This window comes from Psychrobacter sp. Choline-02u-9 (assembly GCF_002836505.1).
Taxonomy (GTDB): Bacteria; Pseudomonadota; Gammaproteobacteria; order Pseudomonadales; family Moraxellaceae; genus Psychrobacter.
In genome coordinates, this window is record NZ_PJBF01000053.1 from 1 (window position 1) to 57,566 (window position 57,566).

Annotated in this window: 40 protein-coding genes and 1 other RNA gene; 23 read left to right on the plus strand and 18 right to left on the minus strand. The window is 42.3% G+C overall.

Annotated elements, in window-relative coordinates; all coding sequences use genetic code 11:
* The 9 genes from CXF69_RS08030 to CXF69_RS08070 all read right to left on the minus strand — a co-directional run.
* Positions 1 to 496: hypothetical protein (locus tag CXF69_RS08030; RefSeq protein ID WP_145990567.1), on the minus strand; the 496-nt coding region annotated here is incomplete at its 3' end.
* A 625-nt stretch (positions 497 to 1,121) separates the two neighbouring features.
* Positions 1,122 to 3,566 carry a site-specific recombinase gene (locus CXF69_RS08035; RefSeq protein ID WP_101204978.1) on the minus strand — a complete coding sequence of 815 codons (2,445 nt, stop codon included), beginning with the start codon at positions 3,564 to 3,566 and terminating at the stop codon, positions 1,122 to 1,124.
* 237 nt (positions 3,567 to 3,803) lie between these two features.
* Positions 3,804 to 5,588, minus strand: a complete 1,785-nt coding sequence (locus CXF69_RS08040) for an acyl-CoA dehydrogenase C-terminal domain-containing protein (RefSeq protein ID WP_101204979.1) — start codon at positions 5,586 to 5,588, stop codon at positions 3,804 to 3,806.
* Between the two features lie 348 nt (positions 5,589 to 5,936).
* Positions 5,937 to 7,730 (minus strand): acyl-CoA dehydrogenase C-terminal domain-containing protein, encoded by a 1,794-nt coding sequence (locus CXF69_RS08045; protein ID WP_101204980.1) that lies wholly within the window; start codon positions 7,728 to 7,730, stop codon positions 5,937 to 5,939.
* Positions 7,731 to 8,338: 608 nt separating this feature from the next.
* A complete protein-coding gene (locus CXF69_RS08050; protein ID WP_101204981.1) occupies positions 8,339 to 10,051 on the minus strand; it encodes a putative bifunctional diguanylate cyclase/phosphodiesterase in 1,713 nt (570 codons plus the stop codon).
* 173 nt (positions 10,052 to 10,224) lie between these two features.
* On the minus strand, positions 10,225 to 11,121 hold the full coding sequence (locus CXF69_RS08055) for a 16S rRNA (uracil(1498)-N(3))-methyltransferase (protein WP_101204982.1): 897 nt from the start codon (positions 11,119 to 11,121) through the stop codon (positions 10,225 to 10,227).
* Positions 11,122 to 11,421: 300 nt separating this feature from the next.
* The gene (gene metF / locus CXF69_RS08060; RefSeq protein WP_166739256.1) at positions 11,422 to 12,300 is read right to left on the minus strand and encodes a methylenetetrahydrofolate reductase [NAD(P)H]; all 879 of its coding nucleotides are present in this window, start codon (positions 12,298 to 12,300) and stop codon (positions 11,422 to 11,424) included.
* Entirely contained in the window at positions 12,284 to 13,708 is a 1,425-nt protein-coding gene (ahcY, locus tag CXF69_RS08065) for an adenosylhomocysteinase (RefSeq protein ID WP_101204984.1), read from the minus strand. Before ahcY ends, metF begins: the two co-directional genes overlap by 17 nt.
* Before the next feature lie 348 nt (positions 13,709 to 14,056).
* Complete coding sequence (locus CXF69_RS08070; RefSeq protein ID WP_101204985.1) at positions 14,057 to 15,949, minus strand: TonB-dependent receptor plug domain-containing protein; 1,893 nt, start codon at positions 15,947 to 15,949, stop codon at positions 14,057 to 14,059.
* A gap of 497 nt (positions 15,950 to 16,446) precedes the next feature.
* Between CXF69_RS08070 and CXF69_RS08075 the strand changes: the two genes are divergently transcribed.
* Complete coding sequence (locus CXF69_RS08075) at positions 16,447 to 18,372, plus strand: mechanosensitive ion channel family protein (protein WP_404944615.1); 1,926 nt, start codon at positions 16,447 to 16,449, stop codon at positions 18,370 to 18,372.
* Positions 18,373 to 18,433: 61 nt separating this feature from the next.
* Here CXF69_RS08075 and CXF69_RS08080 read toward each other — a convergent pair whose 3' ends face one another.
* The 5 genes from CXF69_RS08080 to CXF69_RS08100 form a co-directional block, all read right to left on the minus strand.
* On the minus strand, positions 18,434 to 19,066 hold the full coding sequence (locus tag CXF69_RS08080; protein ID WP_101204987.1) for a DNA-3-methyladenine glycosylase family protein: 633 nt from the start codon (positions 19,064 to 19,066) through the stop codon (positions 18,434 to 18,436).
* A 207-nt stretch (positions 19,067 to 19,273) separates the two neighbouring features.
* Positions 19,274 to 20,005 carry a Smr/MutS family protein gene (locus CXF69_RS08085; protein WP_101204988.1) on the minus strand — a complete coding sequence of 244 codons (732 nt, stop codon included), beginning with the start codon at positions 20,003 to 20,005 and terminating at the stop codon, positions 19,274 to 19,276.
* A 107-nt stretch (positions 20,006 to 20,112) separates the two neighbouring features.
* Entirely contained in the window at positions 20,113 to 20,982 is an 870-nt protein-coding gene (gene trpC / locus CXF69_RS08090) for an indole-3-glycerol phosphate synthase TrpC (protein ID WP_101204989.1), read from the minus strand.
* Positions 20,983 to 21,152: 170 nt separating this feature from the next.
* Positions 21,153 to 22,274: an anthranilate phosphoribosyltransferase gene (gene trpD / locus CXF69_RS08095; protein WP_101204990.1), complete on the minus strand. Its 1,122-nt coding sequence runs from the start codon at positions 22,272 to 22,274 to the stop codon at positions 21,153 to 21,155.
* Between the two features lie 98 nt (positions 22,275 to 22,372).
* Positions 22,373 to 22,996, minus strand: coding sequence for an anthranilate synthase component II (locus CXF69_RS08100; RefSeq protein WP_101204991.1), 624 nt, complete (start codon positions 22,994 to 22,996; stop codon positions 22,373 to 22,375).
* Positions 22,997 to 23,824: 828 nt separating this feature from the next.
* On the opposite strand from CXF69_RS08100, the gene glnA reads away from it, so the two are divergent.
* Complete coding sequence (gene glnA / locus CXF69_RS08105; RefSeq protein WP_057760355.1) at positions 23,825 to 25,234, plus strand: type I glutamate--ammonia ligase; 1,410 nt, start codon at positions 23,825 to 23,827, stop codon at positions 25,232 to 25,234.
* Positions 25,235 to 25,455: 221 nt separating this feature from the next.
* The gene (locus CXF69_RS08110; protein ID WP_101204992.1) at positions 25,456 to 26,208 is read left to right on the plus strand and encodes a DUF4124 domain-containing protein; all 753 of its coding nucleotides are present in this window, start codon (positions 25,456 to 25,458) and stop codon (positions 26,206 to 26,208) included.
* Between the two features lie 123 nt (positions 26,209 to 26,331).
* Here the strand turns inward: CXF69_RS08110 and CXF69_RS08115 are convergent, their stop codons facing one another.
* On the minus strand, positions 26,332 to 27,048 hold the full coding sequence (locus CXF69_RS08115) for an SIMPL domain-containing protein (RefSeq protein ID WP_101204993.1): 717 nt from the start codon (positions 27,046 to 27,048) through the stop codon (positions 26,332 to 26,334).
* Between the two features lie 308 nt (positions 27,049 to 27,356).
* On the opposite strand from CXF69_RS08115, the gene ffs reads away from it, so the two are divergent.
* The 12 genes from ffs (at position 27,357) to msrB (ending at position 43,835) form a co-directional block, all read left to right on the plus strand.
* An RNA gene (gene ffs, locus CXF69_RS08120) (signal recognition particle sRNA small type) lies at positions 27,357 to 27,453 on the plus strand.
* Between the two features lie 268 nt (positions 27,454 to 27,721).
* Positions 27,722 to 28,318, plus strand: a complete 597-nt coding sequence (locus CXF69_RS08125) for a LemA family protein (protein ID WP_101204994.1) — start codon at positions 27,722 to 27,724, stop codon at positions 28,316 to 28,318.
* A 13-nt stretch (positions 28,319 to 28,331) separates the two neighbouring features.
* Positions 28,332 to 31,304 carry a M48 family metalloprotease gene (locus CXF69_RS08130; protein WP_227522905.1) on the plus strand — a complete coding sequence of 991 codons (2,973 nt, stop codon included), beginning with the start codon at positions 28,332 to 28,334 and terminating at the stop codon, positions 31,302 to 31,304.
* Positions 31,305 to 31,419: 115 nt separating this feature from the next.
* Positions 31,420 to 32,343, plus strand: a complete 924-nt coding sequence (locus CXF69_RS08135; protein ID WP_101204996.1) for a DNA polymerase III subunit psi — start codon at positions 31,420 to 31,422, stop codon at positions 32,341 to 32,343.
* Positions 32,344 to 32,435: 92 nt separating this feature from the next.
* Positions 32,436 to 33,563 (plus strand): 3-phosphoserine/phosphohydroxythreonine transaminase, encoded by a 1,128-nt coding sequence (gene serC / locus CXF69_RS08140; RefSeq protein ID WP_101204997.1) that lies wholly within the window; start codon positions 32,436 to 32,438, stop codon positions 33,561 to 33,563.
* A gap of 294 nt (positions 33,564 to 33,857) precedes the next feature.
* Positions 33,858 to 35,690 carry an extracellular solute-binding protein gene (locus tag CXF69_RS08150; RefSeq protein WP_102078407.1) on the plus strand — a complete coding sequence of 611 codons (1,833 nt, stop codon included), beginning with the start codon at positions 33,858 to 33,860 and terminating at the stop codon, positions 35,688 to 35,690.
* Positions 35,691 to 35,841: 151 nt separating this feature from the next.
* Positions 35,842 to 36,621 carry a hydroxyacylglutathione hydrolase gene (gloB, locus tag CXF69_RS08155; RefSeq protein ID WP_102078402.1) on the plus strand — a complete coding sequence of 260 codons (780 nt, stop codon included), beginning with the start codon at positions 35,842 to 35,844 and terminating at the stop codon, positions 36,619 to 36,621.
* A gap of 103 nt (positions 36,622 to 36,724) precedes the next feature.
* Positions 36,725 to 37,795 carry a microcin C ABC transporter permease YejB gene (gene yejB, locus CXF69_RS08160; protein WP_057760341.1) on the plus strand — a complete coding sequence of 357 codons (1,071 nt, stop codon included), beginning with the start codon at positions 36,725 to 36,727 and terminating at the stop codon, positions 37,793 to 37,795.
* Positions 37,796 to 37,857: 62 nt separating this feature from the next.
* Positions 37,858 to 38,907, plus strand: a complete 1,050-nt coding sequence (locus CXF69_RS08165; RefSeq protein ID WP_101205011.1) for an ABC transporter permease — start codon at positions 37,858 to 37,860, stop codon at positions 38,905 to 38,907.
* Position 38,908: 1 nt separating this feature from the next.
* Positions 38,909 to 40,588, plus strand: coding sequence for an ABC transporter ATP-binding protein (locus tag CXF69_RS08170; RefSeq protein WP_227522906.1), 1,680 nt, complete (start codon positions 38,909 to 38,911; stop codon positions 40,586 to 40,588).
* A 273-nt stretch (positions 40,589 to 40,861) separates the two neighbouring features.
* Positions 40,862 to 42,154 (plus strand): iron-containing alcohol dehydrogenase, encoded by a 1,293-nt coding sequence (locus CXF69_RS08175; protein WP_101205001.1) that lies wholly within the window; start codon positions 40,862 to 40,864, stop codon positions 42,152 to 42,154.
* Positions 42,155 to 42,620: 466 nt separating this feature from the next.
* A complete protein-coding gene (gene msrB, locus CXF69_RS08180; protein ID WP_101205002.1) occupies positions 42,621 to 43,835 on the plus strand; it encodes a peptide-methionine (R)-S-oxide reductase MsrB in 1,215 nt (404 codons plus the stop codon).
* A gap of 97 nt (positions 43,836 to 43,932) precedes the next feature.
* Here msrB and folE read toward each other — a convergent pair whose 3' ends face one another.
* Entirely contained in the window at positions 43,933 to 44,529 is a 597-nt protein-coding gene (gene folE, locus CXF69_RS08185) for a GTP cyclohydrolase I FolE (protein ID WP_227522907.1), read from the minus strand.
* A gap of 713 nt (positions 44,530 to 45,242) precedes the next feature.
* Here folE and CXF69_RS08190 point away from each other — a divergent pair.
* Both CXF69_RS08190 and CXF69_RS08195 read left to right on the plus strand, forming a co-directional pair.
* Positions 45,243 to 46,052, plus strand: coding sequence for an enoyl-ACP reductase FabI (locus CXF69_RS08190; RefSeq protein WP_101205004.1), 810 nt, complete (start codon positions 45,243 to 45,245; stop codon positions 46,050 to 46,052).
* Between the two features lie 135 nt (positions 46,053 to 46,187).
* Positions 46,188 to 46,883, plus strand: coding sequence for a YoaK family protein (locus tag CXF69_RS08195; protein ID WP_057760330.1), 696 nt, complete (start codon positions 46,188 to 46,190; stop codon positions 46,881 to 46,883).
* Positions 46,884 to 46,976: 93 nt separating this feature from the next.
* Here the strand turns inward: CXF69_RS08195 and CXF69_RS14340 are convergent, their stop codons facing one another.
* A complete protein-coding gene (locus CXF69_RS14340; RefSeq protein ID WP_166739249.1) occupies positions 46,977 to 47,129 on the minus strand; it encodes a hypothetical protein in 153 nt (50 codons plus the stop codon).
* A gap of 408 nt (positions 47,130 to 47,537) precedes the next feature.
* Between CXF69_RS14340 and CXF69_RS08200 the strand changes: the two genes are divergently transcribed.
* The 6 genes from CXF69_RS08200 (at position 47,538) to CXF69_RS08225 (ending at position 56,857) form a co-directional block, all read left to right on the plus strand.
* Positions 47,538 to 48,959 carry an SLC13 family permease gene (locus CXF69_RS08200; protein WP_101205005.1) on the plus strand — a complete coding sequence of 474 codons (1,422 nt, stop codon included), beginning with the start codon at positions 47,538 to 47,540 and terminating at the stop codon, positions 48,957 to 48,959.
* A gap of 158 nt (positions 48,960 to 49,117) precedes the next feature.
* A complete protein-coding gene (locus CXF69_RS08205) occupies positions 49,118 to 50,116 on the plus strand; it encodes an alpha/beta fold hydrolase (RefSeq protein ID WP_102078406.1) in 999 nt (332 codons plus the stop codon).
* The gene (locus tag CXF69_RS08210) at positions 50,109 to 50,903 is read left to right on the plus strand and encodes a metallophosphoesterase family protein (protein WP_102078401.1); all 795 of its coding nucleotides are present in this window, start codon (positions 50,109 to 50,111) and stop codon (positions 50,901 to 50,903) included. The genes CXF69_RS08205 and CXF69_RS08210 overlap by 8 nt, the downstream gene beginning before the upstream one ends.
* An 85-nt stretch (positions 50,904 to 50,988) precedes the next feature.
* A complete protein-coding gene (locus CXF69_RS08215) occupies positions 50,989 to 51,579 on the plus strand; it encodes a DUF1543 domain-containing protein (protein WP_102078400.1) in 591 nt (196 codons plus the stop codon).
* Between the two features lie 299 nt (positions 51,580 to 51,878).
* A complete protein-coding gene (hrpA, locus tag CXF69_RS08220; protein ID WP_228706758.1) occupies positions 51,879 to 56,111 on the plus strand; it encodes an ATP-dependent RNA helicase HrpA in 4,233 nt (1,410 codons plus the stop codon).
* 140 nt (positions 56,112 to 56,251) lie between these two features.
* Positions 56,252 to 56,857 (plus strand): class I SAM-dependent methyltransferase, encoded by a 606-nt coding sequence (locus tag CXF69_RS08225; RefSeq protein WP_101205008.1) that lies wholly within the window; start codon positions 56,252 to 56,254, stop codon positions 56,855 to 56,857.
* 175 nt (positions 56,858 to 57,032) lie between these two features.
* Here the strand turns inward: CXF69_RS08225 and CXF69_RS08230 are convergent, their stop codons facing one another.
* A complete protein-coding gene (locus CXF69_RS08230; RefSeq protein WP_101205009.1) occupies positions 57,033 to 57,362 on the minus strand; it encodes a hypothetical protein in 330 nt (109 codons plus the stop codon).
* Positions 57,363 to 57,566: the final 204 nt, after the last annotated feature.

Genomic DNA, 57,566 nt, shown 5'->3' on the forward strand with positions numbered 1-57,566 from the left:
ATTCGTTAGCAGGTAATTTTGGTGAGCTATCGCTTGAATTACTACTTATAGCTGCTACTCCTAACGCGGCAGCACCAATTGAACCCAGTAGAGCACCATTGCTGATGCCTTCGATTAATGAAGCATCACCTAGCATCTCTGATACAAGTGTTGTATAGGATGTTTCTGAAGCTATTTGTGTCGTTGCGCCTGTTTCAGCACTTACATAATTAAACTCAACAAAACCTATATCACTCACTGTACCAAGTGTAATATTATCAGTTAGATAATAATCCTCAATAGTGAGCAATGCCTCACCATTTTCATCTGCAATCAGTAAGTTATCAGCCACTTTCTTAGCTTGTAATTTTTTGGCGGGTTGGCCTGTCTTAGAATCTATTAAAGTAATCTGCATACCTTCTTCAGCGACTATTTTAGTAGGTTGATTACTATTTAATACTTGATTTACTAAGTCAGCATTATTTTTTTGCAAGATGAGCTGAGTTGCTTGTGCCATTAGATATCCTTATTAGAACTTCTTATGGGTTAAGAAGTATTTATGTTTAGAGTGGTTTGTGTTGTAAATAGGTAACATTAACTAACAACAATTATAATAACCTACATAAGTTTAATTTAATAGTGGATAAGACTGTACTTCTTAGTTTCCTATTTCATTGCATAATAAGTATTTAGTGAGAAACATTGTGAAGTTTGTAAGATACAAGAAAGTGTGAGTAGGTCGATTGATAATTGTTCAAGAGTATATAAGTACAACAGAGAGACAATTATAGTATCGTTAGTTTATGCTCATATGGCTATATGAAGTGATAGTGAACAGTTAGATTATTATGCTTTTCTCATAACGGATTTTGAAGTAAAAGGTCTTCAGTATAAAAAATATACCAGCATATTTGTGAACAAACTGCGAGTATAGCGGCTTTATTAAATGAAGGTAGCTGAATAGAGTAGGATGAGCCATACTTTTGGGGATAGGTTATTATTCTAGATAAAGTGGCTAAATTTAGTGACTTTGGAAGGTTTAGGTGGTGAGTACCAAGTCAGTAACGAAATGAAATTGTTAAATCTTTTAATAACTACGATGTAAGCAACTAAACAAGCATAAAGCCACCGCAACTACCTATTTAACTAGGTAGCTTTGGTGGTTTTTTAGGTTTTGGTAAAGGTGTTTTTGCGTCACCAGTTTGCTTGTCATCAGAGTTAGTGTGGTCTGGCTCATCACTAACAACATCGTTATCAATCGCACTTATCGTTTTGGTGGCCTTATCGTATTGAATATCATCAGTATAAGGAACGCTGTTTAGTTCGTCATCAACTAAACCATCGTCCAGATCCATTACCCTTTCAGGAGAGTTGTACGGCTGCGTATGCTCATCTGACGGCTGCTTTTCATAGTTGATGTCGGTATTGGTCTGGGAATGTTGAGCATCAGCATGTTTAGATTCAGGTAGTATCCTGACATCAGACAGACGCCTTACCACATAATTACTTGGTATAGATTTGCCATTTTTTTGTGCGGAAGTATCATCAAATATCATGTGACCCTGACTATCGATACGCGCATATTTCATAGGCTTATCACGTGGCCAGAAAAAATCAGATGGATGACTAATAATATGGCCAAATACCAGCTTTGTGAGGCGACTCCATTCAAAAAATCGAACTTCTTTAGAACGTAGGGCGACAAACAGTGCCAACGAAAAGCTAACGATCAAGTTGACCAGACCAATAAGTGCCACGCCAAGTATAGAAATTAGGATGAGGCTCCAGCTGATGTCATCAGCAGATATATTGAATAGTCCGTGTGCCAAGTTTGCTGAAGCAAAGGCAATGTGACGAATATCAATTGGTAAGCCGAAGATATAGCCGATAGTCGCGGTACTACCTAAGAACACCCCGAATAAGAAGTTACCCATGATAGCGCCCAAGTTGGCCTCTATAAAGCCGCCTAAACGCTGAAGCCATGAACTAGGCAATATGTATTTTAATAATTTGTGACGTTGTATACGCGCGCCTACGTTGTTATAAACTGCCAAGTTATCGTAGTAGCCGGCAATCAAACCAGATAAGAACAGGTAAACCCCCGCAATGGCAGCATGGGGTAGTGCTAATGAGTGAAAGGGGTCGAGATCATGTAACAGGTGTCCTGCTTTTTCGGTATCGATCATTGGCGCGCCAGTATATTGCAACCAAGCAAAAGAGATAATCAAGGCGACGGGTACGGCTAACATGACGTTACCCATGATAGCGATAAACTGGGTGCGCAAGATATCGACGACTAATTCTGATAGCTTAGTCAACTGATGTGATTTTTTACCAGAGCCTTCAGATATGGTAGAAGCGATTGCAGCCGCGGTCATGGCTGGCTGCTTGGTCGCGACTGTGCCGCGAATAACATGAATAAATACGAAGCCCAAACCATAAATCATACTGTTGATGAACGCGCGACCCATGGGTGCGAGCGCTAAGTGATACGCCAGTATTTTTATAGTTGCCATAAATGCAATGACAAAGCCACCAATAGAGGCTTTTTTGAGCATCTTTTGATAGCCAGCTTTGTCGGTACTAATATAATGCTCACCGACGCGGCTGGCATTTTCTGTGACTTTACGAGAGAGCAGTTTAGTATTATTATCAATCAAATAACCAATACTATAGCGCTGATTAGCCGTAGTGATAAGCGCCTGTATCAGTTCAATAACAGCGCGATCTCGCTTTTGATTATCGTCTGTGACCAACTCAGTCAAAATCCGCATACGCTGCAAACTTTGATCTAGACGCAGCATCATATTAGTCAAACGGATGGAGATACCGGTCTTATAAATCCGCTTGCGTACAGTAGCAACAATATCTTCGCACTGTTCAAGCATAACCAATAATGGTGCGGGGTCGACTGCTTGCTCAGGCGTGATATCTGTCAAGGTATCAAGCTCATGTGCTTGACGATATTGATTGACAAAGAGTACGGCTTCTTGATTTTGTGCAACAAAAGATGCTGAGTAGTTCAGTATCTGCGGATAGGACTCCATCAAATCAGGATGCAAGCCGATACCGCTGATGCGATAAGACAAAATGATAATGGCGTTTAAAATACTGTTTTTTGCGGTAGCGACTAGGTTTAAGTGTTTCTCTTCTACGCGAACCAGCTCAACCAATTTGTCCCATTTTTCCTTTTCAATATTGGCCAGCCAACGTTCATCAGAGCGTTTATTAAATAAGTAGCTCACCAGTTCAACGACAGAGTCATCTTGTGGTAATAATGGTAAAAACCGATGGCCAATCAAACGGCGTAAACTGTTAAAGAACCCTTGATCGGACATGATACCAGTGTCGGTATACAGCGCGATTTGTCGATATTGGATAATCAGTTTTAGCACAAAACTAGACAGCCCATCACCATATTCTGGATGCTGATGTATGATATCAATAAGGGATTGAATTTTTTCGTTGGCCAATGCAGGTTCTTTATCACTGACTCGTAGCTCATCAATCAAGCGTTTGAGTACCGCAGGATCTGGCACGTCGCTCAAGGCGGTAATCTGTTGTAAAATGCGTTTTAATTCTGACACGTCGCACCCTTTATCATGGTTGTTTCAGTCGTTTTTATTATTTAAGTCGGTATAAGTGGTTGAGTAATGTTTACCAATCGTTCAATTGTAGTCGAGCGACATCTTGTCTTGCGTTATTTTAATCGGAACTGCCTATTGATATTGAATTATTTTGTTAGCAGTTATTTTGACAAAAAAAAGGACAGTAACACGACTGTCCTTTTAATCAAGGTATTTTAGGTGAGTTGTAAAGCTAGCTTAGCTTGCAGGAACATCAAAATAAGCAAGATCAAAGTTCATCATTGGGTCACTACCAGCTTTGACCATTTGTGCATGAGCATCGATACGCGGTAAGACACGACCGACGAAATAGTCAGCAAGCTTGGCTTTATTGGTATAAAACTCACCTTCTTTGCCATTAGCAGCTTCTACCATCAACGCAAACATGTACGAGTAAGCAAGGTAGCCAAACGCATGCATGTAGTCAACCGCACAGCCATTGATTTCGTTTTTGCGTTCACCGATATTGTTAAGCACAGTGGTGGTTAGCTCTTCGATGGTATCTGCTGCATTCAACGTAGCTTGTTTGATAGCGTGGTCTGCTTGCATGTTGCTAACAAAGTCACGAATCTCACCCAAGAAGTGAGTGACGTACTTGCCGTTGTTACGAGCAACTTTACGACCTAGTAAGTCAAGCGCCTGAATACCGTTGGTGCCTTCATAAATCTGTGCAATACGTGTATCACGAACGATCTGTTCCATACCCCATTCGCGGATATAGCCATGACCACCAAATACTTGCTGACAATCAACAGTGGCTTCCAGTGCTTTATCAGTCAGGAACGCTTTAGCAACTGGTGTTAATAGAGCAACACGAGCCGCAGCCGCTTTGGCTGACTCAGGATCGGTACTAAACTTCTCTTCATCAAGGTTTTTGGCAACGTACATCGCAAAACAGCGCGACGCTTCCGTGTTTACTTTGGCGTTCAATAGCATACGACGGACGTCAGCATGATGGATAATAGCATCAGCGGGTTTTTCTGGGCTTTGTAGCTGTGTATCGCTACGGCCTTGACCGCGGTCATTGGCATATAACGCTGCATTTTGATAGGCAAGCTCAGAACCACCAAGGCCTTGCAAGCCCATAGTGACACGCTCGTAGTTCATCATGATGAACATAGATGATAGACCAGTATTTTCCGCGCCAACCATCCAGCCTTTGGCGTTATCAAAGTTCATGACACAAGTCGCAGAGGCTTTGATACCCATTTTGTGTTCGATAGAGCCTACCGCTAACGTATTGCGCTCGCCTAAGCTACCATCTGCATTGACCAAGAATTTTGGTACGACAAATAGTGAGATGCCTTTTGAGCCTTCTGGTGCATTTGGTGTTTTTGCCAATACCAAATGAATGATATTGTCAGTAAGGTCATGCTCACCACCAGTGATAAAGATTTTGGTACCAGAGATATCATAGCTACCATCATCATTAGGCACGGCTTTGGTTTTGATAATACCCAAATCAGTACCAGCATGCGGCTCTGTCAAGCACATAGTGCCAGCCCATTCGCCGTTGTACATTTTTTCTAGATAAGTTTGCTTTTGCTCTTCAGAGCCAGCCGCATTTAAGCAAAGCGTCGCACCAACCGTTAGGTTTGGATACAGAGCAAATGATTGGTTAGCAGTAAAAACCATCTCTTCGGTGAGCATGGTAACCATTTTAGGGAAGCCCTGACCGCCGTATTCAGCATTACCGCTTAAGCCGACCCAGCCTGACTCAGCATATTGCTTATAGGCTTCTTTGAATCCTGTCGGAGTCGTGACGACGCCATCACCCTCGAAAGTTGCGCCTTCTTCATCACCGCTACGGTTAATAGGAAGTAGAATGTTTTTTGACAGTTTTCCCATTTCTTCTAAAATCATATCGACAGTTTCCATGTCGACATGAGCCAAGTTTTCGTTGTTTTGCCAAAACTCTGGCGCCTTGAATACGTCATTTAAGATAAAGCGCATGTCATTAAGAGGGGCATTATAAACAGCCATAAACATTCCTTTGGTTCAAATAATTAAAATTGAAGTTGTTAAGATTATCAACTGTTCTTTTGGTATAACCTTAGCGATTAATAATCAAAGTTTAACAAATAAGCTTGTGAGCGAGTGTATTTCTTCGTGAATTGTGCGTACACCAAAAGTTAGCAGCGGCTATTGAAGTGCTTATAGATACCTTACTGATAACCAGAATGTGAGAAGGTAGACAGGTCGGTACTTATAGATAGTTGCTACTGTTAAAACTATGTCGATAGTCGTCATAAGCATACGCAAAACAAAGCGGCAACACACCGAAGTATGTTGCCGCTCAGGATTACACGATTGCAAAGTTTAGCGCTTTAATTAAAAGGCAAACTGATCAACGTCCATGCTCATGTATGGCTCTACACCAGTGCTGATACGCTGTACGTGCGTAGTAGTACGTGGCAATAGCTTAGCAAAGTAGAACTGAGCCGTTTTAACTTTAGCGTCATAGAATGCTTTTTCGCCAGTACCGTTTGCGATAGCAGTCTGAGCAACCAGTGCCATACGTGCCCATAAGTAGGCTAGGGTGACATAACCACTGAAATACATATAGTCTACTGCAGCGCCGCCGACAGCGTCTGGCGTTTCAGTTGCTTGCATGCCGATGCGTGCAGTCAAATCGCCCCATTCTTTAAGATGCTTGGCAAGTGGGCGAATGAACTGACCCATCTCGTCATTTTCTTTGTTTTCTTCACAGAATTCTTGGATAACGTTTACAAAGTTCGCAAGTAGCTTACCTTGTGAACCTAGGACTTTACGGCCTAACAAGTCAAGTGCTTGAATCTCTGTGGTACCTTCGTATAAGCAAGAAATGCGCGTATCACGTACGTTCTGCTCCATACCCCATTCGCTAACGAAACCATGACCACCATAAACCTGAATACCATGGTTAGCAGCTTCTAAACCTGTTTCAGTCAAGAACGCTTTAGCAATTGGTGTCAGTAGTGATAACATTTGGTCAGCAAACTTCAACTCTTCGCCTTCGCCTTTTGCGACGGTATCTGCAAAATGTGAGAGATAATAAACTAGCGCACGACCACCTTCAGCAAAGGCTTTTTCAGTCAATAGCATGTTACGAACCGCTGGATGTACGATGATAGGATCAGCCGCTTTTTCTGGTGCTTTCGTACCTGATAGTGAGCGCATCGCTAAGCGGTCTTTTGCATAAGTCAATGAACCTTGGAATGCATACTCTGCTGCAGTCAAACCTTGCACGGCAGTACCGATACGTGCCACGTTCATAAAGGTGAACATACACTGTAGGCCACGGTTTTCAGGTCCAATCAAGTAACCTGTTGCGCCATCGAAGTTCATGACACAAGTTGCAGAGGCTTTGATACCCATTTTATGTTCGATAGAGCCACAAACAACATTGTTGCTTTCGCCAACGCTACCATCTGCGTTAACCGTCATTTTAGGAACGATAAACAATGAGATACCTTTGGTGCCAGCAGGTGCGCCTGGTAGACGAGCCAATACAATGTGGATGATGTTACCGGTTAGGTCATGCTCACCGGCAGAGATGAAAATCTTTTGCCCCGTGATGCTATAGCTCCCATCTTCTTTAGGCTCAGCTTTGGTACGGATAATACCCAAGTCAGAACCCGCATGCGCTTCAGTAAGACACATGGTGCCTGACCATTCGCCAGTGACCATTTTTTCTAAATAAGTTTGCTTTTGCTCGTCAGTACCATGATGCTCGATGGTTTGGATAGCACCATGTGATAGGCCAGGGTACATAGAAAATGACCAGTTAGCCGTACCAACCATTTCATTGATGACAGTAGATAATGAGAACGGCATGTTTTGACCGCCAAAATCTTCTTCAGCAGATAAAGCAGGGAAGCCAAGCTCACAATACGCGTCATAAGCTTCTTTAAAGCCTTTTGGCGTGGTGACCTTACCATTATCAAACTTACAGCCTTCAGCATCACCGCTTTGGTTCAATGGTGACAGTTCGTTTTCAGCAAAGCTTGCAGCCATTTCAAATAGGCTGTCCATTAGCTCACGGTCAGCTTCTTGGAACGCAGGCAAAGTTTTGTAGTGGCTTTCACTATCGAGTAGTTCATGCATAACGAATTGGATATCACGTAAGGGTGCTTTGTATTGCATAACTTCCTGTCCTTTTTGGAATGTAACCGATCATAGCCAATAATGAGCATATGGTCGCACTATCCTCTAGTGCGTTATTCTTACCTAGCCAATCTGAAAATCTAAATAAAGGATAAACAGTAAAGCAGGTCAACCATGCTATCGATTACATAAAATAGTGTTGAAAAGAGTGGTGATTGTCAGAGTCAATGAGAGATTAAATATGCTCTAACAAATTCACTATAAAAGATAGGCTTTCATAGGTGATTATACAAGTTTGGTGACAGGACTGATAAGTCATGAACCTATCTTGCATCGGTTATGCAATCGACGTTAGGCGCTAGGAAGCAGCAGCATTAAGCATATGAAAACTCTAACGTTACTAAGACAGATAGTCCTCTATATGATTAGTATTAACATGAAAAAATGACAGCCAAAAAAATAGCGTTCGCCATAAAGACAAACGCATCAGTACAAATTACAACACTATTTGGTAGAACTGAGCATGTAAGTTATGTCACAGATATAAACGTGATAAACATTAAACATGCTCGTATGCTAGGAGTCTGAACATAGTAGCTTATGATTTATAACTTATAACTTATAACTTATAACGAATAGTTTAGCGTTTACTCAGAAGCATTTTGTTTAATCAGCATCTCAGTGGCGACATCAGCAGCCACGGGTTTACTAAACCAATAGCCCTGACCAATTTTGCAACCCATATCTAACAACACATCGCGCTGCTGCTCAGTTTCGATACCTTCAGCAACGACCTGCATGTCTAAAGCGACTGCTAAGTCTAAAATGGCTTTTACAATTGCGTGTTGGGTACGATCAGTTTCAATATTGGAGATAAAGCTCTTATCAATCTTGATAAAATCAAATGGGTATTCTTGCAAGTAGCTCAATGATGCATAACCAGTACCGAAATCATCGAGCGCTAGACGTACGCCAAGCTCTCTAAGCGAGTTAAGCTGTTTTTTTACATTATCATGACGCTGAATCAAAGACGACTCGGTCACTTCAATGTGCAATTGATGGGCAGCAACGTCATTCTCGGTCAGTAGTGTGCTTACCATATCAAAGAAGTCAGGGTGGCTGAACTCAGCAGCATCAGCGTTGATACAGACGTGTTGATGAAACCCTTGCTGTTGCCAAATGGCTAGTTGTTTGACAATTTTAATGGCCAGTTGCGAAAACAAATCAAAGGAGAGCTTGTGCGCGATAATGGCATTGATAAAATGAACGGGCTTGAGCAATCCGCGAGTAGGGTGTTGCCAACGTACCAATGCTTCAAAACCTGTGATAGCACCAGTCTCTAATGAGAACTTTGGCTGATAATAAGGAACGAATTGACCTTCAATGGTAGCAGTCCTAAGCTCAGATTCTAACTCTAAACTGCCAGCGGTAGCGCTTTCAATGGCCTCATCGTACCAACGTATATCATCGCCTCCATGCTGCTTGACATAGTCCAATGCTTTTTCTGCTTTGGTCAATAAACCCGTTACTTCGTTATCGTCTTTTGGAAAACAGCTCACACCCACAGAAATATGGTAATAGATATTTGCATCTGTCGCATGGCTCTTGTCAGTAGAGAAGGGACGCTCACACATTTGCATGAGTGTGTCTAGCTGATGACGTACCATATTGGCATCTTTAACTTCAAATAATAGCGCAAAATCATCACCCCCAAAGTGAGAAAAAGAGCGTAAATTATGCAGTTTGAGCTTTTCGACTTCTTCTACAAAGTTTTTTATCAAGTCATTGGCACCATCAGGCCCTAGTAGGCTGGCAAGATTGCGATAACGATCAATATTTAAGCGTACAAGGACAACCTCTTGATAACTATCCAATAGCATGTCACTTGTCTGACTCAAAAACACCTTGCGGTTTGGGAGCCCCGTGAGCTGATCATAGTTGAGCAAATGGGCGACCTGTTTTTGATCTTTAATAACTGCAGACATATCACGCAGCATACCAATATGATAAGACATTTGATCTATATAAATTCTGCGATAAGTAATATGACAGTCAATATTCTGTCCATAACGGTTGGCCATCGAAAAATCAAGTTCATAAAAACCATGTTCGTTTAAGTTTTTCTTGATATCTTTTAGAATTACTTGCTCTTCTTCTGATAAAAACTCAGCAGCATAAATACCAAGTGGCCGACCAACCAAGAACTCTTCTTTGTAGCCAATCAAAAGCTCATAACTGGCATTAACAGATAAATAACGTAGATTTTCGTCTAGTATAAAAATGGCGTCTTCAAGCTGTTCACATAGCGTACTCATCAACTGCTGCTTGATTGATACTGGAATAGTGTCAAAATTGCTCATAATAGTGGCTCACAAAAGATAAGGGCTTATAAAAATAAGAACTGCATTATCAATTTATTAACATTGAGTTGGCATCGCGTTTTACTATGCACGATACAGAACAGACATTATTCTGGACTATAAGCATAAAAGATAAAAACTACGATAGTCATACTAATACTTATCAGTTTTTACTAGGTGCTTAAGGCATGTAAAGTAGCTAACGCTACCACTGGTGCAGTCTCGGTACGCAAGACTCTTGTGCCGATTTGCCAAGGCTTAAAGCCAACACTCTCCGCTTGCTGACATTCATCTTGACTCAGACCACCTTCAGGCCCGATCAACAGTTTGATATAAGGGGTCTGTTGTTTGAGAGTATCGGGTAAAGCGTTAGGCATAGCAGGCTGTCCTGCTGCTGGTACACTCATTTGCATACATAGATCTGCAGCGTTTGCTAATACTTGATAGTAAGGATCATGACTAAGCACAGAAACGATAGAACTGACGGCCATTTGCGTCTTTGTAACGTCAGTAGCCATAGCCTCAGTAGTCTTAGCATCAGAATTGGTATTGCTTAGCCATTCATTGATAGATTGTGGCGCAAGAATGAGGGGCGGACGATTAAGACCGCATTGTTCACAAGCGGCAATCGCTACTTGTTGCCAATGTGCCAGTTTCTTTTCAACTTGAGCAGGTTTTAATGTGACTTCGCCATGGTGGCTGCTGAGCAACTGAATAGCAGTTACCCCAAGCTCAGTTGCTTTTTGAATAGCATAATCCATACGCTCACCGCGGCTCATTACCAAACCAATCTGAGTGATAGTAGGCGGCGTACGATCGTCGTCTATATGTGTAAGCAAAGTAGCAGTGGCATTTTTTTTACTGATTGCCTGTAGCTCTACTGTATATTCGCCGCCAAATCCATCGAACAAGATCCCTTGATCACCAATACTTGCTCGTAGTACACGGCACCAGTGATGGACAACGCTATCTGGCAATTCGACATTGCTACCTAGCGGTAACTCACCCAATTTAGGCAGTGGTGAGGTATCAGTATTGTCGTTGTTAACGGCATAAAAAAAACGTCGCACGTGGTCTTATTCCTATTATTTGATTGAGTATAGTTATTATTAGATCTATAGAATATCACTTGAGACAATTAATGACATTTGTTTTATGAGAATTTTTCTTAATAAAGAAAATTATTTTTAGAGCAGTATTATTACACAGTGAAGAAATTTTTAAAAATCAAATAAGATAAAGTGTATGAATAAAACGGTAAAGGGTTATTGGTCAAAATTTTGACAATAAAAAACTGGCGCTCCTAAAAGCGCCAGTCATTAATAATGTCTTCAGGAATGATTAAAGGATATTCTAGAATGCTTACAAGTTTAAGCAGTCAATCCCAATGCTTCTACCAAGCGTTTGTTTGGCTCAACTTTGTTCATGCTATAAAAATGCATGGCAGGTACGCCCTCGGCAATCAAGCGTTCACACAAGCGATAAACCACATCAAAGCCAAACTCACGAATAGCCTTACGGTCATCACCAAAATCCGTCAGCTGTTTACGTACATAGCGCGGAATATCAGCGCCACAGCTATCAGCAAAACGCAAGAGATTGCTTGAATTGGTAATTGGCATGATACCAGCGACCAAAGGCTGAGCTACTGTATCAATACCGCGTTTCTCTAACTTATCACGCAAGTACAGATAGCTGTCAGCGTTGTAGAAAAACTGGGTAATCGACGCATTGGCACCAGCTTGGTATTTATTTACCAGATTATCGATATCAAACTCAAAGCTACGCGCTTGTGGGTGCATCTCAGGGTAGGAAGCCACTTCGATATGGAAGTGATCACCTGAATGCTCACGAATGTACTTTACCAAATCTACCGCAAATGGTAGCTCACCCATGCCCACCTGACCTGATGGCAAGTCGCCGCGTAGCGCTACTAAGCGTCTAATACCTAAAGTCTTATAATACTCGAGCAATTCAGCGATTTCACTTTTGTCATCGCCAATACAAGACATGTGCGGCGCGATTTCAGTGGTACCACGCGCACTTAGTGCCTGTACGATATCTAAGGTGCGGCTACGGGTTGAACCGCCCGCACCATAAGTTACCGAAAAATAAGCTGGCGACAACTTATTAAGCTCATCATAAGTGCTGAGAAGCTTTTCGTGACCTTGCTCGGTCTTTGCAGGAAAGAACTCAAAGGAGAAAGCAGGCTTACTCACAGTCAGGCTCCTTTTAGTATTTATAAGCATCAGGCTTGAATGGACCTTCAACTGGCACACCCAAATACTCAGCTTGCTTTTGGGTCAGCTTGGTTAGCGTACCGTTAAAGCCTGCAACCATCGCAGCGGCTACTTCTTCGTCTAACTTTTTAGGCAATACTTTTACGTATAGGTTGTCAGTACGTTGGTCAGCTGGCAAGTCAGCGAATTTTTCTTCGAACAGATACATTTGAGCCAATACTTGGTTGGCAAATGAGCCGTCCATCACGCGTGATGGGTGACCAGTTGCGTTACCTAGGTTTACTAGGCGACCTTCAGCAAGCAAAATCAAATAATCGTTTTCATCGTCTGAGCGGAAGATTTGATGCACTTGTGGCTTAATCTCAACCCAGCGCCAGTTATCACGCATAAATTGGGTATCGATTTCGGTATCAAAGTGACCGATGTTACATACCACAGCACCAGGTTTAAGGGCTGCTAACATATGTCTATCACAAACATGGTAGTTACCAGTTGTGGTGACGATCATATCAGTATCTTCAAGCAAGCGCTTGTTGATGCTAGCTGCGCCGCCCGTGTTATCACCGTCGATGTATGGTGATAATACTTCAAAACCGTCCATACATGCCTGCATAGCACAGATAGGGTCAACTTCTGAAACACGTACGATCATGCCTTCTTGACGTAAGCTTTGTGTAGAGCCTTTACCTACATCGCCATAACCGATAACTAAAGCGCGGCGACCAGCAAGGAACATATCGGTAGCGCGTTTGATAGCATCGTTTAAGCTATGACGGCAGCCGTATTTGTTGTCGTTTTTAGACTTGGTAACTGCATCGTTGACGTTGATGGCTGGTACTTTAAGCGTACCTTTACCAAGCATCTCAACCAAGCGATGAACGCCAGTGGTGGTCTCTTCTGAAATACCGTGGATGTTATCAAGAAGCTCTGCATAATCATTGTGAATCAAAGCAGTCAAATCACCGCCATCATCCAAGATTAAGTTAGCATCCCAAAGTTGGCCTGATGCTTCGCCGCCAACATGGACTTGCTGACGTAGGCACCATTCATACTCTTCTTCTGTTTCGCCTTTCCAAGCATAAACAGAGATACCAGCAGCAGCAATTGCAGCAGCAGCATGGTCTTGAGTTGAGAAGATATTACATGATGTCCAGCGTACTTCAGCACCAAGCGCGACGAGTGTCTCGATAAGTACGGCTGTCTGAATGGTCATGTGGATACAGCCAGCGATTTTCGCGCCTTTAAGCGGCTGGTCTGCTTCGTAGCGACGACGCAAACCCATTAGGGCAGGCATTTCGGCTTCAGCAAGGGTAATTTCACGGCGGCCGTAATCAGCAAGGCTGATGTCAGCGACTTTGTAGTCAGTGAAAGAGGGATCGATCGTATGGGCAGATGGTGTAGTAGACACTGCGTCCATAATATGCTCCTATCAGTGGTTAACGAATGATAAAAAGAATAAAAACGCAGGTGCCGTTGTTTGCGCTGTGAGCGACCAAAAATATGGACTCTCGACAGTTAACCGAGCCTAACATAACCTTTGATTGCATAACTATAGAATGTTAATGCAGTAAATCACTATTATGGCGCAACACCTCTCGGAGGTCGTTATTGTAATAGATGAGTGGTTAATTGTCACCTATTGACTGAGATAAATAGCTGACGCCTTAGACAAACAAAACCTCAAACAGGAATCTATAGCCATAAAAAAGGCCATCGACTGATGACCTTTTTTGTTTTAATGTTTTTTGATACTACTCAGCCAAAATTAGTACCAGTTGTAGGTTAGAGAGGTAAAGTAGTTAATACCGTCAGTATTATAGCCAATATCTGTTATATACTCTTCATTAGTGATGTTATTTAGACGTGCAGTCATAGATAAATTATCAGTAAGTTTGTAGTTACCACTGATGTTCAGCAATCCATAGTTGTCTACAAATTGAGAGTCAGTATTGGTAATTCTGCTGTAATAGTCCCCTACATACTGATATTCAGCGCGTATATCTAAACTTGGCAGACGGTATCCGACATATACCAAGCCCTTGTGTTCAGGACGGTAGGGAAGAGAGTTGCCATCATCACTTCCGCCACTACTGTCTTCTGCCTTCTGGTAGTCATAGCTGCCGCCAAGCAGATAGTCGTTCATTTCCCAGTCAGAGGTTAATGATATGCCTTCAATCTTAGCGCTATTGATATTCTTTGCTTTGAAATTAGAGTAAGCAATTAAATTATCCACATCACTGCGATAACCTGTCAGACGTGTGCTGTGCCGAGTGCTATCGTACTGAGCAAATACTTCATAGTTGTCGCTAGTCTCAGGGTTAAGGTTAAGATCGCCACCATATGCAGGGCTTAAATCATTAAAGACAGGTGCGCGGAAGCCTTTAGCATAGCTCGCACCAACACGAAAATTAGGACTAAGATGCATCGCACCGCCCAAATTATAGGTGGTTTCATCACCATAGCGTGAGTCATCATCGTAGCGTAGGTTAGCTTGAGCATCAAAGCGGTCATTGGCGACGACATAGCCAGCAAAGGCACTTTTGACATTACGGTCATCAATACTGTAAGCCGTACTGTCTAAGTCTTGAGTGAGGTATTCGAGACCATAAACAGCTTCACCAGCTAGCAGCTTGTTTTTACCAACTAAGCTAATCTGGTCTTGAGTACCATCGAATACATTCGGATACTTAGCATAAGACTCACTTTTATCAACAGAGTGACCATATTGGAGCTTAACAGAGGCATCAGGCATATATTGCCAGTCGACATAAGCTTGCGCTGCGCCGTTTTCTTGATCAGCATGAACGTCTTCAAAAATACCGTCGTCATATTCAGTAGTGGATTTACTATACAAGATACTAGCACCTGTCAGTAACGTATCGCCAAAACGCTGATTGACTGCTAGGCTTACACTGTCGCTCTCAAAACCATCAGCGTCTTTGTTATAAGGGTCGTTTTGATTACTGGGATCTGGTCGGGTCGCATTGATACCATCTGTTTCGTTGTGACTGGCTGAAAGGCTTAATGTAGTACCATTAGTATTGGCAAGTTGTGCGCTCGCACCATATACGTAATGATCGTTTGAGCCGATACCTGCGGTAACTGACATGCTACTTCGATCTATATTGCTGCCTTTAGTGAATACTTGAATCACACCACCCATCGCATCCGCACCATAGATGCTAGAACCTGATGCACCATAGAGAACTTCAATTCGATCAATTTGATCAGCAGGTAGCAAGTTTAACGCGGCGCCTCCAGCACTGACTGAGCTATAACGTATACCATCAATCAATACGAGGACTTGTTTGCTATCGTAGCCGCGCATATAAAAGTTTGAAGAAGCGCCAAGACCACCGTTTTGTTTAAAAGCAATGCCTGGCTGACGTTTGAGTACGTCCAAAACGGTTTGACCTTGATAACGTTGTAACTCTTCTTTATTAATTACTCGTGTTTGCGCAATTACATTACTTGTCTTAGTAGGTGTGCGAGTGGCTGTCACGACAATTTCATCAAGCTCAACTTGTGGTAGGTTACTATCGTTGATGGAAGCGTTTTCAGAAGTGGCTGCCATTGCAGTATTTACTGCAAGTAAGCCAAGCGCGCTCAAAATACTTAAACGAAGATAGGTACGTGAAGATGCACGTGATACAGACATAGTCGATTCCAAAGTAATCAAGTTAAAAATGCAGAAATGAGAGGTAACTATTATGACGTAAAAGGGGTCAAAAGTTACAAAAAACAGTATATAAGCAAAACTGTGCTCATTATCTACAAATTAACTTGCTTTATAAACTACTTTAACCTAATTTTTATTCAGGGTAGGCTGAATGTTATTCAGGTTAGCTTGCTAAATAGTCTATTAAAAATTAATTTACCTAAATATTTTATGAGCATCTTCTTAGTTTTATAAGAAAAAGCTGTCTTAATAAATACTTATTATTAGAAATGCACATAGAGTAAAAAATCAAATACCAATACAGTTAGCTACAAAATTGCGTAATCAAAAGTACTGCTGTTATAAATAATTGTTACTATAGTATGGACATCACCTGTCATTTATCATGCCATTTTTAAACTAAGAGGTTTGTTTTGTCTATCAAGCATAATCTGACTCCCAGTCCTTTGCCTAATTTATTCTCTGCTATTACTAAAATGCCAATTATAGTCGCAATGTTATTATTGACTATGCTGTTGAGCATTGCCTTGCCAAATAATGCTTATGCTGTCGAGGCTGGTGCGCTTGGAGTGGGTAATGACAGTAGTGGAGAGACAGTAAGTACGCCATTGCCTGATTCGTTTGGCCGAGATACGCCGCGTCATACGGTACAAGGGTTTATCAGTGCGCTGGGTGAAAATGATTATTTGCTGGCAAGTAATTATCTCAACTTATCAAAGTCCGATAACCCAACGACCGTTGTGCGACAGTTTAAACAGGCACTAGATGCAGGTGGGCGTTTTCAGCCGGATCTACAGATTAGTAACTCACCTGAGGGTAATCTAACTGACCAGCTGCCACCTAGCCAAGAAAATGTCGGTGTGATTAATATCGGAGAGCGAAGTGTTCCGTTACTACTCGAAAGAGTGGTCTCAAAACAGAATGAGCAATATTGGCAGTTCTCTAGCGATACGTTGACCTCAGTACCAGAAGTGATAGAAAATACTGAGCCGACCTTAGTATCGCGCTACACGGTTGATTCTTTAGATGGTAAAAAGCTTTTTGGCTATCAGCTAGCTGATTTGGTTGCCGCGCTCACCATGATTGTGACTAGCTTTGTACTTACTTATGTCGCGGTATGGTTGCTATACCACTTATTAAGGATTGTTTATCCGTATTTGCGTGGTACGCCATTGCCGTTACCTAATAAGGTAATATTGCCACTTTCTGTGGTCATTATGGCATTGATACTATCCGAGGTTATGGTTTATGCAGGGGTTTCGGTGACCCTGCGTGAGCCAGTCAATCGCTTTACGGATATTGCTTCTTGGTTGGCGCTGACTTGGCTACTATTACGAGTGATCGATGCGATATTTACTCGAGCGGTAAATCTAAGCTACAAGAAAAACTATACTGAGCGTGTCTCAATTTTGGGACTGCTGCGTAAGGTCGTCAAAGCGCTATTACTGATATTTGCAGTGATTGTTATTTTTGGCAATTTGGGTTTTGATTTGACCACTGGTATTGCCGCACTGGGTGTGGGTGGTTTGGCGTTGGCCCTTGGTGCGCAAAAGACGATCGAAAACTTAGTTGGTAGTGTCGTCGTCGTCGCAGATTCACCTGTGCGTATCGGTGACTATTGTAAGTTTGGTACTTACGAAGGCACAGTTATTGATATTGGTATTCGCTCATCGCGTGTACGGACCTTGTCGCGGACGATTGTTACGGTACCAAACGGTGATTTTTCATCGATGCAAATCGAAAACTTTACCTCTCGCGATATGTTTCGTTTTTTCCATTACTTATATATTAAGCGTACCGCTGATCTTGACGTAATATTCAAAATGGTTAATGACTTGGATGAATTTATAAAAGAGCATGATTTGACCAATCAAGAATGGAATCAGGTCAATATTTTAGAGCTGCGTCAAGATTGCTATGTTATTCAGTTGCAAGCTTATGTGAATGCTATTGGTATCATTGAGTTCTATGACAAACAAAACGCTTTGTTTGTCGATATACTAAAGAAAGTCGCGAAATATAAAGTAGAACATGCATTGCCGACTCAGCAGTTGATTGTTAATCAAACGGAGCTTGAACATCATGTGGGAAGTAGCACTGATGACTCAGCAGAAGGAGATGAATCAGACAACAGTAGTAACTCTGCTAATAATGAAGTGTCTGATAACAAGGAAGTAAACACAAGCGTATACAGGAAAGATTACAACGACGATGGCGTTGATATTCGTAAAGATAGTGACAAGGCTAAAAATGATGTTGCAAGTCACCACAAATTCTCTATGGCGACCGTCAGCAGAAGTGGTGCGCTTAAGGCACTAAAGCATAAAAGTCATATGCTAAGAAAAAGTAAGTTTAAGCACACTAAAAACAAATCTGGCTTTTCTATATGGAATCAGCCTTAAAAGAGACTTTTTGCTCACGAATGGTAGTGAATAACACTGGCTATGTTTTTTGCTCAATTAGTTATAAAGGTACTGCGGTTTTATCACGTAATAAACCGTAGTACGACCAAAGCAGTAGACTGGCAGCACTACGATAAGGTGACCAATGCTGAGTTAAGTCTTTTAGCTGCTTGGGTGTTGGGCGCTCTGCTAAGCCTAACAACTCCATGGCTGCAACTTTAATGGCCAAATCATCGACTGCAAGTATGTCTGCACGTTTTAGCGAAAATAATAAATACATCTCAGCTGTCCAACGTCCAATCCCTGTCACGGCTGTCAAGGTTGTTATGACTTCTTCATTTGGCAAAGTTTCTAATGCTGAAAAGTCTATATCATGATCCACTAAGGAGCGTACATAACGAGTTTTTTGCTTAGACAATCCTTGCGTCTTCAAAGTATCATCTGTCGCTTCACGTATTGCTTGCGGAGTGATCAATTCTGCATCAACCAACCGTTTCCAAATGCTGGCAGCGGCGGCAACTGATAACTGCTGACCAACCATCGCTCTCATCAACTGCTCAAACCCACCTGCATTATGCCTAAGATTAGGTGTGCCAACCTGTTTATGCACAGGAGCAAACCTTGGTTCAATGGCAATCAGCGCAGCAATCTGCTGTTCTAGTTCGTTAATGTTTTCAATAGTCTGTATATTCATAGTGATTTCGCTTTGCTAATTAGAAGGTGCTCAAGTCTATATATTAATAAAAGGTGAGAAGCTCACATTAAATGGAATGTACATTAAAGAGAGCGTTCATTGAAGGAAACATCGTTATAGTTCATGTCTGAACTATGAATGATTGATAAAAAAAGGACTGCAAATAAGCAGTCCTTTTTATATAGTACCGTATCACTAACAATAGACCTATTCGCCATCTGCTTTAGGTTTTTTAAGTAGTACTAGTACAGCACCGTTACCACCATCTTTTGGTGGCGCAGAGCAAAAAGCTAATACTTCTGGCAATTGACGTAACCAGCCATTGATACAAGTTTTTAAGATCGCTTCACTACCTTTACCATGGACGATTTTTACCATGGTTTCGTTGTTTTGCTTGGCTTGGCTCAACAGTTGAGTCATCGCTTCGCGTGCTTCTTCTATCGTACAGCCATGGATATCCACCGCATCATACCAACGCAGCTTGCCTTTTTTGAGCTGATCAAAGATTTTATTTTGCAGTGTTGGCTGCTTATAAGACAAATAAGCTTCAGCAGCAACAGGGTTCAGTAGTGCTTGCATATCTGACAAGCCTGCGCCTAAATCACTGGCCTCACTACCTTGAGCCGCAGCACGTTTTGATAGTGTCGCTGCATCAGGTTTGCCTGCTCTAGTTGCGCTGGCAGGTGAGCGAACATTTTTGTCTTCTAACTGATTGACACCGTGCATGGCTTGCATAAATAGAACTTTATCGTCATCGATATGTTCACTATCTAGCTGCTTGACTGTCTTTTTTACTTGCTTTTGAGTCGGTAGCGATACCGGCTCAGTTGGCTTTTGATTCTCACCTTCAGGTGAATTGGTATCACGGCCCTTGCTCAGCTGGCCTTTAAGTTCTTTGAGCTGGTCTTGCATTTCTTTTGAAAACAGAGAGTTTGACATAAAAGTTAACGTATCGTTGATTGATGAATGGTTGATTGAACTATGTATATAGCGCAGACATTGTTCAAGCTATTAGTATATATTTAAGCATAAATTATTGAGTTACTTTACCCGTCTGCTGCGACGCCCGCAAGTAAGGATTGTAACGCTTGTCCAGGATGATCAGTTTTCATAAATTGCTCACCGATTAAAAAGTGCTGAATATCATTACTTAGCATAAGGCGAATATCATCACTGCTATGAATACCACTCTCGGTCACGATAAGTGGTTTTTGTTCAGCGCTATCAGTAGCGAGTGCGTCGTTTAAAATATTCTTAAGATCAAGCGTGGTTTGCAGGTCCACATCGAAGGTATTTAAATCACGGTTATTGATACCGTAGATATTGTGCTCTGAGCGTGGCAACTGTAGCGCACGCTCAAGCTCAGATTGGGTATGCACTTCTATTAATACGTCCATACCAAGCTCAATACTAAGTGCATGTAGCTCTTGTACTTGCGCATCATCTAGGCAAGCCATAATGAGGAGGATGCAGTCAGCGCCCATTAGGTAAGATTGATAGATTTGATAGACATCAATCATAAAGTCTTTACGTAATATCGGTAAGCTTGAGGTATTAGCTGCTTGAATAAGATAGATGTCATCGCCCTGAAAGTAATCACGATCGGTCAATACAGACAGACAACTAGCGCCCGCTTGCTCATACTGCTGCGCAAATAGAGCAGGGGTAAAGTTATGATTGATAATGCCTTTAGACGGCGAGGCTTTTTTAATCTCAGCAATGATACCGATACCATTTTCTTTAGTGCCAGCAGCACGTAATGCCGCGGCAAAACCTCGACGCGGTTTATCATCAGCTGCGACCTGTGCTTTCAAGTCCTCTAGAGACAATGCTTCGCGAGCGGCTTTTACTTCTTCTACTTTGGTGGCGACAATGCGCTGTAGCACTGACGGTATGTCTGAATGGGTTGTGGTCATACTGGTATCCGAATATCGTTAAATGTAAATATAGTCAGAAAACTATTAATAACTACTAAGCGGCTACGGCGTTTCCCTTCCTAGATGTACGATTTGTACAATCTATGGTTGGCTGCCTTGTATCCGTTTTAGATTTCTTTGACTATAGACAGTAGATGAGTGCTTATAAGTTAACCTTGAGCGACTAGCTGCTGGGTATAGTTGGCCAAAGACTCAAGTTTGAGTAAAGCATCGCCATTTTGAATGATTTTTTGTGCTCGGCTAACACCGTTAGGGTAGTTGCTGGCAAGTCCTGCAGTATATATCGCGGCACCTGCATTTAGCGCAATCATGTCACGTGCTTTAAGTACGGCACGGTCATGAGTGTCGGCTCCAGATAGCGCAGCACGAATCAACTCAAGGCTTTGTGCTGGAGAGTCGACATCGAGGCCAATAAGAGTTTGTGACTCGATACCCGCATCTTCTGGCATCATGTCATAGACTGATATCTCGCCATCTTTTAGCTCAGCGACTGTGGTCGAAGTCGCAAGACTGATTTCATCAAGACCATCTTTTGCGCCTACTACCATGACATGACGTGCGCCTAAGTTTTTCATCACCTTAGCAATCGGCTCACATAACTGCGCGGTAAACACACCGATGACTAAGTTTGGCGTGCCAGCAGGGTTGGTCAATGGGCCCAAAATATTAAAGATGGTACGTGCTTTTAATTCACGGCGTACAGGGTTGGCATAACTCATGGCGCTGTGATGATTGGGTGCAAATAAAAACCCGATACCTTGGTTTTCGATACAGTCTTTTGCTTGCTCTGGCGTGAGCGCAAGACTGATACCTGCTTGCTCAAGTAAGTCTGAGCTACCAGATTTGGTTGAGACGCCGCGATTGCCGTGCTTAGCAACTTGTGCACCAGCTGCCGCAACAACCAATGCCGATGCAGTCGAGACATTGAACAGATTAGCACCATCACCGCCAGTACCAACGATATCTACCAAGTAATCACAGTTCTTTGGTTCAATATTGGCGGCTAGTGCACGCATGGCACTGGCAGATGCAGTAATCTCGTCGATGGATTCGCCCTTCATACGTAATCCCGTCAAGATAGCGCCCATCATAGCGTCGCTACATCTACCTTGCATGATGATGAGCATCACTTGATACATCTCATCAAAGGTTAAATCGATGTGTTGAAATATTCTACCCAAAGCTGTGGTTAACAGTTGATGTGTTTGCTCATCAGACAATTCTGCAATACTCTCTGGCGTATGCGTTTCTTCTATTTTTGTCGTACTCATTGTAGTCTCACTTACTATTATTTTTTATATGCATCTGTGTGAAATTTGGCATGGGTTTATGAAAGCGGTATTTTTTACCGACGTGCTTTTAGTCAAATCTAGCCAACTTGTGGTAGCTCATCGGATGTTAGAGTAGACAAGCCATGAGTCTGTAAAAAGTTATTGAGCAATTGATAACCTGCTTCGCTCAATATCGACTCAGGATGGAACTGGACGCCTTCTACAGCCAGCTCCTTATGGCGAATACCCATGATTTCCTCAATACTACCATCAGCATTCTGTGTCCATGCGGTGAGTTCAAGGCAGTCTGGCAAGCTTGTCTTATCAATGACGAGTGAATGATAGCGCGTAACCTGTGACGGGTTGGGTAATCTAGCAAATACACCTTGCTCGTTGTGATAGATAGCGGATAAGCGGCCATGCATGACTTCGCCAGCTTTGACCACTTGACCGCCAAAGGCTTGACCGATAGCTTGATGACCCAAGCAAATACCCAGTATAGGAATAATTCCTTTAAATGTCTCAATGGCTTGCAGCGAAATACCTGCACGGTCAGGATCGCACGGACCTGGGCCAATCACAATCACATCAGGTGCAAGGGTTTTAATCTGCTCAATGCTGACCTGATCATTACGCCAGACAGTGATGTCCTGCTTTAGCTCACCGAAGTACTGTACGATATTGTACGTAAAGCTATCGTAATTATCGATCATCAAAATCATTAAGGCTTCAACTTATCAGTTTTATTATATTTTTAACATGAAATTTGTTCTCACTGTTATCGAGTCACTTGATTGCCGAACACAAGCAGCTCTGACTATAACAGAGGAGGTTATTGCGCGCGGTTATCTTACCACTATTTTGTTTTCTATCAAATGTAGGGTACGGGCTATCTAAGTAAGCACCAAGTAAAAACATATTTTTTATTATTTTTTTGACGCATAAAATAATGTAGTCAGAGACAATGTTATACATTCAGCTATTAACATTGCACTATAAAATAGCATTTCAATAATAAATATATTTGTATTTGCACCAATTAAGTGCCTTTGGTTCTCAACTGGTGCTCTAATTAAGTGCTATTCTAAAAATTAATTTGATGGGAATTAATGAATATATAACGATATTAATCGTATAAATCACTGTAAATATTGATAATTAAATCTATCTATAACTATATCTGTTATCAGAGTGGCAATACATTGGCATAGCCTTTGCATTATTGCTGTTATAATTATTTTTAAAGCCAAGAAATTGGTCTAAAAATAATTATTAACAAGAGCCCGAAGAGTTCAGCATTATGAGTTGTATATTGCTAGAATGTCGTTAGGATTGAATTGGCGTATGTTAGACCATGTGCACAAATATTGGTCTGATTAAGTAAACGCTTTAGATGAGCATCTTGACTAATACGCAAAATAGTGCTGATAATAAGCATAATATCGAATGCGCTGTTTTAGTATTGAGAGCACATCTGACATTCTTGGACAAGAACATCATATTAATAATTTTAAATCGCAATTACGTGATCAACACAACGGAGACTATTCATGTCGAATAAACTATTAGATCTTATCCAATCCTCTAATGCTAAATGGGTTGATTTTCGCTTTACTGATACACGCGGCAAAGAGCAGCACATCAGCTTCCCAGCGCATACCGTTGATGAAGATGTCATGGAAGACGGCAAAATGTTTGATGGCTCATCAATCGCTGGTTGGAAAGGTATCGAAGCGTCAGATATGATCTTGCGTCCTGATCCAGAAACTGCTTTTGTTGACCCGTTCTTTGACGCGGTGACTGTGGTAGTGACTTGCGATATCATCGAGCCATCAACGCTACAAGGTTATGACCGTGACCCACGTTCTATCGCACGTCGCGCTGAAGAGTATTTAAAGTCTACTGGTATCGGTGATACTGCTTATTTCGGTCCAGAGCCTGAATTCTTTGTATTTGACGATGTTAAATGGTCAGTCGATATGTCTGGCGTTAGTCATAAGATCACGGCTGAAGAAGCAGCATGGTCGACTAACGAGACTTACGAGTGGGGCAACATGGCGCATCGCCCACGTGTGAAAGGCGGCTATTTCCCAGTACCACCGATCGATAGCTCACATGACATGCGTGCTGTTATGTGTGAACGCATAGAAGAAATCGTTGGTGAAGGTTCGGTTGAAGTTCATCACCATGAAGTGGCTTCTTGCCAGTCTGAAATCGGTGTTGCATTCAACACGATGGTACGTAAAGCGGATGAAGTTCAGCAATTGAAATATGTTGTTCATAACGTTGCGCATCAGTTTGGCAAAACAGCGACCTTTATGCCTAAGCCAATCGTTGGTGATAACGGTTCAGGTATGCACGTACATATGTCAATCTCAAAAGACGGTGTAAACACATTCTCTGGTGATGAGTATGCTGGTCTGTCTGAAACAGCATTGTATTTCATTGGCGGTATTATCAAGCATGCTCGTGCGTTGAACGCGATTACTAACCCATCAACGAACAGCTATAAGCGCCTAGTACCACATTATGAAGCGCCTATCAAACTTGCTTATTCAGCATCTAACCGTTCAGCATCTATCCGTATTCCACACGTAAGCAGTCCGAAAGCGGTACGTGTAGAAGCACGTTTCCCTGATCCAACGGCTAACCCATACCTAGCGTTTGCTGCATTGTTGATGGCCGGCCTTGACGGTATCCAAAACAAAATGCATCCAGGCGAAGCTGCGGACAAAAACTTGTATGACTTGCCACCAGAAGAAGAAGCACAAATCCCAACGGTTGCAGAGAGCTTAGACGTTGCACTACAAGCACTGCGTGACGATCATGACTTCTTATTAAAAGGTGATGTCTTCACTGAAGACATGCTAGAAGCGTTTATTGCTTTGAAAGAAGAAGAAGTACAACGTTTGAACGTAACTGTACACCCTGTCGAATTTGACATGTACTACAGCTGCTAATTAGTCGCTAAAACACTCATTTATTTTGAGTCATAAAAACCAGCTAAGTTATTCTTAGCTGGTTTTTTTATGTCTTTTTATAGAGGTAAAATCGTTATGAAGCGTTTTTCTTTAACATTACTACTGAATTCATATCGAGGACTACTGATTTCACTGCAAAAGTATCGCATAATGATAGATACTCAATTTTTAGTAATAGACATCAATTAGGCTGACTGACTATGGCATTATTATCAAAACCTTCTTTTTTGAAAAGCAGTGTAAAGGTAGGACTTCTGACCATTGCTACCAGTCTTTGTATGCCGCTTACACATGCTGCACCTATCTATAAAGTTATTGACGAGCAAACCGGTCAAGTGACCTTTACCGATCGTCCGCAGAGTTATGAGCAGCAAACTGGCAAACAAATCAGTCAAATAGCCATCACAACAGGTAATGAGACGAATAGCTCAGGAGTTGCTAATACAGCGAGTAGCAGTGCAACAAATGGTTCTGATGTCATCACTCAACCAGTTGCGGCGACACAAACACTAAATGCACCTGCCACTGCTACGACGACTGCGACAGTGAAAGCACCAGTAAGCTATCAATTAACGATTGCTGAACCTAGCGAAGAAAGAGCTTATCGTCGTCCGGTACAGAATATCGATGTTAATGTACAGATTCGGCCTGCGTTACAGGTAGGGGATAGTGCCCGTATTTATTTTGATGACAAAGAGGTTGCACAAGGTTTAAGCGCATCTATTGCTACTGTTGATGTTTTGCCAGGTGCTCATACAATCAAGGCTGTTATACAAAGCGAAACTGGCCAAACACTTGAGCAAATCACACGTACCGTATACGTGATTCAAAACACGACCACATTGCAAGACAACAAAAGAAAGGCAGAGCAGCTGTTGGCTTATCAAAAGCTAGCTTGGTATCAAAAATTGATGCTAAAGCTGCGCCAACAGGAAGTTGCTCAGTCACAATAATGGTCTCAATAATGATTGAATGTAATGAATAGATATCGCTAGCAAAATAAAAAGGCAAGCACCGTTAACGATGCTTGCCTTTTTTAATGTAAATCACTTATTTTATTTTAACTATAAGCTGTCTTATTTAGTTAACTCGATGGTACCGTTAGCAGTCACAGAAATAGTGCTATTACCAGACTCAAAGCTTTGGCTTGGTACTGACTCGTCTGCCATTCCTGATTTCATGCTCATAGCGCTATACATTGGACGTGGATAGTTGCTACCTGTGTTTAGGTTAACATTGACGACGCGGTAGCCACGAGCATCCCAAGCGCGGGTAAGGCTCTTAGCTTGCTGCTGAAAAGCGCGAGAGGCTTCGGTCATTAGCTTTTGCTCTAGCGCATCTTTTTTGGTATCTGATACACCAAAGTTAAGATTGTCCATCACTAAGGTTTCTTGCAAATCGGCAATTAGTTGGCTAGTTGCTGAAAAGTCTGTACTTTTTAAGTCTATGTTTGCTTGACCTGTCCAGCCGATGATTTTATCGTTTTTGTCGTAGCGTGGATAGGTGCGCTGTTGCCCTGTGCTCACGGTCACGCTAGGGTAGCGCTTAGCGATTTTCATGGCATTGTTGACTGACGTATTGAGCATTGTGGCTAGGGTCTTAGAGTCAGTTGCTTGTGCTTTTTTGTACAAGCTGGCGCGTACTTCGTCGTTCTGAATCTCTTCTTTTATTTCTGTCTGAAACGTCAGTTGATCATAGCCTGTTGGCTCTGCATGGGCGCTACCCATCATCGCTGTCATGAGACAAACCGTACCAGAAGCTAGTGCTGCTTTATTCAATAAAGTATTTTTCATTATTATCTCCTAAGTTGATTCTAATAATATATAAATGACAATTATCAATGCTCATTTATACATGAAAAGTTGTCCCTATTGTTCTCTAGAAATCGACATGGGTACAACTTCATTCACTAAAATAGCAAAATTCATATAAGTTGCTGTGAGAATTTTGTGACCTAAGTTGCTGATATAATTTATGCTCATATATTGCTGACATAAGCTAATGAACTAAATGACAGTACTATTTAGGGTCTAAAGCAAACAGTTTTAAGATAGGGGTTGTAAAATTAAAAATTTCTTGTATAATTTGCGACTGGTGGCTCCATTGGTAGCCTCGCAACATTGTTCTATGAATCCCGCCAGGACCGGAAGGTAGCAACGGTAATAGTTATAGTGTGTGCCGAGGATGTGCTTTTGGAGTCGCTTTTTTTTGCCTAAAATTTGATAATTATATCAATAAAGTACAAAAAACCTATTTGTGATGTATGAAGCCCTTCATTGTAAAGGGCTTTTTTTTGGTCAAAATTTCGTCTGATCGTTATCTATTTGCTTATGGAGTTTCCAATTTAATTTCCTGTTCGATTTCCTTTGTAGTTCTTATCTAGTTCTAAGGTTTTATTGATTAATATGAGTTAAAATACAATGTATTAACTTTTTATTAACATTCTAGACACCTTGGAGTTTGATTATGAAGATGTTTGTTTGGCTATTCATTGCATTTTTGGTGTTGGTGGTCGTATTTGGGGTATCCATTTTTAATAGATTGGTACGCGCACGTAACCAAGCAAAGAACGGCTTTGCTCAAATAGATGTGCAACTAAAGCGTCGTCATGATCTGATTCCAAACTTGGTCGAAACTGCCAAGCGTTATTTGAGTCATGAAGAAGAAACACTCACTCGCGTCATTAGCGCGCGTAATCATGCTCAAGATCTACAAGACTCTAATAAGCATCAGCCAGACTCGCTAGAGCATATGGCACTGTTTGCAAAAGCAGAAGGTATGTTGTCTAAAGCGTTGAGTCAGTTCTCTGCTGTCGTCGAAGCCTACCCAGAGCTAAAAGCCGATAGTATGATCAAAGAGCTCATGGACGAACTAACCAATACGGAAAATCGCATCGGGTTTGCGCGTCAACATTATAATGACAGCGTGATGTTTTATAATAATGATCGCGAAGTCTTTCCTAATAACCTCGTTAGTACGACGTTTGGCTTTCGTCCACTCAGTCCGTTGGTATTCGAAGACAGAGAAGCGATTGCTCAGGCACCGATTGTCAATATGGGCTAAGGTTTAGATAATTTTGGCGAACTCTAGGCAGCCTAATCTGATGGATTTTTTTGGTGAACAGCGGATACGTACGCGGCGCAGTCTATTACTTTATGGACTGTTTTTCCTGATTGTACTTGCTCATATGGCAGTGGGACTGGCTGTCATGTCTATACTGCTGACAGTATTTACAGGCGGTATATACTACTGGGTATTGGTTCTGGTCATTGTCTTGACGTTAGGCAGTTTCGTTGGTGGTAGTTTTTTAGAGTATCGACGCCTGCGAGCAGGTGGCCGCGCTATTGCTCAGCGAGTAGGGGCGGTTAGGCTATTCATTGATAACAGCCAAGAAGCATGGGAGCACAGTCAAGGAGTCGCTCATCAACACGAAGCTGAAGAAAAGGTTCGCTATAGTTCACGTCATATAGCAGTACGTGACGAGCGCGATTTTCCGCCCGTTTATCGTCGCTACTATGAAATCGCTCAACAACTGGCCATTGCGGCAGGTTTGCAAACCCCTATTTTGTACGTGCTACCTGACGAGCAGGGTATCAACGGTTTCGTCGCTGGTCGCCATAGCTCAGATATGGTACTCGTCGTTACTCAAGGTGCGTTAGATAAACTGTCTGATGAGGCGCTATACGGACTCATTGGTCATGAATATGGTCATATATTGCACGGCGATGCTACGTTCAATCTACAGCTGATGGTGGTATTGGCAGGCTTGCAGATACTGTATGACTGGAGTGACCCAATCTCCAATCATATCTCTAATCGTCTCTCTAATTATAGTCACTTTGATAGCGATAGCCTCTCCCAAAAATCTTTATCACAGAGACAGGTTGATAAATTGGCACGTAACACAGAAGCGCAAACAGCGAATTTTACCACGCACAGTGAATGGGTCGCCTACTGGCAGCAGCAATCACAACAACAGCAGTCCTCAGCCAAGCGTCAGTCTAAATGGGTGCAAACGCCACCTATAATAGATCGTCAAGCCCCGCGTAGTGTCTGGACATTGCTACTGCATGGTTTAAGCTTCTCTAGTATGGCAAGCGCGCAGTTGATTAAGCACAGTTTTAATCGTGAGCGTGAGCTACTTGCTGATGCCACCAGTGTTCAATTGACACGTACACCTGCGATTATCGAAACCTTAAAAGCCATTCATCAAGACTCGCTCGGCTCGCGTTTGTCTGGTATCGCCGATATCAATGGACTCAGCCATTTTTTCTTTGCTAGTAGTGGTGCAGACTTGGGTGATGTATCGTGGTTTGCCACCCATCCAAGCTTGACTGAGCGTATGAGCGCTATTAATGCGGATGCTTATCATCAATTCGCGGTACAAGTCGCCAAAGAAAAGCGAATAAATCAGCAAAAGGTCAAAGAAATATATAGGCAACGACGCTTAGGTGATTGGGGAGCAACAAAAGAAAATAGCCTAAGTGAAGATTTACCAGACAAAAACTTGCAGCAGTCGTCGTTACTTGGATCTCAAACAGCTGCAACGATTAATACAGGTGACACTAAACAGATAAGTGATGGAAAAGTTCTTGCTGAGTCTATAAGCGAAAATCGTAATAAAGATAATGGCGAATCAGAGATTGATGACGGTTTAGAGTTTGCCGTAGAAGCTGATGTCGTGGTCGATGGGAGGCTTCAAGTACAGGCCAAAGACGTTGGCGTTCACCAGCTATTAAAACCGTGGCAGTCCAAACCTGACGCTGACCTACCAGAAAACACATTAATTGGATTTAATGATATTAAAAAGGTATCACTACCTCAGTATATACTCAATCATAGTCATCATCCTTTAGGTGCGCTAGCATTAGTCGAAGCTGTCTTGCTTTGTCATCAGCATCAACCATTATCAACGACTGTCATGTATAGTTTGAATGATATTTGGAATGACGGGCTCTTTGTTGCGACTGACTCGACTTCCTATGAGCAAGTATTGCCACATAAGATAGATACTAAGCTGGTGACAGTAGTAGCCAGTTTGGACAGGCGTTTAGACAGCGCTTTGATTGAGCTCGCCTTAAATCAATTGCATCAAAAGAATTTATCTGAACTATGTATCGAAGATCTGAAGCTCAAAAGTAAAGACGATCATAGTCACGACAGTCATCAGTACTATAAAAAACAAGAGAAATGCCGTACGATGTTGTTGCGTTATCAGCAGGGCATATTTGAGTTATTTAACCAACAGCTGACATCTGACTTAACCAAAAGCTTAGCTTCTGATTCGTCAGATCAAAATATATCTAGTGATAACTCCAATGCTATGGCTCTGAATAACCCATTAGCTTTAGCAAATCAAAAATCGCCAATATTATCATTATGGCAAGCGCTATATTTGCAGCAGTTACTACCGATATTGTCTAAAGTTTTACAAGATACAGACGCGCAGTCTCTATGGCCGCAAATACTGAAGACTGGTATGGAAGACGTAAGGGCGCAACTAGATCCTTCAAGTCAGGTGTTTACAGGACTTAGTAAATCAGAAGTATCAGTTGTTGTCTTATTGGCTTATCGACTATCAAAAGATGCCAAAGGCCAGATGATCTCAATGTATGATCGATCGTTATTGAGTGAGGGTACTGACAGTGTGGCGCATTATATTGTAGATTTGAGACGGCATGCGCGCTTGATTGATATTGATCTTGTGACAGTAAGCGATGTCAATTTGCAGTGGTTATTATTGACCGCACAGCACTTGAATAGCATTCAGTTATTGGCGATTATTTCTGCGGTTACTGTCTCTGCCAATCACACTCTCAAGCGCGTGGTAGGTGCTCAGAATGCTGATAATTATCGAGAGAAGCAACAGGACGGTAGCCAAATAGATTATAATGAAAGAGAGATGAGCCAGCCGACTCATAATGAGTATCGACAATGGCTAAGTACGTTGCATACGGTGATGTTACACGATACGATAATCAGCCAAGATGAATACGATTGTTTGTTGTCAATATCAGAGCGTTGGCTCGGTATTCGACAGCTGTTTTGATGGGTATGGTATTTAGTACTTAATTGATAGTACGACCCATGCTTAATGAGAGCTGCCAAAATAATAAACATATCTATAAATGATATAAACAAAATGAGTAGGATAGTAGAGTCGAATGAGTGATACCCAAGACCCACTAACTGTATTACAGCGCCGTGTGCAGCAACGCCAAATTCTAGCGATGATGGGTATCAATCAGTGGGTACAACCTGAGTCAGAAGCCATCAATATAGCTGACATTGCGACAGCTTCGGTTGAGCAGTCACATATTGACGCTACTGACATTGAGTCTAATAACAATGAGGTAGCGAGCGCTAGAATTGTAGGTACAGTTGATCAACCGTCTGATGGTTATGATATCAATGATTACAATGCTAACGGCTATGTTGCCGATGAGTATGATACTGATTTGCAAGCTACCACTGAGCAGACGGCTAGCGAGCAAAGCCCTGTTACTTATAGCTTTGATTCCGTTGATTCGAATACTGTTAGTTCAAGTGCTGCTAGTTCAGATGCTGTTAGCTCAAGTGCTGGATCTAACTATCATGACATCCTAAGTACTGCATCGAACCAAACTGCTGTAACCTCGACTAATGCGCAAATTGAGCAACCTCAATTTGCGCAGAGTAATTTTCCACAAAGTAATAACGATGACAACATAAATGATGATAGCTTAAAAAAAGTAGCACCATTTGACCTGAAAGGTGGGCGCTATGGTGACTGGGTAATATTGGTTGATATCAAAGCGCTAAATAGTGACAGTCAAAAACTATGGCAAAACATCACTCAAGCGCTATCAATCACTTGTGAGACCACCTCCTTTCCGATTTGCGACGGTATGGATACTGCTGAGCTTGCCAATGCCAGTCTTGCAGGATATATCTTTCGAATTGGCCGGAGTGAAGAGATAAAAGTTGCTGCACTGACAGCGCTGCCTAACGGCCTCCAACATCCCAATCTGACCACTGTGCCGAAATTAGAAGAAATGCTCGCAGACAGTGATGCTAAACGTCAGCTATGGGAGCAGATATCTCATTGAGTTGTATAAAAACTAACATCAATACCAATGCCTTTATCAACAAACTGAAATAAAAAACATCCTTTTATTTCATCATACCTAGGACTGTGATTATGCCTACAACCCCAACGTCTACAGCAACTGCCACACCGCATCGCCTGCCAAATTTTTGTGCTGGTCCTGCTACTATGCCAACAGCCGTATTAGAGCGCGCGCAGAGCGAACTGCTTGATTGGCAAGGTCGCGGCCTATCGGTCATGGAAGTCAGCCATCGTAGTAAAGAGTATATGGCCATTACTGACAAAGCAGAAGCTAAGCTACGCACGCTTATGGAAATACCAGATAACTATAAAGTGCTGTTTTTGCAAGGTGGCGCAAGTTTGCAGTTTTCTGCGATTCCATTGAACCTGTTAAATGGTGGACGCGGTGACTATTTGACGACAGGCGCATGGTCAGGCAAAGCGATCAAAGAAGCCAAGCGCTATGAAGCGTTGGGTTTGGGCGAGATTAACCTAGTTGCAACTGGTAAAGAGAATAACTTTACTGACGTACCAGCGCAAAGCGATTGGAATATCAGTGAAGACGCCGCTTATTTTCATTACTGTGCCAATGAAACAATTCATGGTCTACAGATATTTGAGCCACCACAAGTAGATGCGCCAATCATTGCTGATATGTCATCTTGTATCTTGTCACAGCCGATAGACGTGTCTAAATTTGGCATGATCTACGCGGGCGCACAGAAAAATATTGGTCCTGCAGGTCTGGTCATTGTCATTATCCGTGAGGATTTGATGGGGCAAGCTAGCGAATGGTGTCCTATGCTGCTGAACTATGAGCATCAAGCTGATAAAGAGTCTATGTCTAACACGCCAGCGACGTACTCTTGGTACTTAGCAGGGCTAGTGTTTGATTGGTTGGAAGAGCAGGGCGGTGTGGCTGCTATCGGTAAAATCAATCAGAAAAAAGCAGATCTACTCTATAAAACGATTGATGACAGTCATTTTTATAACAACCCAGTCGCCTCTGAGTACCGTTCTATCATGAATGTACCGTTTACCTTAGCTGACAGCAGTTTGGACAAGGTGTTCTTAGAAGAGTCAGAAAAGGCCGGATTGCTCAATTTAAAAGGGCATCGTGACGTAGGTGGTATGCGCGCCAGTATCTACAATGCCGTACCGCTTGAGTGGGTACAGCAATTGGTTGATTTTATGATTGCGTTTGAAAACAAGCATGGTTAAGACCGCTCATCGCGACTGACTTTTTGGTACGCACATCAAAAAAAGGCGCAACTGCTGACGGTTGCGCCTTTTTTATACGACGATTCATAAATATGTAGTTGTGAGTATCCATCACGCTGATACGGAATGCGAATGACAAATTAAGCATTTTCATTAAACGATGGGCACGGCAAACCATTAGGTGAAAAAACCTAAGTTTGTTATGATAAAATTTTGCTATAACGCTGTTTTGCTGTCAGGCTTTACGTTTTGATATTTATATTGGTTAGCATAGAGGTTTATTATAACGTCATGATAATAAAAAACGCCCTGTTAAAAGCTGTATTGCTAACCATCACCGTCAGTTTGATACCGAGCAGTATCGCTGCACCTATCACGACGACCGCGCTTGGTCACAATAGCTCTACTGAGTATATCAGCGCGCCATACATGCCCTATGCCAATCCAAAAGCGCCATCAGGGGGCACGCTCTCTCTAGATGCTCGCGGTACGTTTAATAGCGCCAATAAATGGATGACCACAGGCGTCGCGATGATTGGCACAGACTATCTGTATGATACTTTGATGACTGGCTCATTAAATGAAGCATTTACCATGTATCCACAGCTGGCAAGTAAAGTGACATATGATCCAGATGATACCAGCTGGATTATCTATCATCTCAATCCTAATGCTCGTTTTTGGGATGGGTCGGGTGTGACCAGTCGCGATGTAAAAGCGACTTTTGAGGCGATATTGAACAAAGGCCCCATGTATATTCGCAGTTATCTTAGCGATATCAAAGACATTCAAATTATTAATGATCAACAAGTAAAGTTTGTCTTTGCCTCTGCTGAAAACAAAGAGATTTTACTGACTGTTGGCCAGTTCCCTATATTTGCCAAGTCTTCCATTGATGCCGATTTTGAGAAAATCAGTCTGTCACCATTGATGGGTAGTGGTCCTTATAAGTTGGGACGCGTCGATGCTGGGCGTTCGGTAAGTTATATACGTGATCCCAATTATTGGGGTCGTGATTTGATGGTCAATCGTGGCCGCTACAACTTTGATATGATCAAGTTTGTTTATTATCAAAGTGATGAGATTGCCTTTGAGGGTTTTAAATCTGGTCAATACCGTTTTCGCCCCGAAAATAAAGCATCGAACTGGGTAACTGGGTATAATTTCCCTGCCGTAAAAGCAGGGCTTATCCAAAAAGAGACGATAACCAGTCAAAATCCAGTACCGATGCAAGCGTTGGTGATGAATTTGCGTCGCCCAATCTTTCAAGATATTAAAGTTCGCCAAGCACTGACAGCTGCTTATGATTTTGAATGGATGAATAAAACCCTATTTCATGGGCAGTACGAGCGTTTGCAGAGCTTCTTCCATGGCTCAGAGCTTGCAGCAAAGGGTACGCCATCTGATGCAGAGATGCAGGTATTGACACCGTTATTGTCTGAGCTCGAACCGATTCAGCGCAAAGCAACATTAGCAGAATGGCAGCTACCCACCAGCGATGGTAATGGTTTTAATCGTCAAGGGCTATTAGAGGCGCGTAAGCTGTTGTTAGAGGCTGGGTTTTATTACGAGGATATGAAATTATATCAACCTGATGGATCGCTTGCTCAGATTGAGATTTTGATGACAGGCGAGACCATGGGCCGTGTATTGTTACCTTATATTCTCAATCTAAAACGCTTGGGATTTGATGCTACTTTGCGTCAAGTCGATGGGCCGCAATATTATGAGCGTATGCGCCGTTTTGATTATGATATGGTCGTGGACGTGTTTGCCCAAAGTCTATCTCCTGGTGCTGAGCAAGCGGCATTTTGGGGTAGCGCTGCTGCTGACGAGCCGGGTAATCATAACAGTGCTGGTATCAAGAATGCAGCTGTCGATAAAGTCGTTGCTGCCCTTGGTAATGCTAAAAATCGTGACGAAATTGTACTGTATACGCAGGTGCTAGATCGGTTGTTGCGCGCAGGGCATTATGTCGTACCGCTATACGGAAAATCTGGCACCAATGTCGCCTATTGGGATCAGTATCGCCATACTGAAAAACTACCGACCAATGCTGTTGGTATCGATTACTGGTGGGTGGATAAAGAGGCAGAAGGGCGTATCAATAAATATTTAAAACAATAAACAGTATTTACTATAAAGCTTGACCCGATAACAACGGACAGCTGAGCCTATATGTTGTTTTATTAAATATATGCTATTGCTATCAAATAACAGTTAAATTAAATAATTTAAAATAACACGTAACAAAAATAACTACCGGTAAGGATTTAATATGAGTATTCGTATTCACCCAATCAAAGCATTTAGCGATAACTATATCTGGACATTGATTAATGAAAATAATAAGCAGGCGATTGTCATTGATCCAGGTCAAGCCCAGCCGGTCATTGATTATCTAGAGACGCATGAGTTCGAACTAACATCGATTTGGACGACTCACCATCATCATGATCATATCGGCGGCGTCGCAGAGTTGCAGGAATCGTATCCGATGACTCATCTGGTTGCGCATAGTGAGCATGGCGTCGATGAAGATCAAACTATCAAAGACGGTAGCACGGTGAGCGCATGGGGCTGCTCTGCGCAAGTCTGGGATGTATCAGGGCATACCGCTAGCCATATGGCCTATATTTTGGATATCGATGGGCAAAAGCATTGTTTCTGCGGTGATACGTTGTTTAGTGCAGGTTGTGGACGTGTGTTTACTGGTACGATTGAGCAACTGCATGAGAGCTTTAAGCGTTTGAACGGCTTGCCTCATGAGGCGCTACTGTATCCGGCGCATGAATATACGGCCAGTAACCTACGTTTTGGTCTATCTATTGAACCTGACAATGAATCGATGCAGCAAGCCTTAGCACGAGCAGAGGTACAAACTGAACAAGGCATGGCAACGCTACCAGTGACACTAGAGCATGAGCGCACGGTAAATGTGTTTTTACGTACACAAGAGCCGAGTGTAATCGCAGGAGTTAAATCCAAAATGCCTATCGATGATGAGAAGTCGTTAACGGTATTTGCAGCGTTACGTGAGCTGAAAAACAACTTTTAAAGTAAGTTTTTAACAAATAGTTTGCTTTTAAGCACCTATTTAATACACCACAATTCGCTGCTGAACGTCATTGCTATCTCTCTTTATTTAGGAAGTCGCCATTATGGGTCGTTATATCTTAAAAAGACTACTACTGATATTGCCGACACTATTTTTGATATTGCTTGCCAATTTTGTGATCGTACAGGCGGCACCGGGCGGGCCTGTTGAGCAGCAGCTGGCACTTATTGAGCAGGGCGCAAAAGATAATGCGCTTGGCGGTAATATTGGTGCGGGCAGTGCAGGTGGCAACGACAGTACTTATCAAGGCACGCGTGGTCTCTCTGAGGAGATGGTCGCTGCGATCAATGCTCAATATGGCTTTGATAAATCCGCTCCAGAGCGATTTTGGCTCATGCTAAAGAACTACGCTCAGCTAGATTTTGGTGAGTCGTTTTTTAAAGGGCAGTCGGTGACCGATCTTATCATAGAGAAGCTGCCAGTCTCGATATCGCTTGGGCTGTGGAGTACGTTGCTCATCTATATGATCGCTATTCCGCTAGGCGTCTATAAAGCGATGCATCATGGCTCAGGCATTGATAAAGCCACTGCTATGCTGCTAGCGATCGGACATGCAATACCTGTGTTTGTCTTCGCAGTGATTTTACTGGTTTTCTTTGCAGGTGGCAGCTATTGGAATATCTTTCCATTACAGGGACTGACGTCCGAAAATTTTGATCAGCTAAGCGCGCTTGGTAAAGTAAAAGATTATTTTTGGCATTTGGCGTTACCGCTGCTGGCAAGTACTGTAGGCGGTTTTGCAGGTTTGACCTATCTGACCAAATTCAGCTTTTTAGAGGAGCTGGGCAAACAGTATGTACTCACTGCTCGTGCTAAAGGCTTAGGTGAGCGTCAAGTACTATACGGACATGTGTTTCGCAATGCAATGTTGATTATCATTGCAGGTATTCCAGCCGCTATCGTTGGTATCTTCTTTGCGGGTAACTTCTTGATTGAAATTATTTTTAAACTTGATGGCCTCGGTTTGCTAGGTTTTGAAGCCATTCAACAACGTGATTATCCAGTGATATTTGGCACACTATTTATCTTTACCTTAGTGGGGCTGCTACTGCAATTAATCAGTGATTTGAGCTATCACTTAATCGATCCTCGTATTGATTTTGAGGGGCGCTAATGTCAAATAATCAACCTTCATCAAAGAGCAGTCCTATTAATAGCGAACCAGATAAAGCGCCAATGCTTGAGCAGCTATCTACCACAAAAAAGCAACGATTGAACCCTATATGGCAAGCGCGTTTAAATCGCTTTCGCCAAAATCGACTTGGAGTGATATCGCTGTTTGTTTTCGCAGTGATATTTGTCATCTGCATGGCGGCTAATGTCATTGCCAATGACAAACCTTTACTGGTTCAATATCAAGGCGATTATTACTTTCCAGTATTAAAAGCTTATCCTGAAACGACGTTTGGCGGTGTATTTGAGACCGAAACCAATTATAAAGACCCTGCAGTGCAGTCGCTGATTGATGAGCAAGGTTTTTATCTAATGCCGCTTATTCCGTTTGCCGACCAGACACCGAATGTCGAGCTTGGTCTACCTTATCCAGCAGCGCCCAATGCCCAGAACTGGCTTGGCACTGATGATATGGGGCGTGATGTGCTGGCACGGATACTTTATGGAATGCGAGTGTCGTTACTGTTTGGTCTGGCCTTGACCCTTGCAGGCGCACTGATTGGGATTATCGTCGGTGCGGTACAAGGCTATTATGGCGGCTGGGTAGATCTGGCAGGGCAGCGATTTATGGAAGTATGGGGCGGTATGCCTCAGCTGTTTATGATTATTATTTTGGTCAGTCTGTTTAGTCCCAGCATTATTATGCTGTTTGCCATGATGCTGTTGTTCGGTTGGATGGGTTTGGTTGGTTTGGTACGGGCAGAGTTTTTGCGAGCCCGTAACTTTGACTATGTGCGAGCTGCACGCAATTTAGGTGTTTCGGACAGCCAAATCATGCTCAGACATATCTTACCCAATGCGTTAGCTTCTAGTTTGTCGCAGTTGCCATTTATTCTAACGGCCAATATTATCGCTTTGACTGCGCTGGATTTCTTGGGATATGGATTGCCACCTGGTTCGCCGTCTCTTGGTGAGCTAATGGTACAAGGGAAGAACAACCTTGATGCACCATGGCTTGCCTTGTCAGGATTCTTTAGTTTGACCTTTATTTTGTCATTGCTCATCTTCGTCGGCGAAGCGCTGCGTGATGCATTTGATCCGAGGCGTTCTTAATATGACTAAAAATATTGTCGCCACTAAGCACAGCAATGCGCCAAATGAAAGTCTTCATCGTGCACAAGATAAGCTCATGCTAACTGTAGATAGATTAACTATCACGACGACTACAGGCATCCAGTTGGTCGATGCGCTGTCTTATGAGTTAAGACAAGGGCAAACCTTGGCCATCGTTGGTGAGTCAGGCTCTGGCAAGTCAATTGCCAGTCTTGCGCTACTAGGGCTGTTACCAGATAGCCTCACCGTTACTGGTGAGGTGCGGCTTGCAAGTACAACAGGCATGTCGACCTTGTCCATAGCGAATGATAAGGCGCGTAATGCCGCATTACGTGCTATTCGTGGACAGCGTATCGGTATGGTATTTCAAGAACCAATGACCGCACTAAATCCGTTGCATACGGTCGCCAAACAAATCGCTGAATCGTTGCGTCTAGTTGGCGTGCCTAAGAAGCAATGGCAAGAAACCAGCATTGCTTTGCTAAATGATGTCAATATTACAGATCCTGCTGACAAGTTGAACCGTTACCCACATGAGTTATCAGGCGGTCAGCGTCAGCGAGTAATGATTGCGATGGCATTGGCTCAGCAGCCTGATATTTTAATTGCTGATGAGCCAACGACTGCGCTCGATGTTACCTTGCAGCATGAGATTTTGGCGCTACTAGATGAGCTCAAACGCAAGCACAATATGGCGATGATATTAATCAGTCATGATCTTAATCTGGTCAAGCGCTATAGTGATGAGGTCATCGTTATGAGCCAAGGTCAAACGATTGAACAGGGTAAAACATCTTCGATATTTGATCAGCCTAAGGCCGATTATACTCGCACACTTATCAAGCAAGACTTTGGGCAAGCATTAACCATAAAAGACGATAACGCAGATAAACAATCAAGCGTATTAGAAGTGAAGCGTCTTAATATAAAGTTCCCAATTGAAAAAGGTCTGTTTGGTGGTACCAAGCGCTGGTTCGATGCGGTCAAAGGTGTCGATATGACACTGCAAAAAGGTCAGGCATTGGGTATCGTTGGAGAATCTGGCTCTGGCAAAACCACCATTGCACTGGCGCTTAGTCAACTACTGAGCAACCAAGCAGGTGTGAATGGGCAGATAGTGGTCAATGATCAAGATATCTCAGCATTGTCCAAAAAAGCGCTACGTAACTTCCGCTCGCAGATACAGATGGTATTTCAAGATCCATTTGCCAGTATTAATCCGCGTATGACGGTCATGCAAATCGTGGAAGAAGGATTGCTGGTACAAGACGTGGAAAAAGTTGCCCGTCAGCAAGCGGTGCTAGATAGTCTTGCTACGGTACATTTGCCTTTAGCATTTGCGCAGCGTTATCCGCATGAGCTGTCAGGTGGTCAGCGTCAACGCGTGGCACTGGCGCGCGCACTTATTATGAAACCCAGTCTACTTATATTGGATGAGCCTACTTCTGCGCTCGATAGTACCACACAGGTAACAGTAGTTAGTTTATTACGTGAAATCCAAGAAAGACTGCAAGTCAGCTATGTCTTTATCAGTCATGATCTCAAGGTAGTACGTGCACTGTGTCAGCATATTATGGTGTTAAAACAAGGCACTTGCGTAGAATCTGGACGTACCGAAGATCTCTTTAATCACCCACAACATATTTATACTCAGCAACTGTTAAAGGCAAGTACTGACTAGTTTAAACGACTTACTGTAGCCACTTAGATTGATCAATCAAATTAAGCGACTAAAATAAGCGGCTTGGTATAAAATTGACACATTGCAGTTCATAATAATAGCGACATATTGAAAAGAGCAGTGGTACAATAATTTTAGAGAGCTGCCCATTTTATAATGCTGTGATGCGTATCTTTATACATTCTGGCGCTCGTAAATTAGTAATATTTAACTGGCTGCCCAAAACGGTCTTTATTGCAGTTAAAATCATCATTAAAAAGGATTTTTGTGCTCATGAAAACACAAAACAGTATTACTAAATTGGTAAAGAACAACAGTTTGCAGCATGCTGGTTATTTGGCTGTGGCTAAGACTCGGGCAAAGGTATTAAAAGCAGTATCTTATGTGATACCTATCAGAAGACCGATGTTATTCGTTGGCGAGACTGCCTGTGACGAGCTATGCGATATGCTTATCAATGAAGGCAATACCAATGTGTTTATTGTCACGGATGCAGTGCTCAACAAACTGGGCATACCAGCAAAAGTTACCGATTATCTAGATGCGAAAAATATCAGTTACCACATCTATGACGGTGTTACGCCAGATCCTACTTTTAAAGTAGTTGAAGAAGGACTACGTCAGTCTATAGAGGCCAATTGTGACTCTATCGTAGCCATTGGTGGCGGCTCAGTGATCGATGCGGCCAAAATGATAGCAATGTCTCAAGGCAATAAGTGCAAGCCAAAGCAGCTAATCGGTATTCTTAAAGCAAGAAAGCCTGCAACGCCGCTATACTGCGTACCAACGACAGCTGGCACGGGTTCAGAAGCGACACTTGGTGCAGTAGTGTCTGATGACAAAACGCATCAAAAAGCATTGTCTATCGACCCAAGAATGGTACCACTAGCCGCTGCGATTGACCCAGTTATTATGAAAGGCATGCCAGCCCATATAACAGCAGATACTGGCATTGATGTATTGACCCATGCCTTAGAAGCATGGATGAGTGCCAATGCTAGCGTAGAGACAGATTACTATGCAGCCTCTGCCGTAAAATCTGTTATGCATTACCTACCACTGGCTTATAAAGACGGTGGTAATCTAAAAGCAAGAGAAGAGATGGGTATCGCCGCTCATTATGGCGGAATCGCCTTTAATAAAGCAGGTCTGGGCTATGTGCATGCTATCGCGCATCAGTTAGGCGCTTACTATAGTATTCCTCATGGTCGTGCCAATGCCATCGTGTTGCCTTATGTGCTTGACGTCAATCGTAAAGCGAGCAAAAAAAGACTGGCTGCATTGGCTAAAAGAACCGGTATGGTACAGGATGGTCAAGCAGCCAATGGTGATAGTGAGATAGCAGATCACCTTATCACGCAAGTTAGAAACTTGATTGCAGATCTAAATATTGATCCAACTGTCAATGGTATGCAAACTAGCGACTTTAATGATATCGCAAAGGCAGCAGCAAAAGAGGTCAGCGATACTTATGCCGTGCCAACTTATCTATCAGCCGCTGAAATCAAGGAAATTCTAACGAAGATTAAGCAGGCTAGTGATGAACGTGCTGACAAAGATAGCTAAAAATCTTCATAATCCTATGCTTACATTGATAACCTTACGATAAATAAAAGCCCATTACTTTTTTAAGAATGGGCTTTTTTAATGCATTGAGATAACAAAGCTTTCGTCTTATTTCTATAGTTAACTCATACTAAAATATATAATCGTTATCAAACAACCGTTTAATTTATCTTGTGATTAGGGCGTGTCCTCATTTTAAAAATGGTGATAAAAATAAGATAAATTGCAGTCAAACAAGGAAAATAGCGCAGATAATATCGAGATATTAGTCAGCTATTTGACACCGTTTGGCAAGATTTAGCCATTTTTAACCCATTTAGATGACTATCGATTGAATTGAGGACACGCCCTAAACTCAGTTGATAAAAAATATCTTAATAAACTGTAAATATATAACAGTATAGGAATGTTTTAGTGATACAAAAGCGTTAGGATATGTAAAGGACATTACGCTTAGGAGATTTTCATGAACCGCATATTACCATCTAGAATTATAGGGTTAGTTATCATAGCGAGTAGTGCGATTTACGCAGGTTGCGCATCAACTGAGAACAGCTCTATTGTAAAGAACACAACTGCCGCTAACCCATATGCACCGACTACACCAGGATTGGCAGTAGCCACTGTAGCGGGTGGGTGTTTTTGGTGTGTTGAAGCAGGTTATGAAAAAATCCCTGGTGTGGTAGAAGTCGTATCTGGCTATACGGGTGGCACCGCTGAAAACCCAACCTACAAGCAGGTGTCAGCAGGTGGTACTGGGCATACAGAAGCGGCGCAGGTGTATTATGATCCTAAGAAGATTACTTACAACGGCATAGTACAAGCGTTATGGAGAATTGCTGATCCTACTGATGATAAAGGGCAGTATGTTGATCGCGGCACACAGTATCGTCCCGCTATTTTTTACAACAATGCGCAAGAAAAGCAAATCGCAGAAGCGGCCAAGCAATCACTACAAGCCTCTGGTGTGTATGACAAGCCAGTAGTAATTGAGATTGTTCCTGCTAGTACCTTTTATCCTGCTGAAGAGTATCATCAGGATTATTATAAAAAGAACCCAATACGCTATAAAGCTTATACCTTCAATTCTGGTCGCTATCAGTTTATCGAGAGTGTTTATGGTAAAAAATACGAGCTTGATTTTAGTAAGTTTACGCCCAAAGCAGATAGCACACAGCAAGTGACATTAAATAACATATCAGATAGCAAAGTAAGCAAAGGTTTTAACCCAGATACATTTGTAAAACCTTCACAAGATGCGCTAAAGAAGTCCCTTAGTGATATTCAGTACAAAGTCACTCAAAAAGAAGGTACTGAGCGTGCCTTTGATAATGAGTACTGGGATAACAAAGAGCCTGGATTATATGTAGACGTCGTATCTGGTGAGCCACTGTATTCTTCGCGTGATAAATATAAATCTGGTACAGGCTGGCCGAGCTTTACTCGTCCATTGGATACGAGCTTAGTGGTTGAAAAGCCAGATCGAGGAATATTTGGAACCCGTACTGAAATTCGTAGCCGTTACGCGGACTCACACGTGGGCCATGTATTTGATGATGGTCCAGCACCGACAGGCAAGCGCTATTGCATGAACTCAGCAGCTCTCCGCTTTATTCCGCTTGCAGATATGGAAGCTGCTGGTTATGGCGATTGGGTAGATGATGTAAAACCAGTTGGTTAGTGCTATTTCCTATCACTCAACCAAATAAAAAGGACGCATCATATGCGTCCTTTTTATTTGGTTGTTATTCACAACAGCCTAATCAATTAACAGCGACTTAAAACGCTGGTTGACGTTTAGGTACCGCACCCAAAAATTCATTACGGGCTTGATTGTCGTGTTGATATTCACCAAGCATCGCGGTACTACGCGTGGTTGAATGTTGTTTGCTAACACCGCGCATCATCATACACATATGCGATGCATCCATGACGACTGCTACACCGCGGCAGCCAGTAACATCCATGATAGTCTGTGCAATCTGCTCACTTAGGTTTTCTTGTATTTGTAAACGACGGGCAAACATATCGACGATACGGGCAAATTTTGACAGTCCCAGTACTTGGCCGTCAGGTAAGTAGCCGATATGAGCGACACCATGGAACGGTAGCATATGATGTTCACACAGTGAATAAAACTCAATGTTCTGTACCAGTACCAGCTCGCGATTGGCTGATGGAAACACAGCATCATTGACCACTTCTTCTATGCTTTGATGATAGCCTTGAGTCAGATGGGCAAAGGCCTTTGCAGCACGTACAGGCGTATCTAGCAAACCCGGACGATCTAAGTCTTCGCCAGTTGAAGCAATCAGTTGGCGATAAGATTCGGTACTTTCTTTATAATCTGGGGTTATGATGGGGGTGTTACTCATAAGTTTGGCAGCCATCCAAAATGTGGGTGTAGCTTAACGTTGAATCCTATCATGTGAGGATTCTTATAAAAATTGTGCAAGCTGGGAAGGGCTGTGATTATACTCGAAATCTGCTGAACTTCATACTGCTGTGGCTAGCAGTTGAGTCTTTAATCAATAAAGGGGTGCTTGGTACTCAGTCTGAACGGTTATAGTGTTAATATTCGAAGTGCGGTTTTTTCATAAAATAAGCAAACTACTATAGTCTGAGTATTTTATCGTGAAGCGTTGATGCTAAAATGCAATCTAATAACTCACGAAAAACTCTCACTGTCGATACTACTTCAGGTGATAAACTGCTATTAGTCATTTTGACGTTATTAGTTGTTTGTATCAGTCAATCCAATAACAAGCACCAAATACAGTTTACGACTGTTTACTTAAATTAATTCGTGTATAATAACTCATCTTTTCATTTGTACTATTTAGGGCGTGTCTTCATTTCAAAAATGGTGATAAAAATGAGATAAATTGCCGTTAAACAAAGAAAATAGCGCAGATAATATCAGGGTATTAACCAGCTATTTGATGATGTTTGGCAAGATTTAGCCATTTTTAGCCCATTTAGATGACTATCGAGTGAATTGAAGACACGCCCTAGTAGTCTCAATCTTCTAATTACTCTAAATAAATTCTTATTCTAAATCATCTCGATTGATTCAAAAGGAAATCTTATGCTACTGCAAGGACAACGATTTGTCGTAACTGGCATCGCAAGTAAACTCTCTATCGCTTGGGCTATCGCAGAAGCGCTGCACCGCGAAGGGGCCTCACTAATCCTGACTTACCCGAATGACAAAATCAAAAAACGCGTCGATATGGCCGCTGAAAAATTCGAAGCAGATTTGGTTCTAGAATGTGACGTAGCTTCTGATGAGTCAATTGCTGCGTGCTTTGAGCAAGTGACTGCTCATTGGGGTGACGGTATCGATGGTGTGGTACATGCTATTGGATTTGCACCGATGGATCAGTTGGATGGCGATTTTGTCAATGCCACGACTCGTGAAGGCAGTCACATTGCGCATGACATCTCTAGCTATAGCTTTGTTGCATTGGCAAAAGCAGCTCGTGAGTTACTAGCGATGCGCCATGGTTCTATGTTGACATTGACCTACGAAGGCAGCATTTCAGTATTGCCAAACTATAATGTCATGGGTATGGCAAAAGCCAGTTTAGAAGCCAGTGTTCGTTATTTAGCAACGTCTATGGGCGGTGAAGGTATCCGTGTTAATGCGATATCTGCAGGTCCTATCCGCACGCTAGCGGCTAGTGGCATTAAGTCTTTCCGCAAAATGCTCGATATCAGCGAAAAAATTGCGCCATTACAACGCAACATCACACAGACAGAAGTAGGCAACGCCGCATTGTTCCTATTGTCGCCTTGGGCATCTGGTATCACAGGTGAGATTATGTTCGTAGATGCAGGCTTTAATACAGTTGCTATCAGTGAGCAGTTGATGATGCTTGATGAACCAGCACAGTAATTGTTATAGATGATTCGTGTAATAATAGAAAAGACAGCCAATTGGCTGTCTTTTCTAGTTATACTATGAGTCTTTTTGGCTACGTGCTTTTTTTAGCAGTGTGCACTTTTAGTTAAGTGCTTTTGAGCGAGGGATATGATAACCAAGTTACCAAAGTGGATACTATGGGGCGGGGCAGTATTGGCATTTAGTGCTGGTTGTGTGAATACGACGGCGTTAATGGGATTTGCCAATTTATCAGTGTCGCACGTAACGGGCAATGTAAGCTTGTTTGCAGCGGCTATCGCTCATTCAGACGCGCGTAGTATTTTATATATTGGTACCTTGTTGCTGTCCTTTTTGGCAGGGGCTATACTAAGCGGCTTTGTCATTGGGCAGACATCATTGAAACTCGGCCGTCGCTATGGACGAGCGCTATATCTAGAAGCAGCACTACTGTTGGTTAGCTATTGGTTGTATCAGCAGCATGACTACTTAGGGCAATTAGCAGCAGCAATGGCATGTGGACTGCAAAATGCGATGGTCGCAACTTATAGTGGGGCGGTCATTCGTACCACTCACTTAACAGGGCTAACATCAGACATGGGTGCAGCAATCGGTAACTGGCTTGCGGGTCGTTCTATTAGTAAGCCAACCTTAGGGTTTCAAGCCATTATCTGGTATTGTTTCTGCGGTGGTAGCGCAGTAGGCGCTTTCTTGTTTGCAAAAGTCAGCTATGATGCTTTGTTTGTTCCCATCGCCATTGTATCGACAGCAGCATTTGTATACAACTATGTCTCAGATCATCTGCCAGAGGTGAGAGAACCAAAAAAAGATAGGCGCTTATCATAGTGATAAACGCCTATCGTGCCTATTATTAACTGTATTGGTTTTTGCATGTTTATTTAGGTGTAGAATAGCGAGCTATCAAAACATGCTTTGGTCTTATTCTTTATGATCTTCGTGCTCATGCATCCCTTGCATCATATCGAGCATAGAGTCGTCAGTACGTTGTTGATCTTCTTTGGCTAGGCCATCTTGATTGATGTCTTTTGGTGCCATTTTGGTCGTTGAGTCCGTTTTATTTGAGTCTGTCATAAAGTACTCCAGTGTTTTTATTTACTTCTTAATAGAGATGTTTTAATTAAATCTTTATTTGTTGACGCTCGTATTTAGTAGCGCTTGGCTTTTATATAACTTATCTAGTATGCAGTGTGACCATAGTCTTGTACATATACAGAGTACACTTGTTTAGTGACTATGTGTAACTAATGCTGCAATCAACCATGCCACTAATAATGAAGCTGATCACATGATTAATGACTAAGTTTGCGAATTACTAGTATAAGTTGTAGAAAGACTAATTTCGACGTATATATCTCAAGTGATGTCTGCAGATAATTAGATTTACCTCAGTAGTAATGTATTTATTAAAATACACTAACCAACCATTTATGTTTTATTTTTAGGTTTCTTACACCGTCTTTGATTCAATAAGGACATTCTATGTCAGAGCAAAAGCTAGATAGTCATCTTCCTAATGATGGCAATGAATATTTATTTACTGATACTTTCCCAAAAGGTACAGGCAAAGGGCTGATCGTTGTCGCGATTGCCGCGATTATTGCGTTGATTATTTACAATGTGTTGCCGTTCGACATCAATGCGAATAAAGGTCTCGCAGTCCTGTTTTTTATTGGGGTACTTTGGCTTACAGAAGCTGTGCACGTCACCATAACAGCGCTACTTGTCGTAGTAATCGGTGCCTTGGTTGGCATACCAGACTTCGATGCTGAAATCGGTCTGCAAAGCTTTGCCAATCCTACTATTTATCTGTTCTTTGGTGGTTTTGCTTTGGCAGCAGCATTGCATGTGCAGCAGCTAGACAGAAAGATCGCACTAAAGATTCTATCGATGTCTGGTGGCAAACTGAGTACAGCTGTATTTTTGATATTTGGTGTGACGGCATTTTTATCGATGTGGATATCAAATACCGCTACGGCTGCGATGATGCTCCCGTTGGCACTCGGTATCTTGACGCAAGTTGATCGTGAAAAAGACCGCGGTACGTTTGTATTTGTACTATTAGGTATTGCTTATTCAGCAAGTCTGGGTGGTTTGGGTACGATTGTTGGTTCGCCGCCCAATGCCATTGCTGCAAAAGCACTCGATATTGCCTTTGTAGACTGGATGAAGTTTGGTATTCCAATGATGTTGGTACTGTTACCATTATTGTTGGGTGCGATGTATGTGTTCCTAAAGCCGAACCTAAATCGTACTATTGTCCTCGTTGATGATGCGCCGATTGCTTGGAACAAGCCACGTATCGTCACTATCATCGTCTTTATCGTTACGGCATTGAGCTGGATATTCTCCAAAAAGATCGGAGCAGCTTTAGATATCACGGATACTGATGCTATCGTTGCACTAACAGCAGCGGCAGCAGTAGTGAGCTTAGGGCTAGTGTCTTGGAAGCAAGTATCAGACAATACGGATTGGGGTGTGCTCATGCTTTTCGGTGGTGGTATTGCGCTATCGACAATTCTGAAAGTATCTGGGGCGTCTTTGGTACTAGGGGAAACTGTAGCAACTGCGCTGTCTTCTGCACCACTTATCATTGTGATGATGGCAGTCTCAGCATTTATTATTTTCTTGACAGAATTTGCTTCCAATACTGCCTCGGCAGCATTGTTAGTGCCTGTATTTGCCGCTATTGCAGAGCAGATGGGTTTGCCACATGAGGTGCTCGTATTGGTCATCGGTATTGGTGCATCGTGTGCGTTTATGTTGCCAGTTGCCACACCGCCAAATGCTATTGTGTTTGGTACAGGTTTGATCAAGCAAACAGAAATGATTCGTACAGGTATCATATTAAACATCATTGCTACTATCGTTATCGGGCTATGGGCGTACTTTTTCTTGATATAATCAAGTAGTCATTAAAATCCTAGTCATATCTGCTTAGTATAAATGAAACCCCAATGTTCAAGACAAATTGAACGTTGGGGTTTTTTATCGCTTATCATACGAGATAGCGGTATAGAATGTTTATTATTAACGTCATCTTATTAAATGGATTTGATCACATGACACAGTACTTATTAAAAGCAACTGTTCTGATATTACTAGGCGCAATTGCTGTGGTAATAGTATTTATAGCAAAATATTGGGCACCTGATCGTACCGTCGCTGAGTTAACACAATGGCAACTACCCAACAGCGAATTTATAGACATACAAGGTATGCAGGCGCATGTAGTGCAGTCAGCTAATTGTCATACACACCGTGGCGATGCAGCCGAAAAAAACCGACCCGAAACAATCGTTTTATTGCATGGTACATCGGCAAGTTTGCATACATGGGAGGGCTGGACCAAGGCGCTGTCTGATCAATACTGTGTCGTGAGCATGGATTTGCCAGGGTTTGGTTTGACCGGTCCTTATGTGGGCAAGCACACGCAATATAGTAGCGAAAATTATGCGGCGTTTGTCATTGAAGTACTTAATCATTTGAAGCTGGACCGTGTCACGCTAGCTGGTAATTCATTAGGAGGTAAGGTAGCGTGGCGCACCGCCGCTTTGTATCCTGAGCGTGTCAACCGATTGATATTGGTAGACTCAGTTGGTTATCCAGCAACCCCAAAACATGTTCCTATTGGTTTTAAACTTGCTAAATATCCAATGATGTCACCAATTTTAAATCGTATCCTACCCAGAAGTGTTGTTGAGAAAAGCGTTTTAAGTGTGTATGCAGACAATAGCAAAGTAAACGATGCCTTAGTTAATAGATACTATGAATTGACCCTACGTAAAGGTAATCGGCAGGCTTTGAGTCGTCGCCTAAATGAAACTGATGATGAGAGCGGTCAAGCTCAAATAAAGCAGCTAGACATGCCGACTTTGATCTTATGGGGTGCAAAAGATGATCTTATTCCTGTAGGAAATGCCGCGTTATTTCATAGAGATATACGTAATAGTCAGCTTAAAATATTTGATAACTTAGGTCATGTACCGCACGAAGAAGATCCGTTAGCAACCGTTGACGTTGTAAAGCAGTTTTTAATTAGTGAGTCAGGAAATGGATAACTTAGAAAAGAAACAGATAACAACCATCGCTGCGATTTCAGATATTCATAGTAATATCTACGCTCTTGAAGCTGTGCTTGCCGATATAAGATATCGAGATGTTGATCAGATTGTCAATCTTGGTGATATTTTATACGGGCCAATAGCACCTCATGCTACCTATGAGCTATTAATGGCAAATCGAGATGATATTATTACCATTAGAGGCAATCAGGATAGGCAGATTTATGAAGCCACTACGGCAGAAATTGCTAATAATCCAACCATGGGTTTTATTATCAAAGATCTCTCTAAAAAAGCGATTGAATGGATGCGGTCTTTGCCATTTTATTTTCATGTCAGTGAGGATGTATACCTCTGCCATGGTTCGCCGACCGATGACATGATATATTTACTAGAGGATATCGAAACGGGTCAACCAATAGTGCGTAATGATGCGACTATATTGGCGTTACTTGATGGTATTGATAATGATGTTATCTTATGTGGTCATACACACATCCCGCGTACAGTAGTACTGTCGTCAGGACAAACTATTGTGAATAGTGGTAGCGTTGGCTATCCAGCTTACGAAGACGATTTGCCTATTATTCATAAGATGCAAACTTATTCGCCTCATGCTAATTATGCTCTTATCAAATGTATTGAGACTCAACAAGGTAAACATTGGCAAACTGAGCATGTCAGGGTCGCTTATGACCATGAAGCAGCAGCAAATATGGCTCTAAGAAACGGACGTGAAGATTGGGCATTTGCATTGAAGACGGGTAGAGTGATTCCAGTATGACAGTACTTAAAAACGTTCTATCCTAGCAATGACAGCATTACCTTTAGATTAACTATGGGTTTTTATTTAATAGAGATTACGTAAAATGCTAACACTATATATGGTTCAATTGGGTGGCCGTCCTAAAGGCCGTCTGATTGAGCAACACGATATTTTTTTTGGCGCAGCCAGTCAAGTGAGTGGCTTGATAGGAGGTATCAATGAGCATTGGCCTGAGGTAAAAAATAAATGGCATATTGATTCATATCGAGCAATTACTAAAGTGGGTAGTTATACCATCAAATTAATTGAACCAAGTGAGCAAGTAAAGGCTGCTACTGACTTAAAGTTATTCTTTATCAATCTAGGTGGCTATCAGCAGGACAGTTTTGAAGAATTCCATTATAAGCTACTCATCGTTGCACCTAACCAAGCTGACGCGATCAAACAAGCAAAAAAAAGTGATTTTTATAAGCAATTTACTTTTAAAGATAAAACGTCACCTTTCAATGCAGCTTCTCATATTGATGATAAGTTTGCAGTAGATATAGATGACATATATAACGTAAATGATCTTATCTCCAATGTTCAGCTTTCGATTGAGCCTATTAGTGATACAGATGAGCTGAATGCTAAAGAAGACAAAGAGTACGTCGGCTATCTAAGCATCAAGAATTTAAAGAAATTGGCGCTATAATAGATTTATCTAAATTTCATAAAAGGGTGGTGTGTCAAAAAGTATGCTGATTAAAATTTGAACAATTTTTGAAGCCTTGAAAGCCCTATAGAATCAGAGAACTTAACATAGATTTCTTATGGACTTCTATCGCCAGCATACTTTTTAGAACACCACCCATAAAAGTAACTCAATACACGCTTGATTAAATAAACCTAATGGACAGCTTACGAGAGCAATCAGGACTCGACTAACTTGAATCATACCCCAATTACCCCCATAATCTAACCAATTCTACATAATAAATAGCCTAAGCAAATATGCCCAATACTTCTAAGCCCAATATTCTTAAAAACAGCGATTCAGATACATCTACTGTAAATGAAACTCAAGATACTGAGAAGCCAGCAATAGCACTGGCTGATTTGCCAGTCCTTGCCAAGGATAGCTATTACTTAAGCCGTCTTGAACGTGAGCTGGCACGTGCTGCTGTGCCTAAGAATAAAAAATCTAATCATGATTCTGAGCAAAAGAAAAATCCAGACGATGTACTCGCTAAAAAACGTGCTCAGTACGAGAAAATAAAAATGCGTTCTCAAGAAGCTGTGCAGGCACGTATCAATAGTATTCCAAGTGATTTACCTGCCAAGCTAAATCTGGATCTGCCTGTTAGCCAACGCGCAGAAGACTTAGTACAAGCGATTATCGATAATCAAGTTATTATCGTTGCTGGTGAGACGGGTTCTGGTAAAACGACGCAGTTGCCTAAGCTTGCAATGCTAGCAGGGCGCGGTATTACAGGGCAGATAGGGCATACACAGCCGAGACGATTGGCTGCTCGTAGTGTGGCAAACCGTATCGCAGAAGAGCTGGGTGAGCCATTAGGTAATACGGTCAGTTTTAAGATTCGCTTTAATGAGCAAGGGACAGCGCAATCTATTGTAAAGCTCATGACGGACGGTATTCTGCTCGCTGAGTTGGGTCATGATCGGTTTTTGAGTAAGTACGATACGATTATTATCGATGAGGCGCATGAGCGTAGCTTAAATATCGATTTTATTATGGGTTATCTCAAAAAGATGCTGCCCAAGCGCCCAGATTTAAAAGTCATTATTACGTCAGCTACCCTCGATACTAAGCGCTTTAGTGAATACTTCAGCCGTTATGACAATAAGCTCAAACGGCAAGTTCCTGCACCTATTTTTAATGTAGAAGGGCGTAGCTTTCCAGTAGAAGTCCGTTATCGTCCGTTGACAGATGAGCCAGTGAACAGCTCAGAAGATGACAGCTACGATGATTTTGAAGAGAACCTGCCGCGCGCTGTGGTTGCTGCGGTCGAAGAGTGCTTTAGCGACGCGCAGAGTAAAGGTCACGCCGATCAGGCTGATATTTTGATATTTGCTGCAACTGAAGCTGAGATTCGTGAGACGCAGGAAGTGCTTGAGCGTCATGGCCCTCGCCATACAGAAGTACTGCCATTGTTTGCACGGCAGACTTATGAAGAGCAGCAGCGTATCTTTCAACCATCGGGTCGAGGTCGCCGTATTGTTATCGCGACCAACGTTGCTGAGACCGCATTAACCGTACCGGGTATTCGTTATGTGATTGACTTGGGTTTTGCGCGGATTTCGCGTTACTCATATCGCTCACGCGTACAGCGTTTACCGATTGAAGCAATTTCGCAAGCAGCTGCCAATCAGCGTAAAGGTCGCTGTGGGCGTGTTGCTCCAGGTGTTTGTATTCGTCTTTATAGTGAAGAAGATTTTAGTGGCCGCCCTGAGTTTACTGAGCCTGAGATTTTACGTACTAACTTAGCGTCAGTAATCTTGCAAATGGCCAATCTACGTCTAGGTAGTGTGGATGACTTTGAATTCATTGAGCCGCCTGATAGCCGATTGGTTACTGATGGTCATAAACTGCTAGATGAATTGGGCGCTATTACTTCTAAGAAAGACATTGCTGCTCAAGACAAAGCTAACAAGCCAAAAGCGAGAAAAGGGCTTGATCACCTACGTTTGACAGCGACTGGTCAGAAAATGGCACGTATGCCAATCGATCCAAGGCTGGCACGTATGCTGGTGGCTGGTTCTGATTTTGATTGTATTCGTGAAATGCTGATCGTTGTGGCCGCGCTTGCTGTACAGGATCCACGCGAGCGTCCTGCCAATAAACGTACACAAGCGGATCAAAAGCATGCGGTCTTCCGTCAAGACGACTCTGACTTTTTGTTTTATCTGAGCCTATGGAAGGCGCTGTTTGAAAAAGATGAAGACGGCAATAAACTGTCTGGTAATCAGCGTAAGCAGTTTGCTAAGAAAAACTATTTAAGCTTCCCGCGTGTACGTGAATGGCATCAGACGCATCGTCAGTTGGTACAGATGGTCACTGAGCTGAAATTAACTGATGTCAATGAATCAAAAGCTGCTGATAAAAATGTGGCTGTTAATGATCCAACAGCGATCGAAGACGAAGAGCTAAAAGCGGTCAAATATGCCAATCTGCATAGAGCGTTATTAACGGGTTTATTGTCTATCATCGCGCACAAGACCGAAAGCCGCGGTGAGTATTTAGCTGCGCGTCAGCAAAAGGCCAAGATATTCCCAGCCAGTACGGTGTTTAAACAAATACCACCTTGGGTGATGGCATTTGAGATGGTAGAGACTTCACAAGTCTTTATGCGTACTGTTGCCAAAATCGAACCAGAATGGATTATTTCAGCGGCAGGTGACTTGCTGAAATATCACTATTTCGAACCACATTGGTCTAAGAAAACAGGACGCGTCAAAGCCTACGCACAGATTAGTCTGTTTGGGCTGATTATTATTAGTAAGCAGCTGACTAATTATGAGCAAGTCAATCTGGTCGAGTCACGAGAGATATTTATTCGTGATGGCTTGGTGACGGGTAACTTTGGTCGCAATGCACCATTTTTGCAACATAACATGGATAAGATTGCTCATGTTGAGCGTATCGAGGACAAGCTGCGTCGCCGTGATTTATTGGTGGATGAAGAGACTCTCTATCAGTTCTATGATAAGAAAATCCCTGAGCACGTTGCCAGTCGCAAAGCGTTTGAGGATTGGCGTGCAGAAGTCGAAAAGCATGATGCCAAGCATCTATTCTTCACCGATGAAGATGTGCTTAATAGCCAAGCGCCGACCACAGGGGACTTTCCAGAAGTGTGGAAGCTGGGCGATTTAAAACTGCCGCTCCGCTATATCTTTGATCCGGCCAGCGATGATGATGGTGTGACCATACGTGTACCGCTTGCCGCATTACCGCAGCTCGACGCGATTGAGCTACTGTGGGGTGTGCCCGGTTGGCGCTATGAATTGGTATTGCAGCTGCTCAAGTCACTGCCAAAGGAGATACGTCGTCAAATCGTACCGATACCCAATACTGCAGACAGTTTGTTTGATGAGTTGCAGCCAAAAGGTGGACAAGGATTGCTGAAACAGCTATGTCAGGCATTGCATCGTCGCGGTATCATGTCGGTGACACCAGAGAACTTCAATCCATCTACGATTGATCGCTATTTGCAGCCACAAATCTGCGTGGTCGATGAGAAAAACCGTATCATCGAAAAAGGCCGTGATCTGCAAACCCTACAGATTCGTCATGCATCTGAGACCAGTCAAGCGGTAAATGAACAGCAAGGCGTGCATACTGAGTTTCCTGAGCATTTTGCTTTCAGCAAAAATCATCATAGTGCAGGTGTGGTGATGAAACAGTTTGCAGCGCTCGTCGCTGATGAAGCGGGAGAAGCTGTATCGATTCATCAATACACTGATGTCAATGCAGCACTTCAAGCACATCGCATCGGGGTGCTGACTTTAATCAAAGGAAAACTTGGTGCAAAGAAAAAGCAGTTAACGAGCCAAATCGACAGTATATTTAAACTGGCATTTGCGCCACTTGGCGACATGGATAAACTTAAAACGATCGTTATAGATGCTGCGTTAGACGCGGCTCTCGAAGAGCACTACGTCTTATTTGATCATTCTGAAAATTTACCAGAAAGCGCTGATGACATCGCAGTTGGATTGAGCGAGGAGCTACCGTTTACCTCTGAAGAGTATACTCAGACGCTCGAAGTGGTAGTCAATAACTTCTTATTAACTGGTCAAAGCGTCATCAAAACGCTTAAGAATGTCTACACTCGTTGGCAGCGTATTCGCCAAGGGTTGCTGATGTTAGATCGTGAGATATTTGGTGAGTCTATCGATGATATCGAAGATCAGTTAGAAGATTTACATTTGGCTGATTTTGTTTATCGGATGGATTACAGCCATTGGCAACAGTATCCACGCTATCTTGAAGCGTTACAGATTCGACTAGAGCGTTTGGAGCACAACCTCGACGCCGACCTTGATGGTGTCTACGCGCTTGATTTGCATATGGAGCGGCTAGCAGGACGTGCGGACAAAGAAGCCATTAGTGAGTATCGTTGGATGGTGGAAGAGTATCGTATTCAACTGTTTGCCCAGCCTATGAAAACTCGTATGGCAGTATCGCCCAAGCGTCTAAGCAAAATGTGGGACAAGGTGAGTTAGGCTAAATTTTAGTTTTGTATGGTACGTCATGTTATAGAGCACACATTGATCTTAAGATACGGGCTCTATAACTAAGCGTTCTAAATGCCATATGTTACCTACTAAATTAGATATCAATCTCAAATAAAAGGACAATTAAAATGTGGGATGAACGCTATAGCGGTACAGAGTTCGCATTTGGCACTGAACCTAATGATTTTTTGAGAGAGACATTTGAGCAGATACCTGTAGGTGGACACGTACTTTGTCTAGCAGAGGGCGAGGGTAGGAATGCAGTATTTTTAGCTGAGCAAGGCTTCAAGGTGACTGCGATGGATATGTCCGAAGTAGGGTTAAACAAAGCGAACAAGTTGGCCAAAGATAGAGGCGTAGCTATTACCACCCAAGTAGCTGATTTAGCAGATTACAAATTTGGTCAGGATAAATGGGACGCCATAGTTTCTATCTGGGCACACGTTCCTAAAACGGTACGTCAATATGTACACGCACAAGTTGGCACTGCTCTCAAGCCAGAGGGAGTATTTATCGTCGAAGCTTATACAGAACGGCAGCTTGAAACAGAGGCAGTCGGTGGACCACCTGCCAGTCAAAGGGAGCGTTTTGGCGCTTTACAGAACTTTCAACATGAGCTTGTAGGGCTGAAAGAAGTTATGGGTATAGAAAAGTTGCGTATGGTATCAGAAGGAAAGCGGCATCAAGGGCTTAGCGCTGTAGTACAGTTTGTCGGCAAAAAAGTCAGCAACTAGCCGTCGTAAGTTAAAGCTATTGGTCGTTTTAGTAGCTAACATAGTTAGAGAAGATAGTTTACGAACCACCTTCTCTATAAATTATTGAGGTTTAATGTTTGATAATTAGTGACTGGTATCTAATGACTAGTATTTAATGATTGGTACTTGATAATTGATACTTAATGATTGGTACTTAATGGCTAATTTTTTCTGTCAATACACCCATGCTATAAAGTATATAGGCAATCACAGTTAATGCGACGATAAATGGAGTAAGTATCCAAATCACAATATTGATTAAAAGTGATGGTAACAATCCATTGAACAATTCAATATCTGGTGCGAAAAAATCGGTCATAACATCGACGGCACGCTTAGCAATAGGGAATAGCAAAGTGCTGAAAGCCAACATGTAAATGTACTTGCTAAAGCCAGGGTCACTCATGACTACCATAAAGTAGAACACTGTAAAAAAAGTGATGCCAAGTGCCCAGCATTTGAGAGTGTAGCTTAAACGAATCATGTTATCTCCTCCCTAAGCTTTCTATTGATCGCTTCACATTGATCTTACGCAGAGTAAAGCTGCCCTATATATTCATTATTTTAAATACATAGTATATGTTATAATACGAATATATGGTTGAGTCAACCAATTTTTCTATTTATTTAAAATGCTCCATAAATCATTCAATTTAAAAATGAAGTTTTTTGAGGAAGAATTTCATAG

Bases quoted from the DNA above. Each gene is read 5' to 3' on its own strand.
- CXF69_RS08100 (WP_101204991.1), bottom strand. From the start codon at position 22,996: ATGATTTTGATGATCGATAATTACGATAGCTTTACGTACAATATCGTA.
- CXF69_RS08175 (WP_101205001.1), top strand. From the start codon at position 40,862: ATGAAAACACAAAACAGTATTACTAAATTGGTAAAGAACAACAGTTTG.
- CXF69_RS08205 (WP_102078406.1), top strand. From the start codon at position 49,118: ATGACACAGTACTTATTAAAAGCAACTGTTCTGATATTACTAGGCGCA.
- yejB (WP_057760341.1), top strand. From the start codon at position 36,725: ATGGGTCGTTATATCTTAAAAAGACTACTACTGATATTGCCGACACTA.
- CXF69_RS08040 (WP_101204979.1), bottom strand. From the start codon at position 5,588: ATGGCTGTTTATAATGCCCCTCTTAATGACATGCGCTTTATCTTAAAT.
- trpC (WP_101204989.1), bottom strand. From the start codon at position 20,982: ATGACCACAACCCATTCAGACATACCGTCAGTGCTACAGCGCATTGTC.
- CXF69_RS08050 (WP_101204981.1), bottom strand. From the start codon at position 10,051: ATGAGCAATTTTGACACTATTCCAGTATCAATCAAGCAGCAGTTGATG.
- trpD (WP_101204990.1), bottom strand. From the start codon at position 22,274: ATGAGTACGACAAAAATAGAAGAAACGCATACGCCAGAGAGTATTGCA.
- ahcY (WP_101204984.1), bottom strand. From the start codon at position 13,708: ATGGACGCAGTGTCTACTACACCATCTGCCCATACGATCGATCCCTCT.
- CXF69_RS08165 (WP_101205011.1), top strand. From the start codon at position 37,858: ATGCTTGAGCAGCTATCTACCACAAAAAAGCAACGATTGAACCCTATA.
- CXF69_RS08075 (WP_404944615.1), top strand. From the start codon at position 16,447: ATGCCAATTATAGTCGCAATGTTATTATTGACTATGCTGTTGAGCATT.
- folE (WP_227522907.1), bottom strand. From the start codon at position 44,529: ATGAGTAACACCCCCATCATAACCCCAGATTATAAAGAAAGTACCGAA.
- CXF69_RS08045 (WP_101204980.1), bottom strand. From the start codon at position 7,730: ATGCAATACAAAGCACCCTTACGTGATATCCAATTCGTTATGCATGAA.
- CXF69_RS08085 (WP_101204988.1), bottom strand. From the start codon at position 20,005: ATGTCAAACTCTCTGTTTTCAAAAGAAATGCAAGACCAGCTCAAAGAA.
- serC (WP_101204997.1), top strand. From the start codon at position 32,436: ATGCCTACAACCCCAACGTCTACAGCAACTGCCACACCGCATCGCCTG.
- CXF69_RS08080 (WP_101204987.1), bottom strand. From the start codon at position 19,066: ATGAATATACAGACTATTGAAAACATTAACGAACTAGAACAGCAGATT.
- CXF69_RS08125 (WP_101204994.1), top strand. From the start codon at position 27,722: ATGAAGATGTTTGTTTGGCTATTCATTGCATTTTTGGTGTTGGTGGTC.
- CXF69_RS08115 (WP_101204993.1), bottom strand. From the start codon at position 27,048: ATGAAAAATACTTTATTGAATAAAGCAGCACTAGCTTCTGGTACGGTT.
- CXF69_RS08230 (WP_101205009.1), bottom strand. From the start codon at position 57,362: ATGATTCGTTTAAGCTACACTCTCAAATGCTGGGCACTTGGCATCACT.
- CXF69_RS08225 (WP_101205008.1), top strand. From the start codon at position 56,252: ATGTGGGATGAACGCTATAGCGGTACAGAGTTCGCATTTGGCACTGAA.
- CXF69_RS14340 (WP_166739249.1), bottom strand. From the start codon at position 47,129: ATGACAGACTCAAATAAAACGGACTCAACGACCAAAATGGCACCAAAA.
- CXF69_RS08215 (WP_102078400.1), top strand. From the start codon at position 50,989: ATGCTAACACTATATATGGTTCAATTGGGTGGCCGTCCTAAAGGCCGT.
- hrpA (WP_228706758.1), top strand. From the start codon at position 51,879: ATGCCCAATACTTCTAAGCCCAATATTCTTAAAAACAGCGATTCAGAT.
- CXF69_RS08195 (WP_057760330.1), top strand. From the start codon at position 46,188: ATGATAACCAAGTTACCAAAGTGGATACTATGGGGCGGGGCAGTATTG.
- msrB (WP_101205002.1), top strand. From the start codon at position 42,621: ATGAACCGCATATTACCATCTAGAATTATAGGGTTAGTTATCATAGCG.
- CXF69_RS08200 (WP_101205005.1), top strand. From the start codon at position 47,538: ATGTCAGAGCAAAAGCTAGATAGTCATCTTCCTAATGATGGCAATGAA.
- CXF69_RS08190 (WP_101205004.1), top strand. From the start codon at position 45,243: ATGCTACTGCAAGGACAACGATTTGTCGTAACTGGCATCGCAAGTAAA.
- gloB (WP_102078402.1), top strand. From the start codon at position 35,842: ATGAGTATTCGTATTCACCCAATCAAAGCATTTAGCGATAACTATATC.
- CXF69_RS08070 (WP_101204985.1), bottom strand. From the start codon at position 15,949: ATGTCTGTATCACGTGCATCTTCACGTACCTATCTTCGTTTAAGTATT.
- CXF69_RS08135 (WP_101204996.1), top strand. From the start codon at position 31,420: ATGAGTGATACCCAAGACCCACTAACTGTATTACAGCGCCGTGTGCAG.
- CXF69_RS08110 (WP_101204992.1), top strand. From the start codon at position 25,456: ATGGCATTATTATCAAAACCTTCTTTTTTGAAAAGCAGTGTAAAGGTA.
- glnA (WP_057760355.1), top strand. From the start codon at position 23,825: ATGTCGAATAAACTATTAGATCTTATCCAATCCTCTAATGCTAAATGG.
- CXF69_RS08210 (WP_102078401.1), top strand. From the start codon at position 50,109: ATGGATAACTTAGAAAAGAAACAGATAACAACCATCGCTGCGATTTCA.
- metF (WP_166739256.1), bottom strand. From the start codon at position 12,300: ATGCTTATAAATACTAAAAGGAGCCTGACTGTGAGTAAGCCTGCTTTC.
- CXF69_RS08170 (WP_227522906.1), top strand. From the start codon at position 38,909: ATGACTAAAAATATTGTCGCCACTAAGCACAGCAATGCGCCAAATGAA.